Below are 56,546 nucleotides of genomic sequence, written 5' to 3'. Positions count from 1 at the left end.
CAGGTGTCCACTGCGACAGTTCTGTAGAAAAGGTGGCTTTCAGGAAGCCCCGAATGTCATCCTGAACAGGACTGACGTCGCGTGGAATGCTGAAGCAATTCCTCCCAATTTGACCGGATGTGAAGCCCAGATGGTCAAACGTCGTCCAGCCTCCGGCCTTTTGGAGAAGAGTGTCTCCCTTAAACGCTGGCGAAAGGACGGCGGTTTCAATCTTCCTCAACCTGGCGGGATCCTCGTTGCAAAACCAGTTTGGATTGTCTTCCAGCCAACTCTCCACCGTACAATTGGCCCCGGCGTATACGCTCGCAATGGTATTGCCCGATGCGTCGGCCTCATTGACATCAATGATTTTGAGAAGATCCGGCCAAGTGGCCTCCAAGCCCGTATCGAAAACTCGAACCATCTTGAGCGTTCCGTTGCGAAACTCTCCCTTCAGGTCAATTCCATCGGCAGCCAACTCGTCAACGATGGATAGAAAATCTGGGCGTGGAAGCCCGTTGACTAAAAGGAGGCTTACGTTCTCTTTCACCCCGCGGATATGTTCGAACTTTTTACTCCTGAGCGCCCGTATGATCCGAAGCGTAGAATCTGCACCGCGTCTTTTGACGCCTCCGACGGCGACAGCATAGGCACCCGAGGAACGACCGGCGAAATAGTCCCATCCCTCTTGGTTCGCGCCATTCTCCATCAGCAGGTCAATCAAACGATCATCAGCCTGCGTCAGCAAAGCTTCCTTCAAAAAGCTCCGCTTGAACCGCCCGTCAGCATATCCATTTCCGTCAACATTCCCGCGACGTAAGATCGTGCGAGCGACAAGATAATCGTTCTTCCCGATTGCCGCCATCAAAGCTCGACCATCGTCAGTAACAGGATCTGCGACTGCAAGCTTTGGCAATCCGCAATCAAGAAAGAAGGACAAAGCGATTGCGATGACATGCCTCCATCGTTGCGTGATATGTCGACGAGCGACAATCATGTCCCACCTTGAACTAGCCTCTCTCCCCGCTGTCGCCTGCTCGGCTGTAGATTGCCGCTATGGAAACTGCCGCGGGATTGATCGGGATACTGGATTGTGCGGACAAATCTACATCAAGGCTACGCCCTAGGAAATGCTACAAAACTTCGTGTTCGTCGGCCTGGGTGTTGCCGAGAGCCTCGCAACCAGTTTCATCCGGGCACCGAGCACTGCGTTCGGCGGCGTACTTTTCATTTGTTGAAATTCACACGGATGCTCAGCGCGCGGCCTCGCAGCTTCAGAGTGGCCGCCTATTTTCGCACGAATTGAACGAAGCTATCGATTTCTTGTTCCGTTGCGTGGCATCTTTGAAAGGATTCCGGCACAACAGGTCGCGGGGATAGAACTCGCGGAGTTCGAGGCATCACTGGACGACGCGAAAGACGCTGCGGCCTTGAAATTCATGGTGGATGCCGTTTTGCCATTGCTGACTGCCTCCGGCATCCGCGCTCCGTAAAGCTCGGCTAACCCGCGCCGTCAATTGCCACCGGCTGCGACCAGAACCGGATCGCGCCGGAAGTCCTCAGGAAATATCCGCTTGAGGTTCTCGATCTTTGGAAGATCGTTGATCACGATATACGGGTAGGTCGGATTGTTCGTCAGAAAATTCTGATGATAGGCCTCTGCCGGATAGAAGCTCTTGCCTGGCTCGATCTTGGTGACGATCGCAGCATCATAGACGCGGGCATGGTTCAACTGGTCGATGTAGGCTTTGGCGACCTTGGTCTGCGCGTCGGTCTGCGGGAAGATCGCCGAGCGATACTGGGTGCCCGTATCCGGCCCCTGGCGATTGAGTTGCGTTGGGTCGTGCGCTACCGAAAAGTAGATCTGTAGCAGATGGCCGTAGCTGACCTTACCTGGATCAAAGACGACCTCCACGGATTCAGCATGCCCCGTCGAGCCCGTGCTGACCGTCTCGTACTGTGCCGAGGACTGCGGGCCACCGGCGTAGCCCGAGGTCGCGCTCACGACCCCTTTCACATGCTGGAAAACGCCCTGGACGCCCCAGAAGCAGCCTGCGGCGAGAACGGCGGTTTCGGACGCGGCGCTGACCGGCTCGTCCTCGACCGGCGCCGGGATCACCGTTGCCTCCTCCGTGGCCGACGCCGGCAGTACCAAACAGGCGCCGACACTCGAAAACACCGCCGCGCCGAGAATAATGAGACGCAGAGAACTTCCTGCTTTCTTGTCAGAAATGTGCATCGTAGCGATCTCCTCTAGCCAAATGTAAACGCATAAGCTTGGACACCTGGATCCAAGAACCGAATTTTAAACGTGTGGTCCGCGACCGATCCGGCTTCGCGCACGGGTCGATAGAGCCGCTGACCTGTCACCGTACCGTTTCCTTCCGAGTCGATATCGACACCATGGCTGTCACCCGGACGCTTGCTCTCGATCATCACCTGGAACCGAACCGGTTTTCCGTCCGCTCCCGGCCCGAGCACCAGATGCAGGTCTCGGGCGTGGAAGCGGTAATAGATGCTGCCGTTCATATCGTTCAGCCCAGTCTTCTGCACCGACGGTCCAATTTCCAGTCCGGCCCCATTCATTCAGCCGCGGTAGTAAGGCGGCCGTACTCATTGGCCCGCACCGCCCAACCGCCACCAACCGCAGCAAGTGTTGCCACGGCCGCCAAGGTCGCTGCCATGCCAACGAGCATTGGATGTGCTGCGAAGGAAGGGCTGGCCTACGCGCGCGAAAACGAAAGGCAATACCGGCAATATACAGGGACTGACAATCGTCAGCGCACCGCCGAGATAGGCAAGGATGAAAGGGAGCATAAGTCTATCTCGCAAGCATCAGGCCGGGTGAAAAGTCATGGCAACGCCGTTCATGCAGTATCGCAGCCCGGTCGGCTTTGGACCGTCGTCGAAAACGTGGCCGAGATGGCCGCCACAACGGCTGCAGTGAACCTCGGTACGCACAATGCCCCCTGAACTGTCCTGGCTAGTCGATACCGCCCCCTTGATCGGTGCCCAGAAGCTTGGCCAGCCGGTGCCGCTTTCGAACTTCGTGGTCGAGGAGAAGGCGTTCTGATCGCAGCCCGCACAGGCGAAATTGCCCTTGCGGTGTTCGTTCAACAGTGGGCTGGTGAAGGGATACTCGGTCCCCTCCTGCCTCACCGAGTACTGGTCGGCAGTGAGAATCTTTCTCCACTCTGCATCGGAATGTGAGACAGGGAAGAATTGCGCTGCGACTGCCTCTCCCTCATCCCAGCCAAAGCGCGATGCCACGACAGAGAGCCCCGCACTAAGAAACAACAGACGTCTGGTAAACATATTCGCTTCTCCTCACCTGACGTGACACACTAGGTCCGCTTGCTTGGAGCAATATATTCCACTGAATATACTACTTACCGGAACTACGTGAGAAAGCCCGACCTTGTTACACACATGATGGTGAAAACACCGAAACGTGAAGGCCCACCTAGTCCTCGGCTGCGGATTAGGCAATCGCCGCCAGGAAGCTCGCGAGTGGCGGCGGCGTCATATGTCGTAATGAGTGTCGTCATATCCGTAAGGCGCTGGCTCTGTCGACGCTTCTCCGGCGCCACTTGTCGAAGGCCCGCAGTGGAATCTTGACCTTACGGCAGCCTATGGCAACGCCCGACAAGAAACGGTTCAAATAGCTGATGCGCTTGGCCATTAGAAGCTTCGCTCCACTAACGGCAAAAACATGCTCGGAGCGGTCTGACGCATGGCCGCCTGTCAGGGCAGTTGGTCTCCGCAGACTTTTTCTGTAAGTATGGCCGCCCTCGAAATGTTTCCCAGGATATAGAATGCTTCGCCTCTCCGAGCTAGCCAAAGGTGATTTCCTAGCTTTGGATATCGAAGGCGACGGTAACAAAAACCAGCGGCCCGTAGAGATTTCCGTTTGCGAGTTTAGTCACGGTGCGTTCGTGCGAGAGCACCATTGGCTGATCAATCCCGAGCGCCCGATTAGCTATTTCGCGAGAGTGAAGCACGGGATAGGAGACCGAAAGGTGCGATCTGCCCCGAAATTCACGGAAGTCAAAGAGGAGATTGCGAACTTGCTGGCCGGAAGGGTCGTTGTCGCCCACGATATGACTGGCGACTTGCTTATGCTCGGCGAAGGTGACCCATCGATTATCGAATATCCAGGACGGATAGTTTGCACCTACCGTATGGCAAAGCGCGTCCTTCCCGCGCGCCAGCCCGTGACGCCCGGCGTCACAAGTCTGAGTGCATGGCTAGGCATCGACCGAGAAATGCCAGACGGCCTAAGGCGGAAAACAGTCCATTCGAGCTCGCTCGACGCGTGGAGGACGGGAAAGATATTTGTTGCGCTGGCAGGCAAGTTGCCCCCTGACGACAGGACACAGGAGATGCTCTGCCGGCAATTTTCGCTCAGCGTCAAATCACTTGAGGCAATCCGGTCGAAGTTGGCAAAGCGCGCGATGTCGGCTTCGAGTGCCCAAATTACCTAGTGGATGGCCAGCGAGGTTGGAGCGTTAACTCTCGTCGAATACAGTCCGACGTAGGTGCCGATCAGCATCGCTGCGATGTCCTCAGCATTACGATAGCCGTCGTTGTAAAATTCTATCGCCGCGCTGGATAGCACGTTCGACGCCCTCTCATCAGGGCTCTCCTCGTAGTAAAGAAACCACGCCCGAACGGCTTTGGACATCGTTCTGAAATCGAGCTCGCCGCTTCGCTGCATTGCACCCTCCTTGATTGGCCAAAGGCTTTCTTCGCAGTGCACTTTCTATGGCGTCAGGAGAGCAGAAGCCATTGACGACGAGATCGCGCGCAGTGCGGTCAAACTCCCTCGGCCGCACCTTCCCTCCAGTCTCATCTTTGAGCACGTCCATAATAAGGCGGCCACTGATACCGCAATTAACCTTCAAGTCCTAACAGACCAATCGGACTTGCCCGCGACAGCTCAGAGCTGCAAGAACACAGTCGTCGAAGTCGCGGAAGGTGCCTTACCGCCCTGCCCTTGCCAGCGACCGTGCGATGTCGACGATATCATCAGGGCCAGCGGTAGATGCGGACATGGGGATACTTGCGGGCGATCTTGGCAAGGAAGGTCGGCGGCATACCCATGGTGGCCGGATAGATGCTGCCGATCCTGATCTGGCCGATGCGGCCGCCGCCGGCTGCCCGGGTCAGTTCCGTGGTCAGATCGATGTCGCTCAGGATCCGCACACAGCGATAGTAAAAGGTTTCCCCTGCCCTGGTCAGTTCCACCCGTCTCGTCGAGCGGATGAACAGCGGACAGCCAAGCTCCCTTTCCAGCGACATCACATGATTGCTGAGTGCCGCTGAGCAATGCGCATCCTGGCTGCCGCCCGCCCGAAGTGCAGTTCCTCGGCCACCACTTTGAAATAGGAGAGTTGGCGTAAAGGTTTCACAGCCTCGCACAGGAAGCTGGCAGTTCAGGCGGTAGTCATTCAACCCACTTAGATGGGTTGAATAATTTCTAAAAATGCATTATTTGAACCATTAAAAGGGTCAATTAATGCGCCTAACGCTCCAAAACCATTTTGATGACGAGTGGCATCACGCCGCGACCCTAGAATTCAAGGACGACGCGGCCGGCTTCCAGGGCGCGTCGATCGTCGATTACGATCTCGATTATTTCGTCACGATGGCGTCGGCGGAATTCGCGACCGGCAAAGCGGTCCGCGACCATCGTGCCTTTTCAGTCCGTTATCCCGTTGACCTCGAAAATCGATACAGCCGCAGCTGGCCACCCTTCCTCTTGGATCTTATACCCCAGGGGCACGCAAGGCGAAAGCTGGCCGATCACCTCAGCCTTGCTGAGGGTTTGGGCGCTTCCGATCTGCCGCTGCAGCTGTCTAGCGATGGCGGACAGCGGTCTGGCGGCGGGTCAATGATGGCGAAGGACCGCTAAATGGCTCGATGGAAGAAGCCGACGAAAGAGGAGATTCTTGAAAGCCGGAGAACACTTGCGGAGCGTGCTCGAACTGGGGACCTGAGGCTGCCCGGTGCTGTGGCGGAGATCCGCAAAGGGTTCGGCATGACGCAGGAGGAATTTGCCAAGATGCTGACGCTTACCAGGCGACAAGTTGCGGAGATCGAAGCCGGCGCCGCGAACCCCACGCTCGAAACGTTGGAAAAGATTGGCCGCGTGTTCGGATTTGGCGTTGGGTTTGTTCCAAAGCAACCGGGGCCAACTTGATAATCACGCAGCGCGCTCAAGTGATATTGGTTCAATTGACGGCTTACGGCACGCGCGGCGGCGGCAGGAGCCTGAATACCTACGATGCGGCCAGTAACGGCAACTTCGATGACGACCAGCCGCTGATCGACACCTCCGATCACTTTCCGATTTTCACCGCTTGGACCACCGGCCCCTGATCGTCTGCCACCCTTGGGGATTTATGAATCGTGCAACGCTGCGCTCGAGCGGCAACGACAATAAGGGGATGTCGACTCCACCGAAATCACGGCGAAACATGGAACCGAAACCGCCCCCTGCCGTTTCGTTATCTTCCCGAATTGGAGGCGTCGAAATGGAAACTGCCCAACTTCATCGTGGCCGACTAATCGATCACATCCAATTGGTCGTCGCCGATCTTTCGGCAAGCCGCGCCTTTTACCTCCCACTGTTAGACGTGCTCGAAATTCCAATTGGTGGTGAGGCCGATGACTATTTCTGGGCTGACGAACTCTTCATTTCATCCCGAGACAGCGACGCTGCCCTCGGGGAGCTAACTGGGCGGCATCATTTGGCCTTTCAGGCAAAGGATCGTGCGACTGTCGACGCATTCCACCGCGCGGGCATCGCCAACGGCGGTACCGACAACGGTAAACCGGGCGAACGATCATATCACCCGGGATACTACGCCGCCTTCCTGCTTGACCCAGACGGGAACAACATAGAGGCGGTGTATCACGGACCGGCCAACCGCAGCGCTCGGTCAGTCGTAGTTGACTTCTGACGACCGTGGTTGGCGGCGAGGACGAAGACGACAGGCAATGCAAAGCAACGCTGCGGTAACTGGTGTTGCCCGACTCGGATTCCGTCGATAGATGGACGACTCAAGCAAGCGGCCTGCCACGCAGTTGGTTTTTGTCGCTAGCAAACATACGGGCGCTCCCCAATCGGGTTGAGCGCCCGTAATGTTTTGTCCATGTTCCCTCGTCTTCGGATATTTCCGTTGGGCCAACTCCCCCAAACTAAACCGTGCATCTTGCCAAACGGGCCTTCGTGACTATTTTGCCAATCGCAAATCAACCGAGGACTTACATTGGCTACTGGTACAGTGAAATGGTTCAACTCTGAAAAGGGCTATGGTTTCATCGCCCCCGATAATGGCTCTCCCGATGTGTTCGTGCACATCTCGGCGGTAGAGCGTTCCGGGCTTTCAGGCCTCAAGGATGGTCAGAAAGTCAGTTACGAACCGAAGCAGGATCGGCGTTCTGGTAAAACAGCGGCTGAAGATCTCCGCGCACTTTAATATTGAAGGCTGCCGCGCGAGACGCGGCAGCCGAAACAACAACAGTAAAGTCTGTCCGCGAGCAACGACTTTCAACCACACGTTTGTCAAGGCGGCGTTCAATAATGAGGCAGCTGAGGCAACCAGGGGCGGACAAATATGTTCACCGCTTCGCGCTCCGTCGCGACTTCACCCCGGTTTGCCATGTGCTGAACTGCCAAACGCGTGGCCAAGGCTTTACCCGCAAAGCCAATGTGGGTTGGCCATAATCTTCACCAAAAAGCGCTTGTCTTTCGTATTTCTGCATTCTTACGTTTCAAACGGCTAGCACGCGGTCGAGTGAGGCAGTCTAACCCGGCTCAGTTTGGTGGACGGCAAGTGAAGCGGTCACCATAACCCTTGCGTATGACTGACCAAAGTAGCTTTCTCAGGTATGTTACCTGAGGTCCAACGATAGGATAGGATTTCAAATGACGCGTTGCAGCCATCAGAACTCCGTTCGATCCGTCAAGCCCCAGACCATGGGGTGTGAAGAATGCCTGGCAATCGGACAAGCTTGGGTCCACTTGCGACTATGCCGTGAATGCGGACACGTTGGATGCTGCGATCAATCAATCGGAAAGCATGCGACGGCGCATTTTCGGAGCACGGGCCATCCCATCATCGAAGGCTACGATCCGCCGGAAGGCTGGGGTTGGTGCTACGTGGATGAGACAATGATTGACCTTCCTGATCAGACCCCTCAGGTCGGACCGATTCCGCAGTTTTATTAGACAGGAGGTCGAGTGCATGGACGTCCACTCTCGCCAAGCCCAGCTGTTTCCCGTCCTGACCCCGTTGCAGATAGAAGTAGCCAAAAGATTCGCCAGCGGAGAGCCAAAGACGTTTGGCCCTGGCGAACAGGTCTCATCGATTGGTGACCGGCAAGTCCCGGCTTGGCTGGTTCTTTCTGGGCGGCTTGATGTCTTCGGGAAAATTGGCTCCCACTCGGAGACCGCAATCGTGTCGCATGGGGTGGGCCACTTCTCAGGCGAACTCAATCAATTGTCGGGACGGCCTGCTATGGCGGCTTCACGGGCTGGCCACCATGGTTGCGTCGCCATTCCCTTTGACGCCACGCACGTCAAGGCGCTCATCATCGGCTCGGCCGAGGTCGGCGAAATCATCATGCGGGCCTACATTCTTCGACGCGTCGCGCTCATCGACACCGGGAATTCCGGCACCGTGCTGATTGGACACGATGGAAACTCGGATTTGCGTGCCCTTCAAATCTTCCTCTCCCGGAGCGGATACCCCTACGTTGTGGTCGATGCCTCCAGCGAGGGCGAGGGTCGCGATCTGGTGGAGCGCCTGGGTATCCAGAACAGCGATCTACCGGTCATGGTCTGCCCAAACGGGACTGTCCTGAAAAAGCCCACCGACGCGGAGGTAGCATGCTGTCTGGGGATTACACCGGAGCTGGACCCGGAGATGGTGTACGACACCGCGATCGTCGGGGCGGGTCCCTCAGGACTGGCTGCGGCGGTCTATGCCGCCTCTGAAGGCCTGAGCGTTATCGTCCTGGACGAACGTTCTGCAGGAGGACAAGCAGGTAGTTCTTCCCGCATCGAAAACTACCTGGGCTTTCCGACCGGCATCTCGGGCCAAGCCCTGGCCGGTCGAGCACTCAATCAGGCCCTGAAGTTCGGCGCCGAAGTTGCCCTGCCCTTGAGAATTTCTGAGATGTCACCGCCCGTTCCCGGCAGTCGGCGCGATGGTCTAATCAATCTTCGCACGACCGACCGGCGAGCAATCATGGCGAGAACGGTCGTGGTTGCATCTGGAGCACGATATCGCAGACCGAGTATCTCGAATGTCTCGGACTTCGAGGGTGCCGGCGTGTCGTACTGGGCAACGCCCATCGAAGCAAAGTGGTGTGAGAACCGGGATATTGTCGTCGTCGGTGGGGGCAACTCTGCTGGTCAGGCAATCGCCTACTTGGCCCCCAAGGTCAGCCGTCTCCACCTGGTGATCCGAAGGGACCTCGCGGATACGATGTCGACCTACCTGATTGAGCGGATTGCCGCCCTCCCGAATGTCGTGATGCACGTCGGATGCGAGGTAGCCTCCTTATCGGGGGATGCGTCGCTTCTGGCAGTGAAGATCAGAAACTTGAAGTCCGCAAGAGAGACGGAATTCGAAGTTCGCCAGCTCTTCATGTTCATTGGTGCTGATCCTAACACCAGCTGGCTATGCCCGCACATTACTACGGACCGCGCCGGATTCATCGTAACGGGAGCTGCTTTCGATCCCTTCGTCGAACAAGAGGTGGGCCGCGCAGCTCTGGCCCTCGAAACCAGCATACCGAACATTTTTGCCATTGGAGATGTAAGAGCGGGCTCCACCAAGCGGGTGGCAGCAGCTGTGGGCGAAGGCGCGGCGGTAGTCAGCCAGATTCACACAGCTTTGGGAATTCGAGATGGCGACCGCAATCCACCTGCGTTCCTTGAGCCTTCACCTCCGCCGAACTGAACCTGAGCCTCGGAAAATTCCAGCTCCCGCTGGAATAGGCAGTGTGTGAACCGCCGAGCTTCCTGCACGTTGTGAGGAAGGAGGAAACGGCGATGAATGTCCAGAATGAAGGCTCCAGCAGGAATGTTCGCGACGTGGCGCCGATCGGAGCGGCCCTAACCCCCGGGCTGGTATCGTTTTGGTCACCAAAACGGAAAAGCCTTTCCGCCGCTTCCAGGTCGCCCTTGAAGTCGAACCCATCGGCATCGTCTCCACCCAAAGCTTGACAGGCTGCGCAGGGTGAAAAGAAGCTCCGTTCGCGCTCCCCTCTCCCACTATTGCCCTCGGTCGGCCATGGCCCGCCAGAAAGTCAATCCAGCAGCTTGCGGATCGCCATGATCCCCTTCGCCGTATCCGACCAAGATTGACGCCAAATCAGCAGGCCGACGCCGAGTACCGTCGCCACGACAAACGGGAGCGGACCCAGGAACCAGAAGGCCGCCGCTACAGTGAAGTAGTACGACCTCACGCCGACGCTAAATGATCGGAGCGCCGGGTTCAGGACCAGCGTGAGCGCCTCGGTCCAGGCCGCGATGTCGCGCTCTTCTTGTCGCGACGGGCTGGCGCCGATTGCGGCCAAACAGTAGTTCAGCTGCCTCACCGCCCAGATGAAATCCGATAGCCCTCTGAGGAGTGTGGCGATGATCAGCAATACCTTGGTTTGGAAGAGCCACGCGGGGTCCTTGGCCGCGAACATAGCGATCAGGCCATCACCGTTTCCGTAGTTGGGCTCCATGAACAAAGCGCCGCTGAGGCCGACGATCACGATCAGATTTGCTGAGCCGAAGAAGGACGCGGAATTGATCGTGTGGCCCAGGATCGCGGCGTCGCCGATGAAATTGTTGTCGCGGGTCAGCGTCTCGCGCATCCACGCGGCTCGGACCCGCACCATATCTACGGACAAGCTATCGTTGGGCCGTGGCCACCCGAGAGCCAATAGCGGCTCAATCGCAATCCACACCACGATGAAGAATACAAGCGACGCGATGTTGAGCGTGTCCATTCGGCCCCCAGCCAGACTTTTTCGCACACTATCGCGGGCGTTGACGTCCTCCAAGAGGGGCCGACGTTTGAACCGCTGTCCGCTAGGGCTGCTGGCGCATCCCCGGCGTAGCCTCCCGCTGATCGGCATCAATCATGTCGGTGGCAACAAGGAACGCGTCCGTGTGCTCGCGAGCTGCCTCTCTGAGCATGGCCAGCTTCGGGACGTCGTCACCCTTTTCACCTTGACAATGCCCTCGCGCGACGCTGCTCTGCAGCTACGCTTGGTTTTAGGAGGTTTCACCGCAAGCCGGCCGCACGCGCTTCGACCGGGGTCACAACTCAATATTTGGGTTATGTCTGCGGAGATGGTTGGCGCTGTTGAGTTAGATGCTCAGGGCCACGAGTTTGGCACGGTCTGCGATCGAATCGGCTACGTGATCTAACGTCACAGCATTTGTGGCAAGTGGAGACATCTTTTCTGACAATCGGGGAATCGCGTCCCCTGTGGCATCTGATAGTTCTTTCACCCGACGGCGTACTAAGAGTAAGCCGACACCTGTCTCCTTCGAGAAAGCCTGCCAACCAGCGGCGTCCATTTCCGAAAGCGTTGCGCGTTTGCCGATTCGCATAGCCATCTTCGGAGAAAGGTCTGGATAGGCCACCGTGGATAGCAGATCGTACAGCGGAGCCATTCGCGGTCCACGATCATCATAAAGGATCGAGAAATTCTTGCCGTGGGCATCCGCATTTCCGACAATGAGATTGAAAATCGCAGCATCCAAAAGCTTTGCGATGTCCGGACCCGGCCGCTCAGATACCCGCCGCAATAACTCAAAACAATCCCTAAAGGTCGGCCCGCCCTCGCTTGCATACTTAGTTTCAGGTGGCACACCGAGTGCTTGGCAAAAGTCTTCCTGATGGATGCGGCGAACCACACCGTCGGCATCGCAGTAGCGATCGTATCGCTCGACCAAAAGGAAAGGGCGACCATTCGCGGACCTCGGTTCGACGGGAGCAACGTCGAGCCCGATTGCGGCAGCAAGCCTCATCACGAAGGCTTCATTCTCGCTGGTCCCCGGAAAGCGCGCAATTGGTGGTTTCAAGATGTGCGTAGTCGCCTGGCCTGGAAGCGGTAGAGCGACTTGGCCATCGACTAGAACAACTGGAACTTTTGATTGGGCGCCCGCAAGCGATAGCCTCAAGCCTTCCTGGCCGGCCAATAGCGGCCGTGTCGGAAGTGCGTCCAATATCCGAACGATTCCTGCCTCATCCAGAGGTGCCGTTTGCTGATCCGCAATCGGTTCTGCCCCGATGGGTTCCTGATCTTCGGGCAAAAGCTGAAGCGCGCCGGCGACGTCGCCGCCCAAGCGATCAAGAAGCGCGAAGTCGTTGGCAGGTGAAACACCCAACGCCTGCGCCGCAACAAGACGCTGGCTTTCTTCTGGCAGCAGGCCGCCGAAAAATGGCCGGCATTCACGGCGAGAAAAAGGTTGTGGACGCTTCGGAAGTGAGGCCGACAGTGGAGGCGTCTTTTCGTCATCAAGCCAAGCTTCAGCGTATGCGAAGCCGATATCGCCATGCTTATCTTGGGTGAATTGCCCGACAATGCGACCACCCCACCAGACATTGAGAACCCTAACCGTCATTTTCTACGTTCACCGGGGGCTAGAATATCAATCGAACAACCCAGCGTTTGCAGAACCTGCAAAACCTTTCCTATCTGAGCTGTCGGCTTGCCGGCTTCGAGGTCCACAATGAACCTTAGGCCAACTCCAGAGACCCCGGCAAGCTCGTCCTGTCGCAAGTTTTGCTCCTTGCGTGCGCTGCGTACTAGGGCGCCGATATCGGCTGGACTTCTGACTTGTTTTGCCATCTTTATTTCCCGATCGGGAAAATAACAGCACATCAGCCGCCCTGTCGAGTAAAATTTTCCCGATCGGGAAAATCACGAGCGCCTGATGATCTGTGTTTGGAAAATTTTCCCGATCGGGAAATTCAGATGGAGCCGATGCGGTGCCGGGAAACCTCGGCCGATTGGGAGTTATGGCCCCGCTGATTGGGAATGGCAGCGGTTCCTATCCTACTGAAAGTCTTGCAGACTAAATCACAACATCGGATTCCGATCCAGCTTCGATGGCGAAAACGTCCTATCGCACGTCGGGCGCCCTCCGCTAGGCGTGACAACAGTTTGTCGCCAAATCGACCTGCTGAGTCCTCCGGTCGATGCACGACAACAGTCGCACCAAAGGATCCGAGGACATGTCCTTCAAAAGGCCGACATGAACTGGTGATCGCAAACATCTACGCTCTCGGAATCGAGAAATGGTGCGGCTCGTTCCCGGTGACCTCCGGCCTGCTGCGTGTCGGGCTATCGCCCCGCGCCCCAGTCGGCCACGCGGCTCGCGACCGCCTCGAGATCCCCGCTACCGTCCCGACGCGCATGGCCAGCAGGCCACTCCGCGACTCGCTCCATTCCTGACGCCACGGCACCGACGAGATCCGCATGGGACCCATCGTTTCAGCCGCCAGCTGGCCCCTCCGCGCGGCCACTTCCTCCACTGCTTTTTCGGAGAGAAACCGGCCGAATCCAGCATAGCGAAGCGTTGTCTCAATGCTGGTTTCGAGAACGGCGAGACCAAACGGCATCTGCCCTACGTAGGCCACTGTCGGCCGCCGGCGCGCGGAATCCATGCGTGGGTGTGACCCGCCGAAGATCACTGCGCCACGGTCGATAGGATTGAGTGCGAATGGCTCGAAGGTGCCCGCTATGATCACCCGGTGGCCGCGATCCTCGAGCGTTCTGTAGAGCCTGTCGGCCAGGTCCAAACTGGCGGGAAGCGTCGACGCCGACGTGGTCACGTCGATGACCTGTTGTCGCTTTGGGAGTTCCAAGTATGCCGCGGCGACAGCCGCGGCATCTTTCGCGTCTTCGGGATCCATAGCAGAGGCGCCGAGATCCGCCTCTGTGGGGTGCGCGTGAACATTCGCCTCGTCCGCATCGTCCGGCCCTTTGGCTCGCCCGGATTTGGCTGCCGCGGCTTCGAAGAGCGGGCGCGCCGACGTTACCAGCGGATGCTCCGCGACTTCGCCGTCACGTCGCGGGCGGCGAACTGCGTGTTGAATGGGCTGAGCTGTATGAAGTCGGACCTGTCGCGCGACAGCGATCTGAGCTAATGCGCTTCAGCCGTCAGAAATCCCACCGCGCCGGAACTCAGCGAAATAGATCGCCAGCCGCCACCCGGCCGAGAGACGGGAATGGCAAATGCGTGAGACAAGCCGTGAGCCGTTCGCCGCAAGTTCCCGCATCAGACGAACCCGCACGCGGGTCGCCTCCTCGGGATCGTGTTCAAAACCGTTGCGCTACTCCGGATGATCGAACGAAACCGGAAATATCGCGTCGCCCGCGAACATCAGTCGTCCGCCACCCCGTGAGCCACTGGAAACGTTTTCTATCCAGCAAAATTGGAAATGGGGGAAATTATTTCCCTTTAGCAAAGATCATCCGACACAACTTATCTCGATAATATCTATTGTATTTGTAGTCTTCTCCATAATGCGAGGGACCATGAGCAAAAACGAAATGCAAATCGAGGCGGACGTGCTTGTCGTTGGCGGGGGCCCGGCAGGCTGCTGGGCCGCCTGGAATGCCGCCTCAAATGGCGCAAGCGTGATCCTGATCGAGAAAGGTTACGTCGGCACAAGCGGCGCGACGGCAGCGGGCAACACAACCACAATCTACACGCGTCGTGGCAGCACGGAACGAGCGGCGACGGTCTATCAGAGACTTCGGCTTGGCCATGGCTTCGCCGAGGCCGAACGCATTGAACGCGTGCTTGATCGCACTCTGCAGAACCTCGACCTCCTGGCGGATTGGGGTTACGACTTCCCGAGTTACGAGGATGGCCGTCCTTACCGCGGAATGCTTCGCGGTCCCGACTACCTTCGGTTCATGCGTCAGAAGCTCATCAAGGCCCGCGTCAAGGTCATCGATCATTGTCCCGTGGAGGAGCTCCTGGTTTCAGACGGAGCGGTCTCGGGGGCGGTCGCCCGCTTTCGCCGCACCGGTGAGGCGCTGGAAATACGATCGGGCGCGGTCGTCATCGCTACCGGCGGGTGCGCATTCCTAAGCGGCGCAATTGGCACCAATAATCTGACGGGCGACGGCTACTTCATGGCGGCCGAAGCGGGCGCGGTGCTTTCGGGAATGGAGTTCTCGGCACAGTATGGCATCTCGCCGGCCTATTCGAGCGTAACAAAGGGCGTGGTCTACTTCTGGGGCACCTTCAGCGATGAAGCCGGAAACGTCCTCACTGCACCCGGAGACCGACAGGCCGTCGTGGCAAGTGAACTGACAAAAGGCCCCGTCTACGCCATTCTCGACAAAGCTGACGCTCGCCTCCAGGAAGGTTTCCGCAAGGGCCAACCGAACATCTTCGTTCCGTTCGACCGGATGGGCATCGACCCCTTTACTCAGCGCTTCCCGATTACGCTGCGGCACGAAGGTACCGTCCGTGGAACCGGTGGTCTGAAGATCGATGACCGCTCGACGACCACTGTACCCGGCCTCTTTGCCGCTGGCGACGCGGCCACGCGACAAGGTATGTCCGGCGCGTCGACGGGCGGCGGTGGACCAAATTCGAGCTGGGCGATTGCGACCGGCTCGTGGGCGGGAGAGGATGCGGCCAAATTCGTGCGCTCTCTCGGCCCGACCTGGAAGTCGAGACACGTCCGCCCTGCCAGCGAGCGAGCGGAAGTTAGTGCCACCGCGGTCCATGGAGATTTGGACGCCGTCATTGAACTAGCCAAGAAGCAGATACTACCCCTGGACGGAGGTTATTTCAGGAGCCACGATAGCCTTTCGCGCGCGGCTGAGACGCTCTCCGACCTATGGCACGACGCAGGATGGCGGTCCGGTCCGGCGGCGAAGGTCCGTGAGGCGGAAGCCTTGATCGCAACGGCACGCTGGGCGACCGAAAGCGCTCTGCTCCGGAAGGAGAGCCGAGGCCTTCAGCGCCGGACCGACTTCCCGGAAACGAACCCTCTCCTGGCTCGCTCGATCGACTCCGGCGGTATCGGCGAAGTCTGGGCGTCTCTCCAATCTCAGCAGCAATTGAGTGCAGCATCATGATTGAAATCGTCAGCGAGGATCGCTGCATCAAGTGCGACCTTTGTGTCGAAGCATGTCCCGACAACGTCTTCGATGCCATACCCAGCGGCATCCCTGTCATCGCGCGTCAATCCGACTGTCAGACGTGCTTTCTGTGCGAGCTCTTCTGCCCGACTGATGCCCTCTACGTCTCGCCGCTATCGGAGGCGATCGAGGGCTCGATTGAGAGCGAGCTCGTGGCCCGAGGCGTCATGGGCAGCTTCCGTCGCGAGATGGGCTGGAAAAACGCAAAGCCGCGCGGCACTGCGGGCGACATGAGCTACCGGATTTTCGAGACCGGAACTATTACCCCCTAACTGGAGAGACAAATGAGACGGCTTCTTTCAACCTTCCTGCTGGCGGCGACCGTCATGTTTGGCGCGGCAACCGCGCACGCGGAGGAAGCGCCAGCTACAATCCGCTTCGGCGACGTGGGTTTCGGCTTCGGCACCCCGTTCGGGGTCGGACTGCAGGCCATCGCCGACGCAAAAGGCTTCATTGCAGATGAGTTCAAGGGAACGCCCACAAAGGTCGAGTTCACCTATTTCACCGGAACCGGTCCGGCAATCAACGAGGCCCTCTCGAACGGACAGCTCGATTTCGCATCCTACGGCGCAGTACCGAACATCATCGGCAAGGCGAACGGCCTCGATACGGTGATCCTGGCTTCCTACGGCGGAACAACCATCTTCGGTGCCGCCCGGCCCGATCTCGAGATCAAGTCTATCGCTGACTTGAAGGGTAAGAAGGTCGCGATCCAGAAGGCGACGATTATTCACTGGGGCCTCATCACGGCGCTGAAGAACGCTGGCTTGTCAGAGAAGGACATCACGATCGTCGACCTGAAGAACGCCGACCAGCTCGCCGCTATTGCAGCGAAGAGCGTGGATGCTGTCTTCGGCGCGGATTTCCTCCTGCCGCTGGAAGACAAGGGCGTCGCGAAAATCTTCTACAAGTCGTCGGAAGCCGGCGCATCGGGCGACGGTTTCGGCGCTTTTCTGGTCACCGACAAATTCCGCAAGGCCTATCCAGAAGCCACCCAGAAAGTAGTGACGGGTTTCGTCAAGGCGGCGCAGTGGCTTGCCGACGACAAGAACCGTGAGGAGGCCTTCAAGATATGGTCGCGGGCCGGATCGCCCGTCGAGATCATCAGCAAGTCGAATGCCGGTAGTCAGCTCGGTCAGAAGTACAATCCGCGTCTCGACGACTTCTTCGTAGCCCGCTACCGCAGCGCAATTGACTTTAACCGCGAGCAGAAGCTGATCCGCCGCGACGTCGATCTCGACGCCTGGGTCGACCCCACCTACGTCGACAACGCGGTCAAGACATTGAACCTCCAGGCGCTCTGGCCAGATCGCTCGGCAACCGGCGTCCTTCAGAACTGATCGGATATTAAATGGCTACGTTCGGAGCTGAAGACGAGTTTTCTGTCCCGCGGGCGGCTCCGAACGTGCGGTTTGCGAAGGTGAAGTCCCTTGCCGGGACCGGTCTTCTGATCCTGGCCCTGCCTGCCGCGCTGCTCGCGCTCTGGTGGACGGCATCAATCAACGGCTGGGTTTCGCCCCAGGTTCTGCCCCAGCCAGACTGGGTTGTTCAGACGTTTCTGGACCTCCTGGCAAGCGGCGATATTCTTGCTGCTGCTGCCGTGAGCTTCCGGCGCATCGCAGAAGGTTTTCTAATCGGAGCCACGCTCGGGTTTTTCTTTGGCCTTCTCATCGGCAAATTCAAGACCGCCGACGCCTACCTCGGACCAACCTTCCGGGCTCTGGCCGCCGTTCCCTCGCTCGGATGGCTCCCGATCCTAATCTTGCTTCTCGGGATCGAAGAGAGCCTCAAGATCGTAATACTCGCCAAGGCTTGCTTCGTGCCTATGGCCATCAGCACTGCCGAGGGGGCAAGAAACATCCCAGCCGGATTGACGGAGGTCGCACAGGTTCTGGGCCTTCGTAAACGAACCCGGTTCCTCAAGCTGACTGTCCCGGCGATGGCTCCGTTCATCGCCAGCGGTGTCCGGCTTTCGCTCAGCCAGGCGTTCGTATCCCTTATCGTCGTCGAGATGCTCGCGGGCACCGACGGCCTCGGCTATATGATGGTCTGGGGGCGCACCCTTTTCCAGCTCGATATTGTCATTGTCGGCATGATCGTGGTCGGTGTCGTCGGCTTCGTGTTGGACATCCTCCTAAAGCGGGCCGAGTCTCTCATTATCAAGGGGAGCGGCGCAAATGGCTGAGCGACTCCTTCGAACATCGTTTCCCCGTGGTACGGTCGTGCCGATGACCGCGGCGGCGATATGGTGGCTTGCCTCTTCCACGGGCCTCCTCTCCGGGCCCATGGCAGTGAGCCCACTGCAGGTTATCCAGACGCCTTTCCTCGACGCTTCGGGGCGCGAACTGTGGGCGGCGCTCTTGGCGAGCATGCTGCGGGTTTTCGCGGGCGGCTTCCTCGGAGGCTTGGCTGGCCTTATTCTTGGCTACGTCGCCGGCATGTACCGGGGCGCCGGTCTTGGGCTTTCTCCGACAATTCACACGGTTCGTCAGGTCGCATTGTTCGCCTGGATACCGCTGCTCACCGCGTGGTTCGGCAACGGAGAAGGCACGAAGCTCGTTTTCACGGCCCTATCGACATTCTTCCCACTCTTCCTGGCGACCGAGCAAGGTATCCGACAGGTTCCCAGGCCGTTGGTCGAAGTTGCTCAGACGCTGGCTCTTCGCCCGACGACCCGCATCCTCCGCCTCTATCTTCCCGCCGCCCTACCGAACATCTACGTAGGCCTGCAGATAGCCGCGCTGTCCGCCTGGATCGGCACCATCGGAGCGGAGTATGCGATCGGAAATGGTCGAGGCCTTGGAAGCTATATCGCAAGCGCTCGCGATCAATTCCGCATGGACATCGTCATCGTCGGGGTCTTCGCCCTGGCCGTAGGCGGGGTGCTTCTCGCCGCTGCCATCCGCCTCGCCACTTCGAAACTATCACCTTGGAACCGAGAAATATGATGGACGCCCTTTCCATAGAGCATGTAAGCAAGTCCTACCTCCTCGAGGGTGTTTCGCGTCCGGTGCTGAAGGACGTCAACTTCCAGGTTCGCCGCAACGAAATCGTCGCCATCGTCGGCGCTTCCGGCTGTGGAAAATCCACGCTGCTCAGACTGATTGTCGGTCTCGATGACGCTTACCGCGGCTCCATCACACGCGGCGGTCCGGACGGCTCTGCTTCCGCAAAGGTGGGTATGGTGTTCCAGGATCACCGCCTATATCCGTGGCTGACGATCGAGGGCAACATCGACCTTGCCTTTGACAACACCGACCTTTCCGCGTCGGCCAGACGCGGGCGGGTTCGGCACTACCTCGAGCTCGTCGGGCTCGGCGATTACGCCAGAGCGTATCCAAGACAGCTCTCGGGCGGCATGGCCCAACGCGCCGCGATCGCCAGGGCCCTTGCGCAAGAACCTGACATCCTCCTGATGGACGAGCCGTTCGGCGCTCTGGACTCGATTCTGAGGATGCGCCTCCAGGACGAACTGCTATCGATCTGGGAGAGAAACCGCGTCTCGATCGTCATCGTGACCCACGACGTCGAGGAGGCTCTTTACCTCGCGGACCGGGTTTTGGTCATGGAGCCCAATCCCGGAAGAATCCGAGACGTTTTCGAAGTCGGCTTGCCCAGGCCGCGCGACCGAGGCGGATTCGGGCTTTCGGACTTGAAGAAGCGCTGCCTGTCCACACTGGTCTGAAGCAAGAAGCAAATCTCGCCGCTGATAGCCGCTTTCAGACCGCCGCGACCCGCCCGACGGAATGCGCTGGTCGATTACTAGCTATCATCCTGCGTTCGAAGCCTGCAGCGTTGACGTGCCTGAGCGCGCCATAGCTTGCGCCGGGCATCTGGCGGTTCTAAGTGCCTATACTTGCCGCCGGAAATTTGGGCCAGTCCAGAGCTAGGCCACTGCGAACCAGCTCGGCACCCAAATCGCGGCCATCGGGCAGGAAACATTCTGCCACCATGCGGTCGTGTGACAGTTCGGGCTTGATCCGAGCCGTCACTGTCCGGCCCTTGCACAATTGAATCAAGGCCCATTTCGACCGCTGGCCCCAAGGATGATCCAGTTCGGGTGCATCTATGCCGGCAAGCCGCATGCGAATGTTGTTAATCACGATGGTGTCCCCATCGATGACCCAGTACCGACCCCGCAGGATGGTTTCCATTTGGAGCAGCTGGGCCGGGTTGATTCCGATGGCCCGCGACGCCACCTGCTCCCGAAGGATTAGTGGTGGAAACGGTTCCGTCGTCTCACGGGGCAACTGGGGGCGGCCTCTTCCGGCAAACAGCCGCACCAGCATCCGAAGCAGTCCCATTCCCAAATGTCCCCTCGATTCGTAATGGCCTTGAAGACCTAGGGACTGTCGCGACGGCAGTGTTGCTTTTCGCTGCCAATCTTTTGTCGGTGAGAGCCATTCACGGTTTTCCTTTCGGAATAACCGCAACGAATGTTGTGTGAGATTTCTACCAGTTTTACAGATCGGCCGGGATTTCGCTTTCATCCATTCTTCGGGCAATTCGTCGCGCCAGCACTCCCCGATGTAATTGGCGCGTAAACCTTGTCGGGCGTAATGGCACACACCACTAGGTGTGATGTGTGCCCTTTGGTCAGCGGTTGTGACCGCCGTTTTCGCCAGCGGCGCTCTGCGCGTTATGCACTTCGTCGGCGCGGCTGCCCGGAGAAGTGGTCTGGTCGCCAGAGAAGAAACCAGAACCCGTACCGTTACCGGATACGACGTCACCGTTACCCTTGGCAGCAGAGGACTGTTGACCGATGATCGAGCCCTGAGACTTTGAGTTGGTGTTGTAAGAGATAGTGGCGCCTGCAAAGGCGTGAGTGGATGCGAGTAGCGAAATAGCCCCAGCAACTGCGAGAATGCACTTCAAGATTTGTGTACCCCTGTTTACCCAAGTTTGCGCTGACATTCGCGCGACACCAACGTTACAAGGGATACAAATAACGAGTCCAGAGGTGTTACTTGCGGAAGGCAGATAATAAGTTGTGCCATCATGCCAAAGCTGTGGAGAAGTCCGGCTATCCTTGATAAGTGCTATGCATGGCGCGCATGTTGCTGTAGAGATATCGAATATTGCTTCGGGGATTTTCCGCCACAACTGAGAGAATGCCGCGCAGTCATGGGAATGACCATGCGTAACTTACTCCGTGCGGAGACAAATTTCAGTCCAGTATAGCTATCAGCACCGTTAAGACCACGGCGGTCAAGGCGGCAAATGCGATTGCAAATGTGAGATTGCGTCCAAGAGACCTGACAATCGAGTGAAGGGCGTTTGGAGTGTCCGCCCCCTTCGCTGAGGAAGCAGAGATGCCAGACACGGTGTGCATTCCGACCAAAGGATCACCACTTTTTTGGTCGGGCATTTTGGCCATGCTTGGTCTCCACCGGGTGAAGGTCTCTTTGGCAATACTAGCAACCACCGCGCTAAAACCCAACAGGTTCCGGCTTCGCTATCGCCCCGGTGCCGTTCACGATCACCCGAGGCGATGGAAGGCCTGTTCGAGAAGCAAGCGGAGACAGCGCTGCGCTGGATGCCCTGATTGCCGATCTGACGGCGCGGCGCTCCCAACTTTAGGAACCGAGATGAGCAATCTTTTTGCTGTCTCAGCCATCGCTCTGGCCTTCTCCCGCTCCGCCGGGGTGCGCGGGATCAGAAAGGCATCGCCGTGGGTCTCAGTGCCTTGGTCAATGATGACTAGGCAGAAGCTTGCACCTGCTCAGGCGTTCTGCGCCCTCCTCCCAATGTTCACCAGCAGGGCGATGATGACGGTGCCTGCGATGAAGACGAATGCTGCGGCAGCGATGGCCGGACTGATATTCTCCCTGATTGTAGAGAACATCTGACGGGCAAGGGTGCGTTGGTTAGGTCCGGCCACGAACAATGTCAGGACGACCTCGTCCAATGACGTTGCAAAGGCAAAAACGGCACCGGAAATGATCCCCGGCATTGCCAGGGGAAGAGTCACGGTTCGCAATACCACGTGGGGCGCTGCTCCCATGCTCGCCGCAGCGTGCTCCAAGCGATGATCGATCCCCTGCAAAGATGCCGTCACGTTGACCACGACAAACGGTATAGCGAGAACCGAATGAGCAATGATGACGCCGAGATACGTATTGGCGAGACCGTACTGGGCGAACATAAGCTGCATCCCTACCCCCAGCACAACCGCTGGGACGACCATGGGCAGCAAGAAGACAGTACGGATGAACCCAAATAGTAACGAAATCTTCTTTCCGCGAAGGCCCAGGGAGCCAATTGTCCCGAGAATAGTAGCAAGGACCGTCGTTCCAGCACCAATCACCAGGCTATTGAAGATCGAGCGGCGCCAGGCGTCCGCCGTGAGAAGTTCGTGAAACCACCGGAGAGAGAAACTTGGAATCGGGTAGTTGAGGAACACGCTGTTGGTAAATGCCAACGGTAAGATTGCGATCAAGGGAGCCATCAGAAAGAAAACGACGGCTGCTCCGAAGACTAGCTTTGCGATGGTCAACGGCTTCATGTCCGAGCCTCCTCAGAAGAAAGCCGCAGATAGACGATATAGAGCAGGATCGTCGCTATCAGGAGTACTAGGCCGAGTGCGCCGGCCATGCCCCAGTTCGCAGCACCGGTCGCATAGTAGGCAATAACCGAACTGATCATTTGATCTTTGGCACCGCCGATAAGCGCGGGCGTGATGTAGTAACCAAGTGCACTCATGAAGACGAGCAGCGATCCAGAGACAACGCCGCGAAGCGAGAGGGGAAGAAGCACAAGGTAGAAGGAGCGGACCGGATTTGCCCCGAGCGATGCGGCCGCAGGCATCAGATTCTTGGGAATACTGATCAGCACACTGAAGATCGGCAGCACCATGAACGGCAATAGCACGTGGGTCATGGCGATCACGACCCCAACCCTGTTGAAGATCAAAGGGATAGGCCCGCTGGTCAAACCAACTGCTTGAAGTGTGGAGTTGATTAGTCCGTTGTCCTGAAGCAGGATGAACCAAGCCGCTGTTCGAACGAGAAGCGATGTCCATAGTGGCAACAGGACTGCGCCCAGCAACAACTGCCTGGTCCAGCCTGTGACTGAGGATGCGACCATTGCAAACGGCATGCCCAGCAGAATGCAGCAAATCGTCACAGTAGCGGCGGTAGTGAGCGTCCGGATCAAGGTATCCCGATTGGCGGACGTTCCTGCTGGAGCACTCGTGATCGATCCATTTACGTCCCGGGTCAAATCCACGGCGGCAAGCAGGTTGCGGTCCGTTATTGGAGAACTTGCTGCGTCTTGGATAGCAATCCAGAATGCAGGATCACTCCAGCGATTGTCGATCGTCGTAAGGTCGCTAATGTTGGGGTCGGATGAAACGGCGGATTTTGTCTTACTCATCAGGGTGCGGAAGCCTGATTTGGCGCTGTTCAATCGCCGAACGAGATCCCCAAAAAGCTCGTCGTCCTGGATGCCCCGGATGTCGGCTGCAAAAGCCTTTTGAGCGTCAGCTGGGGGAGCGCTCGCCCTGTCCCACTCCTTCAATTCAGAGGCGACCGTTGGCAGAGCACGAGATGCGACGGGGTCGGATACTGCCGACTTCATCATGGTCGCGAGCGGGGCGACGAAGAAGAAGACGAGAAAGAGTGCCAGCGGCGCTACCAACAATAACGATGCGGCTTGTTTCCAGAGCCAAGTGTCCTTCATGCCACGATCCAGCATTGTTCTGGAGAGAAGGAAACGACAACCTCATCGCCAACGCTCAGTGGCGAGGATTTACGGTTCGCCTTGACGATCAAGTCTTTCCCTTGGTTGCGAATGCGAACCTGCAGATGGTCGCCATGATAGACAATATCGGCGACCGTGGCGCTCATGCGATTGCTGGCTGGCGCATCGGAATTGATCTCGACACGCTCGGGTCGAACCGAAACCTTGACCGGTTTGCCCACGTCGGCGATCGTCGAGGTTCGGACCTCGATATTTGCGCCGCTTTCGAGATGGACGCCCAAGACACCATTTCCGGCACTCTTGACCTTGCCCGTTAAAAGGTTCGTTTCCCCGATGAATTCAGCAACGAACTGCGTCTGTGGGTTATCGTAAATTTGTGCGGGCGTTCCGATCTGTTCGATTTTCCCGTGATTGAAGATCGCAATCCGGTCGGACATGGTCAGCGCCTCCGTCTGATCGTGAGTGACAAAGACGATCGTCAAACCGAGCCTTCGGTGGATGTCACGGATGTCGAGCTGCATTTGCTCGCGAAGCTTTTTGTCAAGAGCACCGAGGGGCTCGTCCATCAAGACGACTTCAGGTTCGAATACCAACGAACGCGCCAGGGCCACACGCTGTTGCTGTCCCCCAGACAGCTGGATCGGTTTCCGATCCTGAAACGCGCCCAACTGCACCATATCGAGCGCCTTCCCGACCCTCTCCACGATCTCAGATCTGGAGACACCCCTCATTTTCAGGGGAAACGAGACATTTTCTGCAACGGTCATGTGGGGGAACAGAGCGTAGTTTTGAAAAACAACGCCCATATTGCGCTTGTAAGGTGGCAGGCCGTCGACACGCTTCCCGCCAACAGATATCGCGCCGCTGGTCGGCTTCTCGAAGCCCGCAAGCATCATGAGCAAAGTCGTTTTGCCCGAGCCAGACGGGCCCAGCATGCTGACAAACTCGCCCTTTGCAATCGCGAGGTCGAGATTGTCGACGACAGTCATGATCCCGAACGATTTGCTGACTTTTTCGAATTGAATAAAGGCGTTTGTCATGTAAGCCGACTCTTCTCTAACGCGAACTGCTGAAACAGCCGTTCGACAAGGGGCCTCCGAGGAGGCCCCGCACCAATAGTTACTGACCGAGCCAAGCGTTGAATCGCTGGGTCAGTTCCTCAGAGTTATCCGTCCAGAAGTCGACATCCAAGGGAATTGCGCCCTTAAGATTTTCTTCCGAGGTCGGGGATTCTTTCTGGTATTTCTCTGGCACGAGCTTGGAGGCGCCAAGATTTGGCAGGCCGTAAGCAATGTATTCGGGCAACTTGGCCTGGTTTTCGGCTTTGCTTGCGTAGGCAATGAAGTCCATGCCCGCGTCCTTGTTGGGAGCATCCTTCAGAATGACCCAGCTATCGATAGCGTAAACGCTGCCTGGGAACACGAAGCCGAAATGCTTGCCTTCGGAGCGGTTGATGCCGGTGATACGACCATTGTAGGCTGCTGTCATAACGACTTGGCCGGAAGACAGGAGCTGGAGGGGTTGCGCACCTGCATCCCACCAGACGATGTCTTTCTTTAGCTCGTCGAGCTTCTTGAACGCACGGTCGACTCCGCCTTCGGCGCTGAGGACCTTATAGACCTCATTAGCCGGAACGCCGTCCGCCATCAGTGCGAATTCGAGCGCATATTTCGGCCCCTTGCGAAAACCACGCTTGCCTGGGAATTTTTTGGTATCCCAGAAGTCCGCCCACGTCTGGGGTGCTTCCTTAAGCTTGTCGGCGTCGTAAGAAAGACCAGTTGACCAAACAATGTTACCAACACCGCAATCACTGACGGCTGCTGGCAGGAAGGTCTCCTTACCTCCAAGCTTCTGCCAGTCGATCTTTTCGTAGATGCCGTCCGCGCAACCAAGAGCCAATTCCTCGGACTCTACTTCGACAACGTCCCAGTTCGGCGTTCCAGCCTTAACCTTGGCCTGGAGAACACCGTACCCGCCATCCCAGCTCTCATCGAGAACCGGTTTGCCGGACTCCTTTGCATATGGTTCGAAGAAAATTTTGCGCTGTGCGTCTTGGAAATTTCCACCCCAGGACACAACTGTGAGATCACGAGCTTGGGCGGCGAGGACGCCAGTCACCAATACTGTTGACGCAATGAGCGAGACTTTCAGGAGTTTCATCGGCGTTCCCTTTTGTTGGTTTGAACCTCGAACAGGAAACCACGTTTTGCCACTTTTGGAAGTGAGCCTTGGGGGCTTGGTGACTATTCTCACCGCTGGTGAGCGCTGCTAAGAGGGTTAATACGTGGGCGGGGTGATGGCGCTCAGAATTTCACTCTCCCCATCGTGGACATTCCTGAATCGATGTGGAAGACGGCTGTCAAAATAGTAACCATCGCCCGGGCGCAAAATTTTCTGCTGTCCGCCCACGGTAACCTCAACTGCTCCCGACAGGAGCATGCCTGCTTCCTGGGCCGCATGGGTGAACGCTTCGCCAGAATCTGCCCCGACCGCGTAACGCTCGTGGAGCATTAGAAGCTGCCTATTGGGATGATCGAGGCCAATCACTCGATATGAGATCGTATCGACCTTGCCAATTTCTACGAGATCTTGGGACGTGTAGAATGGGGTATACGGTAGGCTAGACTGCAAATCTGAGAAGAAACCCGGCAGCGTGGTACCCAGCGCGTCCAAGACGGCACTCAGCGTGTCGATCGAGGGGCTCATCCGATCCCGCTCAATGAGGGATATCGTCGAGTGTGAGATTCCCGACCGTGCTGCAAGTTCTCTAACACCCAAATCGCGACGACGACGTAGCTCTCTGAGCTTCACCCCAATTTTTGGCATGCGATTTCCCTTTAGAATATGCGCCTTCGCTAGCATGGCATTGGTCTGCACGCGCGCCTATCCACAATGCGCGAAGTCCCTGAGCCGTGGTGAAAATACTGAACACCTGTCTAGTGGGCAATTGTCTGAGCGGCTTCAGTACGGGATGCTTCGTTCCAGCACGCACATAGGAGAACCTCATGACATCGCGGCTCGACGCCCTGAAAGGCAAATTTACACGGATCAAGGAACCGAAGCGCGACGCAGTTTCCGACACTGCTTCGATTGAAAAGACCGTTAAGGAGATCATCGCTAGCGTACGTGAGCGGGGCGACGCCGCAGTGCGTGAATACTCGGTGGCGTTCGATAAGGCCGACGTCGCGAACTTCGAGGTTACCGAGGAAGAGAAGCTGAAGGCTATTGCCGATCTCGACCCGCAAACCCGCGAAGACACTGAGTTCGCCATTGCAAACGTCCGTCGGTTCGCGGAAGCTCAACTCGGAACCATCCTGCCACTCGAAATCGAAAGCCTGCCGGGCCTACACCTTGGCCACCGCGTCATTCCTATCGAGATCGTGGGCTGCTATGTTCCGGGGGGGCGTTACCCCCTCCTCTCGGCACCGGTCATGACCATTGTCCCGGCCAAGGTCGCTGGTTGTGACCAGGTGATCGCATGCCTTCCGCCGAATGCTCATCCCGCGATGATCGCAGGCTGCCATCTCGCTGGCGCAGACCGCATCTTCCGCGTCGGTGGAGCCCAAGCGATTGCGGCTATGGCATACGGTACGGAAACGATCCCCGCAGTCGACAAGATCGTTGGCCCGGGCAACGCCTTCGTCAATGAGGCGAAGCGCCAAGTATTCGGTCAGGTCGGCATCGATCAGCTCGCTGGCCCGAGCGAAATCTTTGTCGTTGCCGATGAGACGGCCAATCCTGCAACCCTCGCAACTGACATGCTGGCCCAGGCAGAGCACGACGTACGCACCCGCGTCGGCCTTGTTACAACCGACCGCAAGCTTGCAGAAGAGACAATCAAGGAAGTAGAGAAGCAGCTTGAAACTCTCTCGACAGCTCCTGTCGCCAGCGTTGCCTGGAAGGATTATGGTGAGGTCACCGTTGTCGACGATGAAGAAACCATGATCGCCTACTCGGATTACATCGCGACGGAGCACCTTCAGGTCCATACCCGTGATCCACAAGCGACCGCTAAGAAGCTGCGCAACTACGGCTCCCTCTTCATTGGCGAACTGGCCAGCGTCGTCTACTCCGACAAGTGCTGCGGCACAAACCACACGTTGCCTACGATGGCTGCCGGCCGTTACACCGGTGGCCTCTGGGTTGGCTCCTATGTAAAGATCGCCACGCACCAGTGGCTAGATGAGCGCGGTGTTGCAGCAGTCGCCCCCGCGGCAGTTCGGCAGAGTGCCACAGAAAAGCTTGAGGGCCACCGCCGCGCAGCAGCGCTTCGCCTAAGTCCCCAGCAGCTTGCCGCAGCAACCAGGTGAGCTGATTAGGGCTAATCGCGATAATCAAATTTTGCGGCAGTGGGAGGCCGCCCGGCAAACGAAACCGGGCGACCTTTTCTTCTGAGCGAGCGCCTCATTGAATTCGGTAGTAATCGACCGCCGTCTTCGATGACATGCGATACCGTGGCATACAGCAAGAAGCACTTAACCGAGAGAAATGTCGTAGGCAGCCGCATTGTCTTGCACGTCCCGAAGCCCTTTATAGGAAGCGTGACGAAGCTTCCCGTCACGCGTCGAGGCTCGGTATTCGATCTCTGCGATAAGTGTCGGTTGGACCCAGACCAGATTTTACGGGTTCCGCTGTAAGCGACCGGCAATCTTTCCGTGACTATGCCTCCAGCAAGTCGGGTCGAGGCACTTGCCACCAGTGTGTCCACGCGAACTGACCGAACCGTGCAATCACGTAGACGACAACTGCGGTCGCAATCAGCAATTCGAAGACCGCCAGCCCGTGGGTTTGGTCGATTAGTTTCTGTCGGATTTGCCAGACCTCTAGCTGATCGGCCGTTTTGAAAAGCGCCGTCGCCCCGATGACCAAGGGGAAAGTGTAAGCCGAAAACCCGGGCGAGAACGGAAGCGCAAGCAATCGTACGAACGCGACATACACAATGGCAGTCATCAGCACCGAGATTCCCATCAGCAGAATAACTGGCAATGGTTGTGGGTCGTCGACCAACGACAAATATCCTGTCAGCGACAGGCTGGCCGGGGCCGCGAGGACCGCCAGCGTCGGCATTGCTGTAACCGCAACGTTCTCCGCAAAGATGAACCGGTAAAACATTACCGGCAGCATCAGCGCGTAGATAACCATCCCGAAATACAACGCAGTAACCGCCAACAAGAACAAAGGTCCTTCGTGGGGACCTCGATAGGACACGGCGGCAACAATGACGCCGACCGGGGGAATAAACCAGCTGGGCACCATATGCGGCAGTTCGAACCGAACCGCCATTCTGTTTCTGGCAAACAATGCCAAGAAGACAACATGCATGCACAGCCCGAACAACCATAGCAACGCCCCGGCCAGATGGCTGGACTGCCAGAGACTTATCGAGACAAGCATCCAAGCCATTGCATACGTAGCAACCACACCGCCCACCACGGGATTGGCGAGGTCGCGGGAAAGCGTTTTCGGGTGAAGGACGAACCGCACGCTCAGCAGGATGAGCAGAAACGCAGCAATCATGGCACCGGTTTCGGCAAGCCCAACGCCAGGAAGCAGATTTTCCCACGACAAGCCAAGGCTCGCGATGCCAAGCGCCAGTCCTGCTACCGGCGTTGGAAAGCTTCTTATTCGTTCTGACAGGTTTTTGAATCCATTTGCGGGCATTGTTTTGCCGCCACGCTTGGTTGGCTTAGCCTGAGCGCACCAATCGTAACGGTCGAGCCTATACTCTGCAATGGCGATGACGTCCGCTATGCGGCCAAGAGCGTACATTGCAACTGAAATGACGTTAGCGGAAATAGCCAACCGTCATGTCACGATTTTGCTATGGCTGATCACCTCTTCGCCAAAGTCGAACGGTGTCTTGCAGTCGCAGGTCACGAGCGTCCCCCTGCCCTTGCCAGCGACCGCGCGATGTCGACGATATCGTCGCGGCCAGCGGTTGGATCCTCTTCACATGAGGAGTGTGGCGTCAACGGCTATCAAGGCGGCATCTTGATCTCCTCGTCTCGAATCCAAGTCTGAGCCCGATACTTTACCGGCCCGGCCTGCGAGCCTGTACAACCTCACATACGGTCGCCGCTCTGGGCGGCTGCACCACGATCCCGCTTGCGGCGGGCAAGGGCTCAGGAGAACGGGACCAACCTTGTTCCCGGCTGTTGAAGCCATGAGGACCCACGGTCCGTTCGCCTGGATCCGTCAGGGCTGATCGGGCCCTGGGGATTGAAAGAGCTTTGCAGTTGAGCTGTCGGCGGTCAGGCGGATTTCAGGCCCCCCCTCGATAACGATGCCGGCGTTCACATATTTCCATAAGGCGACCAACAGCTTGCGGGCGAGCGCCACGATCATCGTCTTTTTTGAAGCGTCCGCCATTGCGAGCGACGCGCTCCTTAAACCAGCAGGACAGCCTGGAGCTCGGCTGGTAGCGCAGCCACAGCCACGCAAGCTCGACCATCGTCGTTCGTAGCCGTGGATTGCCCGCTTTGGAGACGCCCTGCTCGCGATTGATCGAGCCGCTCTGCCATGGCGACGGCGCTAACCCGGCGTAGGCGGCAACTTGACGGCGGTTGTCGAAGTGCCGGAACAGGCCTTCAGTGTGAAGGACTGCCGCAAACTCCGAACCAATTCGAGGGGCGCGTTCTTGACGACGATGCAATTCCGGCTGCGGCGATCACCGAAACCAAGGCGGCGCCCCGCGCCCCGGCCCGCAACAACCAGCAGCCGGAAACCAAACCGGCCGAAACCAAACCGGCGGAAACCGGCCCGATCATTGATGGCGAGGTTTTGCCGCCCGACGACGGCGACGATTTCCCCGGCGACCGTCCTGATTTTCTGACGCGCCTGGAAACGGCTCTGAACGCCTGCTCGAACTTGGAAGCCTTGGCCGAGGTGTGGGAACGCTTCGATGCCATGGCCGTCCTCGATGGCGACGACGCCTCCCAAAAGCGCGCCCTTGAAATCAGCCGCCGCGCCCATGCGCGCTTCAAGAGCGAGGGCAAGTGATGCGGTGGGCTCAAGAATTCCGGATGAACTGGATTCGGGAACGGGTGGCGGCTCTCGGGACGATCAACCGCCTCGATATCATGGCGCAATTCCGCGTTAGCTCACCGACCGCCAGCGCCGATCTGCAGAACGTGCAAAAGCGTTGGCCCGACCTCCTCGAATACGACAAGACCGGCAAGCGCTACGTTGCGAAGGACAGAAGCGGCGAGGTCAGCCATGACCAAAACTGATTACCCGCCACTTCACATGGTCCTCGATCACGGCCGGCTGGTGTCCTCCTCCGCTTACGAACAAGAGCGGCTCGATAGCTATCCGAACGGAACGCCCTTTACCGTCAAGATTACGAGCGAGCGCGGCGGCCGAACCATGCGCCGCTGGTGGCTGGTGCTTGGGTTGGCGGTTCGGCAATGCCAGACGCCATGGAAGACGGCCGAGCAGGCAAGCCAAGCAATCAAGCTGGCGACAGGCTACGTCAAAGTTAAGAAGAGCCCGACCGGGGAAATGGTCGAATACCCGAAATCGCTGTCCGAACTCGACGAACCCGAATTGGAACGGGCGTTTGAAGCCATGGTGTCGGTCCTCTCCCGCATAACAGGAGTCGACGTCCTCACTCTCACCAAGGAGGCGTCGGCCGATGAAGCGAAAGGACCATGACGAGCATCTCACCAAGCTGGCGCGGTTGCTTCTCGATGAGGTTGGCGAACAAGGCTTTGCCCTCTTCCTCTTCGACCGTTCCAGGTTCACCGCCGCCCCGGTTGAACACCTGAGCAACGTCAGGCGGCGGTCGCTGATCGCCGCATTGAAGGAATTCATCGCGCGGGAGGAAGCCAACTACCACCAAGCGCCGCACCGCAAGCAGTAGGAGACCGGCCATGGAACATAACGGCCAGACTTATATCCCGAAACGCCAAGTCGCCCGCCGCTACGGGGTGCATCCGTTCACCATCGATCGGTGGACGAAAAGCGAAGTCGGATTTCCGAAACCCTACCGCTTCGGCGGCGGCGTTCGGCCGAAGCCGCTATGGCGGGTTGCCGATCTCGATTTGTGGGATGCCAAGGCAAAGCCGCCAGACGGCAAGCCTGATTAAAGCCGGCCGGGTCTGAATGAGGGTTAGTCCAGGACCCAGCCAGCCGCCAGATGGGAAGGGAATCCCATAGCCGCCGGCAATGGCACTCGGGCGCGACCCCGAACCGGCAACCGGCTATGCTTATATCATTCAACCCAAACCGTGGGAAAGGCTTCGCCATGAGCGACGAACTGGTAGCAATCGATCTAAGCCACCACAACACCGTTTCCGATTTCCAGGCAGTTGTGGATTCGGGGATTGTCGGGGTTTTTCACAAGGCCACCGAAGGGACAGGCTTTGTTGACGACATGTACGCCAGCCGCCAAGCCAAGGCGCTCGCGGTCGGCCTCAAATGGGGCGCCTACCATTTCTTGAAGCATGGCAGTGCCGGCGAGCAAATGGCGTTCTTCGTCGCTAACGCCAGCTTGGCGTGGGGCTCGCGGGTCGCCATCGACTACGAGGACCCCGACTGCACTTTGGTGGATTTGCACGACGCCCTCGAATGGCTAGACACCAACGCGCCCGATCTTCAGGTGGCGATTTACGGCGGCTCGCTTCTGAAGGAGCAAATCAACGGGGACTATTACGGGGACTTGGCGCAATCGGCGCTGTGGCTGGCCCACTATACCGAAGGGACTCCGTCATGGCCGAAGAACACATGGCCGCAATGGACGCTTTGGCAATATACCGACAGCGAAACCGTTCCCGGCATAGATGGGCCGGTCGACGGAAACCGGTTCAACGGTTCCCGCGAAAACTGCGCCCTATGGTTCGGCCCGGTAGAGCGGGCGCCGGCGGCGCCGGTCGTCGCCTCGGCCACCGTTAAGATAGAGATTACCGCCCCTGAAGGCGTAGAACTGGAAATCGTCGTCAACGGCACCGCGCGATGATCCAGGCCAACCTTGCTTGGCCCCACGCGGCGCCACAGTTGGCCGCTGGCGCGTTATGGCGGATTTGCTTGTCTACGCGCCCTTGCGCGGACGTGGTCTTTGGCTGATCGCGGGCCTTCATGTCGTCCCAATGCGGGTAGTGTTCATGGCAGCCTTGGCGCCTACGTTCTGAAAACTACGACCGCCATCGTCCTCGCCTGACAGGTAGCCCAAGCGTCGAAGGGCTTCCTTGGCGGTGATTAGGGTCATCAGCGCGAGGTAAATCTAATGCGGGTCATGTCCGCAAGGGCGTCAATATGATCCCTCAGCTTAGCCATTGCACACGCTGGGCGACCTTACTCATCGTCTAGCAAGGCTCGAACTTCGGCCAAGGCATCGTTGTATACTTTAAAGCGTTCGTCCATCCATGCTTTCTTGCGCCCCATTTCTGCCCGGAACGGATCAACCGAGGGGGCTTTGATGGCCTTCTCGAGGAAGTCAATCCACTCGTCCTCCGCCAAGGAGAGAGCAGTTCCAGCTTTCATGTGAGCGGCGACCTTCTTTGCGAGATCGGGGTCCGAGGTGCCTATTTGCTCAATATCGGCGATCATTTACGCCGAACGGCGTCCACTTACCCCGAGTGATCTCTCGTCATCCACCGACGTCATTCTTCGTCGTCAACGGTCGGAATGTCCACGACGCGCCCGATCTCGTGCAGATAGCCCACTATATCCGACAGAATGTTATCTCGATTGGGAAAGCCTGAGGCAAACCAACTCGATCCGTCGGTACGTGGCCTCATCCTCCAAGTCGACCGGGTCCGCAATGACATAAGAATGGCGTCCGATTGCTGCGATATCGCTCCCGGCCTCAATCATAGCATTCACAAAGACTTGCGCTTCCATCCAGCTCATACCAACAGGTTGCCACGAGGAACGATTGGGAACTACTCTCAATATTGCTGGGTTCCGTTATGCCCGCCACGGGATTCCGCCCTGCAGATCGGGAAGCAAAGTTGAGCTCGGCCGTACGTCATCTCGAACCGGTAGCTCACGAACCTACCTAAGGGCATACCGGGCTCGCAAAGAAGGCATTTTCCCATGGCTCTACGTCTCCGCCCAGACCTCCCACCATTCCTCCAGGACGAGAACGGCCATATTCCCATGGCGGACGACACCGCGAATTGGCTGGTAATTGTGACGAAAGAGGCAATGGAGGGGGTGGCATCACCACCGGATGCCTCGCACCAGCGGCTTCTGGAACACATAGGGACGTTCGGCGAGGTTGCCACCTATAAGCTGGAGCATGGTCGCGCTGGGGATGAAGACACAATCTGGGTTCAACAGGAGGATGTCGCCGAATGGCGAAGCACTCGGGCCAACCGATTGTAGGGCTTCGAGCCTCCGGTTCCGTCGCGTAACCTCCCCTGCCGCTTCGAACATGCCCCAGCACCAACCAGCATCGTAGGTCTGCGGAACTTTGACGGCACCGTCTGAAGGGCGGATCTCTGCCGTTGTCAACGGCCGGGGTGAGGTCGAGCTTCGTTCGGCAGGAGGTTGACCTTCAGCGAAGACCGGACAAACGAAAGGCTCCAGAGGGATTTCACTCTCGGAGCCTTACGTTGGATCGCCTGCGGTTCCGGCTTTTTGCCTTGGTCTCGCTTTCACTGACTTTGGCTTGAGCTGAACGCTTCAAGGGACCTTCGAAGACATTGCTCCCAAAGCATGCGCTAATCAAGCCAGCAACGTTGACCTATCGACGTTTTCCTATCTATACCCGCCGCCCTCCGCCTGTCGGGCGCTATTCTCCTCGATTGGCCTCTCATCACAAACAGTTGGCACATAAGCGCAAGCGCCGCCGATTGAGCGATCCCATCTAGCAGACGTTTGAGGTGCGAAACCTAAAGGAACGATAACATGAGGAAGGCTCTAATCATCGGAGCCGCCCTTTTGGGCGGCACCACCCTCGCGCATGCCGACCCAAATCCCACAAGGACAGCGTATTCTGACCTTCTGTCAGCACAACATTGAAAGATGTCACCACACGGCGACGTATTCTCGACACTCAGTCGATGGCATACTCAGTCTGCCGTATTTCTAGCTTTGTGCCGCTCTCGGAAACAATTCTTAGTGTCCTGATCAAATCAGTCGCATGAAGGAGCGCGGATGTACGTTGCTTCTCTCCCAGATTCCCGATTTCGTTTGCCAGATCATACAACTCGACGACAGCATCGCGCGACGTTCCACTTCCGGGAATGCCAACGCTTTCCCGAAGCTCCCGGATCTTCACAATCGACCGAAAAAGGAGCAATTGAACCTGACTGTCCGTGAGCTTCTGGATTTCGTTAGCTGCCCGCAGCAGTTCTGCGATTAGCTCAGACACGTTACTCATCGAATTATCTTGCGTTTTCAGTACCGCCACGCTCCAGTTTGGCGACCCAGCCGCGAGTAAGACCCTTGCTAATGCAACGATTGGAGATCGCGACCTGTTCCCGCAGGAACCTGCAGTCCTCCAGTAGGGTCAAAATCGTAGCTCTCACGTCTCCGTCATGCCAAGCGAGGGCAAGGTCAACGGGATCAATTGGTTCAATGGAATTCCGTTCGGCAAGCATGTTCGCTCCGACATCTGTTCGGTAGGACACCGCGTTTTTTGAGGTCAGGCTCATTTACCCGGACGCTGCCGTCGCCATGCGCCCGCTCGGGCTACCCCCTTGCACTCGGCAACGATAGCCACGCGGGCGAGTCGCGACAATGCACTTTTGTGGAAGAGAGTCTGCGCGATGAGCTGCAAAAAAAAATGACTGAATCCGAGTGTTTTTGCGGTCACCACGAGGACATCGCGAGCCTCTCCGCTTGGGGCCTTGGCAGCTTGTCACAAACAATTGGCTAGATAGCGCAAGCGACGCAGCGAAACATCGCTTATCTGCCAACACGAAAAAGCGTGAACGCCGAAACCGGGTTGCCGGTCATACGCATTGAGCATTGCGTGTCTTGATGATGGCTGCTCGTATGGAACACCACGGATGATAAGGCTGTCATTCGCGGTTGCTGCCGCTCTTTTATCCGCGTCCACCTGCTTTGCCGGTGTCCGTTCATATCAGAACGGCAACACTCTCTTGGCAGACTGCACCGCAAAGGCGTCCACCCGGAAGGCCTTCTGCATCGGCTACATTGAGGGTGTCGTTGATGGCCTTGAAGTAGCCCGGGACATTACCGGTGCGGGTCAATGCCTGCGTTATGAAATCACCGGCGGCCAACTCATGGATGTGGTGGTGAAGTCGCTACGACTGAACAAGAGCCTCGGGATGTCACGTGAGCTTGCCGCGCGTTGGGTCGGGGTGAGCACGAACAAACAAGTTTGATGAAATGGCCGCGGATGGGCGCATGCCAAGGCCGAAGCAAATTGACGCGCGATTGGTTTGGGAGTGCTAGCAGCGCGTGGCGGCCCGCGTCAAACTGGCCAAAGCCTACCCAAATCCGGCCGCCAAAGATGGTTTGGTGGCCCTGACGCACAATCGGCGGCAGGTTTCCCTACCGCCGCTCTGCGCTACGTGTACGCCCGATATTTGGGGTGCTGGCCTTGGGGAACCAGTCCTGGGACTTGCTCTTGGACGCCAATACCTTGCATCCCGGAAAGCCAGCTGATTGATCCCGTATATGGAATGGGCGGAAACCCGGCATCCTTCGAGCAAGCGGCGGAAAGCAGCCACGATCGCGAAACCGCACAGGATCGTGGCAATGCACTGCTCCGTGGTTGCCGAACCGACATACAGGCAGAGAGTCTGGCCCCAACTATTGTCGGAGCCTCCTGTCATCAAGAGCGGCGCGGCGGTAGTCCCCTTGCCCTGATTCTGCCAGATCAGATGACCCATTCCTGGATCGACACGTGGTCGACGGCGAAGCCGGCGTAGCCGTGCCTAACTCCGTTCGCGTCCGTGCAATCCGTCATGCCGGTCGACTCGATCGTCAGGTGATCTGCGCCGTCCTGACCGGTGACATCAACCTTAAAATCGTGGAACTTGTTCCAATCGACCTGACCGCCCGCGTCCGTGAAGTCAGCCAAGCTGATATCTTTGACCACCTGGCCGTTGAACCTGAACAGGAGATGGTCATCTGCGTCGGGCTGGTACGTGTTGGTACCCACGCTGTTGGTGAAAACGATGTTCTCGGCGGCGACGGAGACAGTCAACTGTGCCCGCTGACCCGTTCCGAGGTCAAGGTCCTGACCGATCTTGATGTTACCCGGCGATGCCGACGTGTCGAGCCACTGGTGTTCGTCGGCGGCGAAGCCGGTGACAAAACCGAACTTCTCGTGCTGCACCTGCATTGGCTGCGAAGTTCCGGCTTCGTTGTTCCACCCTGCGATGGAGTTGAGATTGATAAAGCCGTGTTCGTTGTTGGCGTTATCCTGCTCGAAGTTCCAGTTCTTGACCAGTTCGTTTCCGCTCAGGTGTTCGCGGCAGTCAGAGACCCAGTCGTTCAGAACGACGTGATCAATGGCCAAGCCTTGGTAGGCAGCGTCTTGGCCGCTCGACTTGATGAACAACTGATCGGTGGCCAAGCTGTCATTGGCATGCACAGTGACGTCGAACTTGTAGAACTCATTGGAGGTGGCCAGGTCCGAGGCTTTAACCGTCTTCACGAGTTCGTAGTTCCACCAAAACTCCACCACCGCGTTCGGATCCGTGTGGCCATCGATGCCGAGATCTTGCTTGGCGATCGAGAACGACAACTGAGCGTCGTGCTCAATATTGGTGGTCCTGTTGGACTCGCTCAGCTGTATCCAGATGTTACCTGGCGATGCCGCAGTGTCGAGCCATTGATGCTCACCAGCACCAAATCCCGTCTGAGGACCGTTCGTGCCGTCCACAACTTCCATCGACTTCGCATAAGTGCCGAGGCCTTGGCTTTCAGCGTAATCGGCAACGTTGAACCAACCGGTCGGTGCAGACGTTTGCTGATAACCGCGCGGGTCGGTTACGACGGTGTCCTCGAAAGTCCACGAGGCGATCACGTTGCCGGCGTGTGGAGAGCAAACCGGCTTTTCGTCCGTGCCGGCGATGTCGATACTGACCGAAGTCTCGGTGCCGTCGACGCTGAACACTTTGAACGTGTCGGTGTAGTGCTGGTCCTTCACGAACTCGTTGTGGGCGCTGTCGGCGGTGTAAGTCCACTTACCGTCGGTACCAATCGAGAAGTGACCGTATTCACCGGCAAAGTTGGTCTGTGGCTTGAACGTATCCTGACCAGCGTCCGGGTCGGTGGCGGTCAACTGACCGTGAGCCGAGATGTCGGCTATCGTGTCACCCTCGGTCAGGTGCACCACGTCGGCCGATAATTTCGCGACGTCGTTGACACCAGTGATGTTTAACGTCAGCGTGGCCGTGCTGGTGCCGCCGTGCTGGTCGGTCACGGTGTAGTTGAACGTATCGGTAGCGGGCTCACCTTCCGCCAGCGCCGTCGCGTGATTGGCGACGTAACTGTAACTGCCGTCCGACTTGATCGTGAGATCACCGTAGACACCCTGGATAAGGGTGCCCGCGTCGGTGACATCGGCGGTCCCGACTTTCAGCACTTTCAACGTCTGGCCGACGTCCGAATCTGAATCGTTCGCCAACACACCGTTGATCGCCGACACGGTGATGGATGCGTCTTCGGCAACCGCCGCGCTCTCGCCCACCGCAACCGGTGCGTCGTTAATCACGACCGGGGCTGGCGGGGGCGGCGTACCAACAACATCCACGTGAGCCGAGGACCATGTACCCTTGTTACCGATTTGGACCATGTAGTCGAAGTCCTGACCGTGTTCACCGATGTCAAACGACATCCAATTGTGAGTGACCGGGTCGATCTTTACGGTGATCCCGTGATCGAGCAGGTAAGCCTTCTGCGCGTCGAGGGTCGGGATGCCGTTGACAACGGCACCATATTTGCCACCGGCGTAGTCGGTGATGTTGCCGAAGAAAAACTGCTTGGTGACGTCAACCTTGGCGGCCCCGCCGGGGTCGTTCTTGAGCAGATCGGCGATGGTGAAGTCATAGTCCCCGTTCAAGCCGACGACGTCGTCCTTGGCCGCGCCCGAATTCTGTGCGGAGTTTGATGTTGTAGAAGTACCCATTTTTTGCGTTTCCAGTTACTGGAGGCTATGTGTGTTCCGGGTCCCGTCCTCGCCCTGTTCACGACGGGTCGGTAGACGGACGGGACGTTTCCCTCCCGTCCGCTGTTATCAAGCGATGATGAAATCAGCGGCTGTTAGCGCCGTCCCGGCATGAAGCTGGGCGAACTGGACCGCGACACCGGCACCGTTGGCGTACGGTCGAAGAGCGGGCCGAAAGGCCCGCTCCCAATTCGCTCGCGAGAAGGATCGCACCTCAGAGGATGAAATCCGAAGCGGTCAAGCCCAGGCCGGTACCTGTCAGGGTGATCGTCATTTCGTCGTTGCCCGTATTGCCGTTGGTATCGAAGTGAACGGTCGTGTTCCCGCCACCTTCCGTGAACCAGACGCCGTGCGCGGTGGCCACGGTGCCACCGAATGTGAAGTCACCAGTACCTCCGCCACCCGAGTTGATCGAGTGCACGTCGATTTTATCGAACCCATGGTGGAAGTCGTGGATCGTGTCGGGAGCGTTGAACAAGCTATCGTCTGCAGTCGTAAACACGAACTTGTCGTTGCCGGAGCCGCCCCAGAGGTGATCCGCACCGTTACCGCCGGTGATGTTGTCGTCGCCTGATCCCCCATAGATCGTATCGTTTCCATTTTGACCCTGGAGATCGTCGTTGCCGCCACGGCCGTACAGGGTGTCGCCGCCATCTTTAGCGTTGACCTGATCGCCGTTTATGGGGTCGTTAGTGGCAACGATTGTATCGGCTTGTTGGCTTCCATTGAAGGTGTGACCATTGCCGGTGGCACCGCCCGACGTCACTTGTAGGTTGCCATTGACGTCGCGGACGTCATAGTCATTTGTGGTGTCGCTATCGGCTTCGACAACGTCGGTGATTGCGAGATGGAAGTTCTGCGAGGCGTCCGGATTGCCGCCGACGCTTGCGTCATTGACGTTCACCGTCACGTCGTAGCTTTTCTGCGTCTCGAAGTCCGCGCCGCCGATGAAGTGCAACTCGGTGCCGACGATCTTAAACGCCGCAGCGTCGGTGCCCGACAGTGACACTACGTTGGTCCCCAGCGCGTCGTCGGAGACAACGATGTCGGCAACCTTGATCTCGCCGCCGTTCTCCGCCGTCGACGCCAGCGTGTTCCCCAGCGCCACGCTCGGTGCCTCGTTCACGTCGGTGATGGCGAGATGGAAGTTCTGCGAGGCGTCCGGATTGCCGCCGACGCTTGCGTCATTGACGTTCACCATGACGTCGTAGCCCGCCTTGGTTTCGAAGTTCGCACCGCCGTTGAAGTGCAGCTCCTTGCCGCCACCCGCTCCGTCCACGATCGAGAACGAGGCCGCATCCACCCCCGACAGCGACAGCACATTGGTGCCAGAATCGACGTCCGTCACTGCAATATCGGCAACCTTGATCGAGCCCCCATTCTCGGAGGTCGATATCACCGTGTTCGACAGTACTACCGCGGTCGGCGCGTCGTTGACCGCCGCCAGCGATAACGTCTGGCTGGCCGTGACGTCGCCGCCGTTACCGTCGGTGACATGATAGCTGAGGTCGACCTGACCGTTGAAGTTGGCGGCCGGCTTGAAGGTCCAGCTGTCGTCGGCGTTTTTGGCCCAGGTGCCGTCATTCGAGGACAGCCCCGAGACCGAGAGCGCGTCGTTCTCCACATCGGTGTAGCCGGCCAGAAGATCGGCCTTGCTGATCGTGTAGCTCGTGTCCTCGGTGCCGGCCGCGAGCGTCGCCGGCGTACCGGTCAACACCGGCGCGTCGTTGACCGCCGCCAGCGATAACGTCTGGATGGCTGTGACGTCGCCGCCGTTCCCGTCGGTGACATGGTAGCTGAGGTTGACCTGACCGTTGAAGTTGGCGGCCGGCTTGAAGGTCCAGCTGTCGTCAGCGTTTTTGGCCCAGGTGCCGTCATTCGAGGACAGCCCCGAGACCGAGAGCGCGTCGTTCTCCACATCGGTGTAGCCGGCCAGAAGATCGGCCTTGCTGATCGTGTAGCTCGTGTCCTCGGTACCGGCCGTGAGCGTCGCCGGCGTACCGGTCAACACCGGCGCGTCGTTGACCGCCGCCAGCGATAACGTCTGGCTGGCCGTGACGTCGCCGCCGTTACCGTCGGTGACATGATAGCTGAGGTCGACCTGACCGTTGAAGTTGCCGGCCGGCTTGAAGGTCCAGCTGTCGTCGGCGTTTTTGGCCCAGGTGCCGTCATTCGAGGACAGCCCCGAGACCGAGAGCGCGTCGTTCTCCACATCGGTGTAGCCCGCCAGAAGATCGGCCTTGCTGATCGTGTAGCTCGTGTCCTCGGTGCCGGCCGCGAGCGTCGCCGGCGTACCGGTCAACACTGGCGCGTCGTTCGCCCCGTGGATGGTCACTGAGATAACCTGCGCGGTCCCGTCGGCGGTATTCACCGTGATGCTGTCGGTGTAGTCGGTGCCCTGCTTGAACTCGTTGTGGGCGTCGTTCATGGTGTAGTTCCATGAACCATCCGCCTCGATCGAGAACGAACCGTATTTGCCGGCCACGTCGGTCTGCTGCTGGAACGTCGCCTGATCGTGATCCGCGTCGGTGACCTCAAGTTTTCCGGTGTACACCTGTGCTTCGTTCGTCTCGTCGAAATCACCCCCGACTTCACCGCTGATCTTGGCAGCGTCGTTCATGCCGGTGACCGTGATGGTCAACGTCGAGGTAGCGGTACCACCGTGACCGTCGTTCACGACGTACTCGACTTGGATTGCCTTCTGCTCGCCGGCGGCCAGCTTCTGGAACTCAGCACCGGAAGCATCGAATGTGTAAGAACCGTCCGAGTTGAAGGTAAGGCCAGCCGGGGCCGTACCCTTGAGCGAGTAGGTCAGGCTGTCGCCGTCGATGTCCGCGCCCTTGACGTTACCGGAGATGCTCTTGTCCTCTTCCACGGTGTTCGTGAAAGCTTCGGCCGTCGGTGCGTGCCTCACGTCCACGTCGGCCTGTGACCACGTACCCTTGTTGCCCATCTGGACCATATACTGGATATCGGTAGCGTCGGTCTTGATGGTGAACTCGGTGAAAGCGGCGTTGCTCTCGATGTGGTGCGCCAGCAGATAAGCCCTCTGCGCGGCGACGGTCGGGATGCCGCAAACGATCTGGTTAGCGGCGTAGTCAGCAATGTTCCCGAAGAAAAACTGCTTGCTGACGTCGTTCTTCGCCGCACCGCCGGGGTCGTTAGCCAGCAGGTCCGCGATGGTGAAGGTGAGGTCGCCGTTCAGGCCGACGACGTCGTCCTTCGCGGCGTTGTTCGTCGTTGCCGACGGGGATGATGGCGATTGAGCCATTGTACTCTACTCTCTGTTTCCGGATAAGGCTGTTTGTGGACAAACCAATCCCGCCGCCGCCCCCTTCGCGACAGGGTTGGTGTCTGTGAATTTGTGAGAACCCCCTAAAGACCCTCGTTGGCGTTGTTCGGGGCACGGAATAACGTGTTCACATTGTTGGCGTTTTGTTGCCCCGTATCTTTGTTTATTTTTCCCGCAGGGACCGGCGGAAGTTCTGGGTGATCGGCTCCGAGAGGTATTCCAGCACGGTCCGGCTCCCCGTCCGGATCATCGCCTCGCTCGTCATACCCGGCAGCAACTTGCGCCCCTCCAGCTTGGTGAGTTCGCTCCTGTTGATCAGGATGGTTGCAGCGAAGTAGGGCGCGCCTGTCCGCTCTTCCACAAGTCTGTCGGCTGATAGGGTGTCCACGACACCGTCGAGCGGGGGTAGGTTGTAGCGGGCGAACGCCGGGAAGTTCACGTGTGCCGTCTGGCCTGGCGCGATCGTCTCGACGTCCTCGGGCTTCACCATGGCCTCGACCACCAATTGTTCGTCAAGAGGCACGACCGTCAACAACGTCTCACCGGGCTTCACGACGCCGCCAGTCGTGTGGACTTTCAGGTCCATGACGATACCGTCCACCGGTGCGGTGATGTTGGTGCGGGCAAGCACGTCCCTGGCAGCACGCTCCTGTTGACGGAGATCGGACAACTCCGCCTCGGTCTTGCTCAACTCATCGACGGCGTCGTTCAGCCGCTTGGTGTCGAGGTTCAAGATCTGCATTTGGATCTCGGCCATGGCGCTCTTGGCGCGGGCGACTGATGCTGCGTTCGTCGCCCGCTCACCCTCGTATTCGTGCTGCTGGCGTCTGAGCAACAAACCCCGCTCCCGGGTTGTCAGACCCTTCTGGAGCAAGACGTCGAGGTCGTTCGCCTCTTTGTCGATGTCTGCGATCTGCTTGTCCTCGGTCGCAATGAGGTTCTTCAGTCCGGCAATTTCGTCCTCGCTCTGCTGGCGGCGCTGGGTGAGAATTTCCCGCTCGTCCTTCAGGTTGTGGTGCTTCGCGTTGAACAAGTCCCGCTGCGTGATAATCGCCTCCTTGGCAGCTGCCGACGGGTTTTCCAGCAGTACCGGGCCGAACTCGACCTCGCTCTTGTCGTCCCGCTCGGCTCGCAGCCGTGCGGCCAGAGCCTCGCGGGTGACGATACGGCTCTGGATCAGGTCCAACTGTGATTTTGCCTGAGTGCTGTCCAATCTGACCAGGACGTCACCTGCCTTGACGATGAGGCCGTTGGTGGCGTCCAGTTCCTTGATGATGCCGCCCTCGAGATGCTGGACCTGTTTCCGGTCACCGGCGACCTTGATCACGCCCCCGGCGACGGCGGCACTGTCCAGTGGGGCCAACGCCGCCCAACCACCGGCCACGCCGAAGAACAGGGCCATTATCGCCACGCCGGCGTAGGTCACGCCCTTGATGCGCAGTGGTCGATGTTCCGGCGTGGGCATCTGGATACCGGGTAGAGGTATGATGTTCTGGCGGCTCATGCTTCTTTCACCTCTGTCATTTTTTCCTTGACCACCATCTGCGCTACCTTCGGCATCTGGGCCACTTTGCGATTGCGGCTCGCTATCTCGGCAAACACTGCGTCACGCGGGCCGAACAGGTCCTGTTGACCTCGGTTCAGCACCAGCACCTTGTCCACCTGCTCCATGATGCTCGGTCGGTGGGCGATCAGGATGACGCTCATACCGGCGTGCTTGGCTGCGCTGATGGCCTCCGCCAAAGCGTCCTCACCATCCTTGTCCAGATTGGAATTCGGTTCGTCCAGTATCAGCAGTGCGGGGTTGCCGAAGAATGCCCGTGCCAACCCGATTCGCTGGCGTTGCCCACCGGATAGTGACGCACCTGCCTCGCCGATCTCGGTGTCGTAACCCTTCGGCAATCCCTTGATCAGTTCGTGGACGCCCGCCGTTTGCGCGGCCTTGACGACCTTGTCAAAGACCGTGTGGTTCAGTTTGGTAAACCGGGCGATGTTCTCGGCCACCGTACCGGCGAACAACTCGATGTCCTGCGGCAGGTACCCGACGTGGAGACCCCGGTCCTCAGCTGCCCACTCGGCGACGTTCATGCCGTCAAGTAACGCCCGCCCGCCGGTCGGTCGCCAAGCACCAGCCAGTATTCTCGCCAGACTCGTTTTGCCAGATGCACTCGGGCCGATCATCGCCAGTACCTCACCGGGTCTGAGTTGGAAGCTGATGCCTCTCAGGATCGGCTCACCGTCCTTTCTGGCTAGCGTGATGTTCTCTGCAGTGAATCTGCCGGTCGGTCGCGGCATCGGGAAAACTGGGACGTCTTCCTGGCGGTCCCCAGCGATTGCCACGAGACGCTTGTAAGCAGCACGTGCCCCGATCGTCGCCTTCCACGTCCCGATCGCTTGTTCCACCGGGGCCAGCGCACGACCCATCAAGATTGAGGCCGAGATCATGATACCGGGCGAGGCCTCGTTCCGAAGCACGAGATAAGCACCGATACCGAGTACACCCATCTGGAGAGCCATCCTGTAGCATTTCGCGAGGGCTGAGATCGTGCTGCCCCTGTTGGCTGCTGTTGTCTGCTCGTTGCTCGCCTTGTCCTGTTGGGCCCGCCAGACTTCGAGCAATGGCTTCATCATGCCCATTGCCTGCACGACTTCGGCGTTCCGGATCGCGGCCTCGGCCTGTTGGTGTGCTCTGGCTTGTGCGTTACCGGCGTCTGTCAGGGGCTTGCGGGTTACCCACTCGTTCAGGAATGCCAGTGCGAACAGCCCGACACCGCCGGTCAGCGCCAACCAACCCAGCCATGGGTGCATCAGGAAGATCGCGGCGAAGAACAGTGGTGCCCACGGCGCGTCGAGGATCGGGTAGATACTCGGGCTGGTGAAGAAATTCTTGACTTGGTCGAGATCCCGCAGTGCGCGACCGTTCCCCTGACCGGGAGACACGGCGGACAGCTCAACTGATGCCGTCAGCAACACCGGTGCCAACCGCGCGTTCATCCACGCGCCGATCGTGGCCAGCATTCTGGATCGCACCACGTCCAGACCTGCCATCGTCACAAGCGCACAAGTGGCCATCAGCGACAGCATCAACAACGTTTCCACGCTGTGGCTTGATAGCACCCGGTGGTAGACTTGGAGCATGTAGATCGTCCCGGTCAACATCAGTATGTTGATCCCGGCGGTGAACACGATCAGCGGTCGCACGGCGCGTCTGGCTTCTTTCGTCACCACCTGCAAGGCAGGTGGGTGTTTGGCTGTTTTCATCTCTGCCCTCAAAAACCCCATAAGCTACGTCGGTTTATGCGTAGCCATTCGTACCTTGTTCACATTGTCGGTATGTAATCTCGTCGCTGAAATGCGGTTGAGGCGCACTGCCTACTTTTCGCAGACGGATATACAGAATTGGCGAGGTGCTCGGCTTGCCATGCGCGGACAAAGATTTGCGCTGAGCTGCCATACGTCGCATGCTGCGTGTGTCGCGGTGGCAGCGATGTCCAACCCGTTTGTCAGAGACCAGCAGTGGCGCAAGTTTGTCGACGAATTATTTTGCTCGACGACCAAGGGGGTTGGCTTCGTGCCGGGCACTCTCCCGGATCAGACAGAAAAACATCGATCCGCTGCCCCTGCTGAAACGATCCACCTGACCGAGGCTATGCTCGATGAGCGAAAACGCATCAGCATAGCGTCGCAGATTGAGTTCCTGAGCGAGGCATCACGGGCGCTCGACGACGAGCGGCTTGGCCTCACTCTGGCGAAACAGCTCGATCTGCGAGAGATCGGCATGATCTACTACTTGGCCGCCTCGTCGTATTCATTTGGCGACGCCCTTCGCCGTATTGTACGATATGCTCGTGTGGCCAGCGAAGCGTTGGAACTTCGGATCGACCGGCGGGGTACGAACATTAAATCTGGCCATATCCTATTCGGGATTTTCCAGACACGCCGACCGACATCAGGCAGCTGAAGGCTTGAGCTTTGGCGAAATCTTGGACCAACTACGGCGTGACTTGGCAATGCGCTACCACGAGGACGATCTTCCGGCATCGCAAATCGCGTGGTTGCATGGTTTTCATCAGCCCAGCTCTTTCAGTCACCCTTGCCGTTGTTGGACTGGCAAATGCCCATTGGAATATCGGCGCTCGCGTATCGAGCCATCCGGCGTCGTCCCAGGATAGTCTCAACAAGTTCCATTGGCGCCAGCCCGCCGAGATTGTGTGCGAACCGATCGAAAGCCAGTGGTACTCGAACGCCGTAGTACCGCATGGCTGTCGCTAGACGTTTCTGGCAGCTCGAAACAAACAATTGGCCGACGGCGACAAGCGAACGCGGCAACAGGTGCCTAATTGACTATTGGCGCAGGGGCAGGTTGTATTTTTTCATAAATTGCTACTATCTTAACGACGCCTGCAATTCCGTTGATGGAGGACATAGCCGTGTCTACGTTGATTGCAATTGTTTACCCCAGCGAAGCCAAAGCCGAGGAAGTGCGCCAGCGCTTGCTCGGACTGCAGAAGGAGTACTTGGTAAAGGTCGGAGACGCTGTCATCGCGACCAAGGCCGAAGACGGCAAGATCAAACTGAACCAGTTGGTCAACACCACGATTGCCGGTGCCGCGTCGGGCAGTTTCTGGGGCCTCCTTATCGGTGTTCTGTTTCTTAATCCGCTATTGGGCGTGGCAGTTGGTGCCGCTTCCGGTGCCATAGGCGGCGCTCTCACTGATGTCGGCATCAACGATGCTTTCATGAAGGATCTAGCTGCGAATCTCCAGCCGGGCAATGGGGCGTTGTTCGTGTTGATCCACGAGATGACGGCGGATAAGGTCCTTAAGGAGATCTCCGCCTTTGGTGGCGTCGTGCTCAAAACCTCTCTCGATGAAACGAAGGAACAGGTTTTGCGGGACGCCTTGGAGAAAGCGGCTGCGACCAGCTAGATCTATTGGCCACAGGCCGCATTTCCCTTCGGCCCGCGAATACTCTTTGACGCTTCAATCGTAACCTCCGCTACTTCAGCCCAAACTTTTAACGTCTTGCAAAATAAGGGCGAACACGCGGAGCGGACGGCAGCGGGTGGTTTTCTACCGCAGTCGGCCGATATCCGCCGGTATCATCGTTTAGAATAATGATCGTCAGGTGGCTTATATCCTACGTGACGTTTGGCCTTGACGACCCGAGTGAAACGCCCCGCGACGATCCAATAAATGGTCCCGCCCGCTGCACCGGTCACGGTCCAAACTAGCCACTTGAGATGCGAGAAAGCGTCATGATGTATGTCGGGAAACATTGGCGGGATGGCACTTAAGACAAGCCCTCCAGCTCCCCATGTAGCCGCGTAGTAAAAGACGTTCCGATATCCTTTTTCCCAGGCCACCAAAGCCGCGCACGCTGCAGGTATCGCAAAGAGCACAGCAAAACCAGCAGAGTATAATAAAAGTCCATAACAAAAGGTCTCGATATTCAGGCTTCCGGCGTGTCTCAAAGTTCCAACAAAGATTATGTACGTCGCAGCCGAAGCCAAAACTGCCGAGAAATATGCCAGCGCTATAACGAGTACCGGCGGGAAGAACTTTGCGATAAATCGTGAAAGCAATCTCACCATGGAACTAAACCCCAGTGGCTTGTCGTCGGTTGTTTGCCGCAGCCATGCGGCCGGATAATTCCAACCGGCAGTCCCGAGATCAATGATAGCAGTAATCTGCCGTAGGTCTCTGATGGTCGCTTCTGAAGACTCGCATTTCCGCCTCCGCCTTTTTAAGTGACGTGTTGCCTTAGTCGGCTTTCCAGAACATTGATTCGCATTTTATACGACAAGTTTGCAATGTATTGCAACTCACGCGATATATACTTGAATGCTTTCAGGGAGAGATGTCGCGTGAGAAAAGCATTCATTTGGGCCGCTGCGATGGCATCGATTGGGGGGATTGGGCTGGCACAGGAAACGCCTGAGTCCAAGCGTCCCCCCGACGTTCTCGTGCGATCTTCATTGATCGCCCACTATCGAGAAGCGTACATCTCGATGGTAATGTCTGTCCTAAGGCAGGGCGCTCAAGACCACCAGACGCTGACGAACATCGATATTGAACGTAAAAAGGCGATCGACAAGGCGGGCCGAACTTCTGCAGTAATGGCAGAGTTCTTCGGGCGAGATGTCAACGCCGACAGGGTGGTCGACGCCCAAGAGTTCAGCAATCTTCGAGAAGAGATTTGGTCCAGAGCAGGCTTACTTCGTGCCGACGCAAATGCAGATGGCAAGGTCTCGTTAGATGAGGCTTTCACTTACGCACAGAACCAGAGTGATGATCTCTCAGGCGACCGCTCGTCTGTTCAACTTGAGAAGTATCTGGAATTAGATCCCAATAAAGATGGGAAGTTAACAGCCGACGAGCTTCAGGAACTCGCAACAGCGGCTTTCGCCTATTTCGACAAAGACGGTGACGGTCTCCTATCCCCAACAGAAAAACGCGAACTTCAAGCGCGGAGCGAGATGATCACCCGTGCAGATAGGCTGGAGCGGCAGTGTCGGTTGCCGAAAGCTACAGCACGACAGAAAGTGTACCTGATCACTGCCTATGAAGGAGGCACTCTCTCGAACGTCTCCATTGTTGGCCAGGATGAAGTAACCGAGATCGCAACCATAGAGATAGCGGCTGGTTCTGAGCCGATCTATTTGGCAGTATCGTCCTTTACCCCAATGATCTGGCGTTTGACCGGGCACGTCGAGCGAGTAACAACCTTCTATGGTACAGGATGGACTGGGGTTGGCGTCACGGGCGTCTCCAAGGATGTCGTCACGCTCGTCTCGGATCGAGAATGCAGTCGTCGCTTTGAAGGCAAGAGCGGAAGCGCAACAACGCGCCAATTTCTACAGGCGCTAACGTCTTTGATCGGTCACGATATCGATGGCATGATTTCACGCTATACTTCGTTTAGTATGGCCCTTCCTTCTGATTTCCGCGCTGTCACCGATGAAGTCGAGGACGGTCGGTCTGCGAAAGAGCCTGACTTCAGCCTTGATGGGCTTCCGTCACAAGACGGCATCATGCAATTCAAGCAAACTCTTGCCAATCTTAGGAGTTTCAGCCCTGGTGGCGTCTTGAATATCGATGCCAAAGACGTTATCGCCACTCGCATCGCCGAGCCGTACCGGATCCTTCCGCAACAAGCGGGATTGCTGCAGCTCTTGCAGAACGGGTCTCTCGTTGAACGGGGCCGGGACACATATGTGGCGATGCGGGCTTTTGCACGCTATCCTGCTGGTCTTGCAGGTGCCCACTCGGTTACTTTCCAGTTTCCCGAAGGAATGAAACTGCCCGAGGGAAAGCCCGGTCATTCAAAGGTGTATGTCGGCAAATCGAAACAGCTGCCGATGGTCCTTCGACCATAGGCATTGCGTGGCCTAAATGATCGACTACGATCGGCCCCATCGCGCGCCGAAGGCACTCAGTCTGGATGAACGCGAGGAAATATCCCGTGGGCTGAGCAGCCAGCGTTCCCTACGATCGATTGCCTACACATTAGGCCGATCTCCATCTACGATCAGCCGTGAAGTTGGTCGCAATGGCGGAGCGGACCGGTATCGGGCCGCACGCTCAGATCAGGCCGCCTGGGATCGCTCCTTGCGTCCCAAGACATGCAAGCTGGCTTGCTATGCGTCCTTGGCCCGCACAGTGTCTGCCAAGCTATACCGGAAATGGTCGCCAGAGCAGATTGCGGGCTGGCTCAAACGTACATATCCAGGGGAGCCCCTCAAACAGGTGTCGCACGAAACGATCTGTCGCAGCCTGTATATCCAAGCCCGCGGGGTGCTGAAGAAGGAATTGCTTGAACACCTTAGGGCAAGCCGAACGATCCGTCGTTCGCGGCCACGCCAGCATGAAACGAAGTGGTTTAGGCCAGATCAAGGATGCGATTTCCATAAGCGAGAGGCCTGCGTCCGCTGACGACCGTGCAGTCCCCGGTCACTGGGAGGGCGATCTTATCGGTGGGTCGAAGAACAGTTACATCGCGACGCTGGTCGAGCGTCACTCGCGCTACGTCATGCTGATCAAGGTCGCCAATAAGGATACCGAAAGCGTAGTTTCTGCGCTGATAAAGCAGTCACAGAAACTGCCGGGCGAACTCTACAAATCATTGACGTGGGATCGGGGCAAGGAGTTGGCTGACCATCAACGACTGGCAATAGCCGCTGACGTTGAGATTTACTTCTGCGATCCCAGATCACCCTGGCAGCGCGGTTCAAATGAGAACACCAATCGATTGCTGCGCCAATACCTACCGCGCGCCACTGACCTGTCCGTACATAGCCAAGCCCAGCTCAATGCTATCGTCAGGCAGCTCAACGAACGTCCAAGAAAGACCTTGCTTTATCAGACGCCCGCGGAAAAATTTGCAGAACGTGTTGCGGCGATCAATTGAACTGCCGAAAGTGGCCGTCGGACGCCAACCGCAATGAAGACCGGCTCACAGTGTTCACCGCACCGACACGGTAAAAGGCGTTCTGTTAGTTTAAATTATTTTTTATCAATCAAACGTAGATTGCATTCGCTGAAAACAGCTCTGCGTTTAGAAGTCTCTGATCGTGTCATTGGGGTGACGCTAAAATTGACGAATGCTTTTTACGATAGCCAACCCTCAGGTAGAAGCTGCAAGATACTTCCAGATGTTTTGAATGACGCGGCTATCGAGGCTTTGGACCGGGCTTCGTGCGTTCCCAACATTAACAGCGACCTGCTCCAATCGACACCTGCTCTCGATATCCGGTCCGGGTCTGAAAGAATTGTGGCTCTACTGCAGACAATCGATGTGAAGAAATTTTTCAAGAAGCAAACGATTCTCAGCCGCTTTACTGGCGCGGACGTGGAAGCACGGCTGCAGTTCGAACTTGCAAGCTATCGGGTCATGACCGCCTTCCGAGAAGTGCGGCAGGCAGCGGATAATGGACGCAGGATCAGGGCACTTCTGGCGAAGGCCAAGTTGGACTTGGGTGAGCAGCAGTCGAAATTCGCCGGTGTCATCGAGGAGGCCAAGGCGCTGCTGGTGAAATACCGAGCTTCGGCAGACAGCTTCGTTGTAGATCGGTTCGAACGCCGGCTTGCCAATCTTATAACGATGGAAACGTCGAACACGCTAACGCTCCAGCAGATGAGCTTGTCGGAAAGCACGCTTTCGATGTTGCTCGACAGGTTCGTTGACATCGAAACAATGTTGCTGCCGCTCTGGCAGAGGAACGCTCTGGCTATTGCACAAGGCGAGGTTACCAGTGTCCGAAGCCAGCCAGCGGTTGAGTTCCTTCAATCTCACAACACTCTCATCGACCATTTACAGAAGGTTGGAAGCAGATGACAACCGGACTAAGTATAAACAATACCGGTTCTGAGGCCGCAGCTCCGGCGACTATCGATGCGGATGTCGAGCGCCTGGCGTCAAGTATCGATCTTCAATCCGCCCTATCCATCCAACAGTTCGGTCAGGAAATTGCCGAACGTTCGGCGAAGTACACCGATGACATCTTGCGTTCGGCACGCGCGACCGATCTCGATCAAACGGGTACCAAACTCAACGAGATTGTTCTTGCAGCCCAGCAGTTCAACCTCGATGCTATCGGCAGCACACAAAATCGCATCCCTGTGATCGGCGGGCTGCTGAAGCGGCTGGCTCGTTCGAGGGAAAAGGCAATTGCGCGTTTCGATACGGTCAAGGGTCAAGTCGACAAGTTGGTGGCTCAGATCGAAACCACGGCTGAAACGCTGAACCGCCGGAACCGTGACTATCAAACAATGTACGAAGGCGTCAGGAGCGAGTTCGCCGTTCTTGGCAAGCACGTCCAAGCTGTTGAAATACGACTTGCCGACATGGACGCTGAGATCAGTGGCCTTGACTTGTCTGAACGCAGCATGGAGGCGAGCGAAAAAGCTGCTGTCCTTGAAGCCAACCGGCAATTGTTGTCCAAGCGTGTTGACGACCTGAAGGTACTGCAACACAGCGCGATGCAGACCTTGCCGATGGTTCGGATCATACAATCCAACAATCTTGCGCTGGTCGACAAATTTCAGACAATCCGTCAGCTCACCTTACCAGCGTGGAAACGGTCGTTCATGCTGGCAATCACGCTGGACGAACAGAAGAGCGCTGTCGAATTGGCGAATACAATTGATGACGCAACGAATGCCTTGATGCGTCGCAACGCTGATCTGCTGCACCAAAATTCGGTAGCGACTGCGAAGGCCAACCAGAGGCTCGTTGTCGATGTTGAGACCCTGCAGCACGTTCACGACAAGATTCTGGCCACGCTCACGGATGTGCGCGAGGCTCACCAGCAAGGAGCGAACCAACGCAAGCAGGCTATCGGTGAGCTGGAACGGCTGCGCAACGAGCTACGCGAAAATGTTAAGGCAACAGGGCTGGTGAATGGCTAGCCAATCCGCCTTTGGAAGGCGGCATTCGGGCGTCGCGAAGAACGCGCAGATAGACATCGACGCCGCTGACAAGGCCCGCGTGGAAACGGTACATAATTCCGCTATTGCCGCCCTCAATATGCGTTCGGTCAAGATTTCAGCACTGGGCCAAATCGGTGCATTCGTTGGCTTTCTGTGCCTGTTTTTCTCAGCAATGCTACATTCCACCGTTCAAACGGACCTCAGTGGTCTGCACGGCTGGATTTATTTGCCGGATGCCTTTGCTGCCAATGTGACGTTTTCCGATCCAAAGCTCTACCCGGATACGGTGACGACCAATCTGAGGCCTATTGGCTCGCGGGAAACTATCGTTGTATGGCTTCTTGGAGCAGTAGGTCTAGTCGCTATCGTCCGGCGGCACTGGGTGTTCGCTGGTTTGGCGACAGCGTTCCTGCTCGCGACTTTTGCTATTTCCAGCCAGTTTCTGCAGACCGTGCCGTTCATACTGTTCCTTTACGCGCTTGCCACCGTTTTGATGTATGCGGAGCTGTCGCGACGGACAATCATCGGCATTGTCGTTGCCATGGTGTTGTTAAGTCCGTTGGTATTCTCTGCGGTTAGCGATCTATCGCGGAGTTTTGGCCCATCGCCCGCCTACGCCAAATATCGCATGGTCTTGTTTACGTCCCTGGTTGCCAATGCGGGGCAAGAAGGCGTCGGAAAGGATGAAAGAGGGCATCCCCTTATTCGCGGCTCGACGTTCGCCTCTGTCAGCGTCGACAACAAGGACGTTGCGGCCTACGTCCTAGCGCAGGAATACGCTCTAAGAGGAGATGTGCAGAAGGCGGCCACCGCAGTTACACGGCTTGATGAAGGCCCTCTGTTTAAAAGCAACTTTGATCAGAACAGATTAGGCTTAATCCGGAACTTCGTGACCCTGGAGGGCGGGTTTGGCGAGCAGGCTCAGAGAGAGTTGCAGGCGGCCAATAGCGGACGAACGAGGATTTCGCTTGGCGTTGCGCTATTGGGCATTTTGCTTTGCCTCATCTCGCCGCTGTCTGATCGCCTGAGCGCCAGGATTGCCACCCGTGGCAATCGACTTGCGGCCACCAAGGCGGACATCGACCGCTTACGTGGACAACTAAAAGAAACCGAGCCAAATGCGCAACGCCTCCACTTCGGGACAGGCGGTATCCGTCGGCTTGTGCAGTCCAAAACTATCTCAGACAGTGAAGCGGTCGTCGATGCGATCGAGGCGCGGCTGCGGTTTTACCTTTTCGCCGGGTTGACGCTTTTGGCGACCAGTGTGCTAACCGCTATCACTGCTTACCTTCTGTGGCTCCCAGCCGCTGAAAGCAACACGGCGTTCCTGCAGGTGTCGCTGGCAGGTGATGCCCTCACGCTTGTTCAGCGATCAGGTGCATCCGTCACCTCAAGGGTCCCTTCGTATTCCTTCATGCTCTGGTTGATGAAGTGGGTTTCGCTAGCGTTATGCGTGGCAGGCGTGGTCGTGTTGATGCGCCGATCCAGGCCGATGGGCGTGGCCGCCATGATCGCCGCTCTCGGCATCTATGTGGTTTCCATGCTCATCCCGATCTTGCACTCCTGGTACGAGGTCTCTCCAAACCTCTTGTCCACCACGGTGCGCAGGCAGTTGATTGAGGCGACAAAGAGCCGGGTAGCTCCCTCGATCCTTGCCGATACGCCACTTCGGTCGTCAGCGGGGCAAGAAGCCTTCCACCAGCAGACAGCAAATGGCGGCATCGTCTTGAAGTCGCCGCAGGAGATGGTGCCGGTCTCGGTAGACGGGGCCGTTGCCGCCTATACCTTGGCACAGATTGCCTATATCGAAGGCGACGCGGCCGAGGCATCCGAGAGGCTTTCAGAGGTCCAATCCTCACGCGACCTTGTCCCTGCCGCACATCAGCAGCGACTGGCCTTGATTTATGATTGGGTTGCCAGCCATCAACTTGATGTCTCTAAATCTGATTGGCTTTCTGGAGCGGTTGCCTGCACGCATTTTGTCCGAACAGCGAGCAGGGGATTGTTACTTACCTCGATCATGGGAATTCTTATGGCTGGGGTTGCCGCTGCTCTTTTCGGGATCGCTTCTCGCCGCAAGACCAGGATTGAAGCTTTGGCACGCGAGCGGAAGTTCGCAGTTTTAACGGCAGCCGTTGAGTGAATTGGCTAATAGCTGCTTTGCGCGAACGGCGGCCATTGGAGTTAAGCCATTGCACCACAGTTCAACCGCGTCCGATCCTCTAAAAGATTGTAGCAGTCCTGTCTGGCGTAAAGAGCAATTCGTCAATAATCCAATGATACGCGATCACCTCTGAATTTCTGGCTCCCACGCTTTTTCGAGTGCGGTCTACGTCGAGGGGGTGAAGTGACGTTTGCTGGCGCTGCAGCTCGCATAGTTGTTCAATGGCTGTTGATGGCGGAGTATGATTGCAGCGATGGTCGAACTCTCGCCGGACTGCCCGCAGCGGGGGATCCGAGGGGTCAATCTTCCAAAGCTCTGGACTCACCCCTCACGGCTGTCATACGCCATCCGGGCTTTCTCGATCGCCGGTCGGCTTTCTGTTGCCCAGTTGCTGAGCAACCGTAGAGGCACCGCTCATGCCCATTGCTTTAACCAGGTCGTCGACCGAGCGGGTCGAGATGCCCTGGATGTAGGCCTCCTGAATGACGGCTGTCAGCGCCTTCTCAGCCATGCGCCGTGGCTCCAGGAACGAAAGGTAATAGGTGCCCCTCCTGAGTTTGGGAATGCGCAGTTCGACGGTCCCGGCCCGCGTCTCCCAGTCCCGGTCGCGGTACCCGTTGCGGTGGGCCATGCGCAACGGGTTCTTCTCGCCATAAGCGGCACCGGTGGAGGCCCCCACCTCCATCTCCATTAATCGCTCGGCGGCGAAGCCGATCATCTCCCGCAAAATATCGGCGTCGGGGGTCTTCTCTACGAGCGTGCGCAGGTTCATCATGACATCGGTCATCGGTGGTTCCTTCCAATCAGGTTGGTGTCAGCAACCCGACTTTACCGGAGAACTTCGATGACCGCCGCTCGCTCGCTTGTATGGGGCATTGTCAAGCCTGCTCCTATTTCATTTTCTCATCATCTCCTTGTTCGGCCGATTGGCGACCATCTCCTCGTCCCGACCTATTTTCGCGATCGCCGCGGCGCGCAGTGACAGTCAAGGGTGGAGGGCCGCCAGGCACTCCATCGCGCAGCGACTTGCGACTTGTCCTTGACGGTCACGAGCACGGCGGCAGGCCGTTTGGGTCGGGCGAGACCTGAGCAAGCAAGGCAATTCCGAGGGGAGCTCGCCATCAGGCGCGGTAAATGCGCCACAAGCTTGTATGCGGTTGATCCTCGCGGATCGCAAACCATGATGCAGGCATACGCATCATTGGGCGAAGCTCTGGGGCGGCGGGCCCATTCTACAGCGCGGCTTGAGAAGCCATGTGAGTGATCGGGTTCACCACCACCTCGGATTCTTGTCAGCAGACCTTTTCCGGCCCGCCGGATCGGCTGTCTCCCTCCTCTGGCGTCAGGCAGCGCGCAAAACGAAGCCGCTCGGAATCTCACCAGTCGTGACCAATCTCCACAGGGCTATCAACAGTTTGCGCGCCAGCGCCACGATCATTGTCTTGCGCGTGCCGCCGCGACCATCGGCGGTGCGGGCCGTAAACCACTCGGCAAGGGCGCTGTCCTTCTGGAATTGCAGAAAGCGCCACGCCAGCAGGATCATGCCGTAGCGAACGCGCGCATTGCCGGCCCGGGCCAATCCCTTCTCGCGCCGGCGCTTGCCGCTCTCGTCCGGCGCCCCGGTGAGACCCGCGTACCGGGCGACGGCCCTTCGATCGCGTAAGCCGCGCGACAAAATCTCATGGACCAGCATGTCTGCCG

The 56,546-nt window shown here is 57.8% G+C and carries 54 protein-coding genes and 7 pseudogenes (1 of these 61 running past the window's edge); 32 read left to right on the top strand and 29 right to left on the bottom strand.

Going from position 1 to position 56,546, the window contains the following annotated elements; all coding sequences use genetic code 11:
• From IB248_RS17495 to msrB, 4 genes and pseudogenes are all read right to left on the bottom strand, one after another.
• A protein-coding gene (locus IB248_RS17495; protein ID WP_192241380.1) for a hypothetical protein crosses the window boundary here: on the bottom strand, positions 1-976 show its 5' portion. Its footprint begins 62 nt before the window's first position; only the first 976 of its 1,038 coding nucleotides appear in the window; it begins with the start codon at positions 974-976; its stop codon lies beyond the left edge, outside the window.
• Positions 977-1,492: 516 nt separating this feature from the next.
• Positions 1,493-2,218 carry a peptide-methionine (S)-S-oxide reductase MsrA gene (msrA, locus tag IB248_RS17490; protein WP_192241379.1) on the bottom strand — a complete coding sequence of 242 codons (726 nt, stop codon included), beginning with the start codon at positions 2,216-2,218 and terminating at the stop codon, positions 1,493-1,495.
• Positions 2,219-2,232: 14 nt separating this feature from the next.
• Positions 2,233-2,575, bottom strand: a pseudogene (locus tag IB248_RS17485) (cytochrome c biogenesis protein DipZ); the annotation flags it as partial.
• A 239-nt stretch (positions 2,576-2,814) separates the two neighbouring features.
• On the bottom strand, positions 2,815-3,294 hold the full coding sequence (msrB, locus tag IB248_RS17480; protein ID WP_192241378.1) for a peptide-methionine (R)-S-oxide reductase MsrB: 480 nt from the start codon (positions 3,292-3,294) through the stop codon (positions 2,815-2,817).
• A 500-nt stretch (positions 3,295-3,794) separates the two neighbouring features.
• Between msrB and IB248_RS17475 the strand changes: the two genes are divergently transcribed.
• Positions 3,795-4,463 carry an exonuclease domain-containing protein gene (locus tag IB248_RS17475; RefSeq protein ID WP_192241377.1) on the top strand — a complete coding sequence of 223 codons (669 nt, stop codon included), beginning with the start codon at positions 3,795-3,797 and terminating at the stop codon, positions 4,461-4,463.
• Here IB248_RS17475 and IB248_RS17470 read toward each other — a convergent pair.
• A complete protein-coding gene (locus tag IB248_RS17470; RefSeq protein WP_025659606.1) occupies positions 4,460-4,696 on the bottom strand; it encodes a hypothetical protein in 237 nt (78 codons plus the stop codon). The genes IB248_RS17475 and IB248_RS17470 overlap by 4 nt on opposite strands.
• A gap of 326 nt (positions 4,697-5,022) precedes the next feature.
• Positions 5,023-5,390, bottom strand: a pseudogene (locus tag IB248_RS17465) (LysR family transcriptional regulator); the annotation flags it as partial.
• Between the two features lie 107 nt (positions 5,391-5,497).
• Here IB248_RS17465 and IB248_RS17460 point away from each other — a divergent pair.
• From IB248_RS17460 to IB248_RS17430, 7 genes are all read left to right on the top strand, one after another.
• Positions 5,498-5,893: a hypothetical protein gene (locus IB248_RS17460; protein ID WP_246779265.1), complete on the top strand. Its 396-nt coding sequence runs from the start codon at positions 5,498-5,500 to the stop codon at positions 5,891-5,893.
• Entirely contained in the window at positions 5,894-6,181 is a 288-nt protein-coding gene (locus IB248_RS17455) for a helix-turn-helix transcriptional regulator (protein ID WP_192241376.1), read from the top strand.
• A complete protein-coding gene (locus tag IB248_RS17450; protein WP_192241454.1) occupies positions 6,178-6,360 on the top strand; it encodes a hypothetical protein in 183 nt (60 codons plus the stop codon). Before IB248_RS17455 ends, IB248_RS17450 begins: the two co-directional genes overlap by 4 nt.
• Before the next feature lie 155 nt (positions 6,361-6,515).
• Positions 6,516-6,944, top strand: a complete 429-nt coding sequence (locus tag IB248_RS17445) for a VOC family protein (RefSeq protein WP_192241375.1) — start codon at positions 6,516-6,518, stop codon at positions 6,942-6,944.
• A 309-nt stretch (positions 6,945-7,253) separates the two neighbouring features.
• Entirely contained in the window at positions 7,254-7,463 is a 210-nt protein-coding gene (locus tag IB248_RS17440; RefSeq protein ID WP_062368753.1) for a cold-shock protein, read from the top strand.
• A 449-nt stretch (positions 7,464-7,912) separates the two neighbouring features.
• On the top strand, positions 7,913-8,215 hold the full coding sequence (locus tag IB248_RS17435; protein WP_192241374.1) for a UBP-type zinc finger domain-containing protein: 303 nt from the start codon (positions 7,913-7,915) through the stop codon (positions 8,213-8,215).
• A 16-nt stretch (positions 8,216-8,231) separates the two neighbouring features.
• Positions 8,232-9,953 carry an NAD(P)/FAD-dependent oxidoreductase gene (locus tag IB248_RS17430; protein ID WP_192241373.1) on the top strand — a complete coding sequence of 574 codons (1,722 nt, stop codon included), beginning with the start codon at positions 8,232-8,234 and terminating at the stop codon, positions 9,951-9,953.
• Positions 9,954-10,302: 349 nt separating this feature from the next.
• Here the strand turns inward: IB248_RS17430 and IB248_RS17425 are convergent, their stop codons facing one another.
• The 4 genes from IB248_RS17425 to IB248_RS17410 all read right to left on the bottom strand — a co-directional run bounded on the left by IB248_RS17425 (position 10,303) and on the right by IB248_RS17410 (position 13,916).
• Positions 10,303-10,995 carry a DUF599 family protein gene (locus tag IB248_RS17425; RefSeq protein ID WP_192241372.1) on the bottom strand — a complete coding sequence of 231 codons (693 nt, stop codon included), beginning with the start codon at positions 10,993-10,995 and terminating at the stop codon, positions 10,303-10,305.
• A 364-nt stretch (positions 10,996-11,359) separates the two neighbouring features.
• Entirely contained in the window at positions 11,360-12,622 is a 1,263-nt protein-coding gene (locus tag IB248_RS17420; RefSeq protein ID WP_192241371.1) for a type II toxin-antitoxin system HipA family toxin, read from the bottom strand.
• Complete coding sequence (locus tag IB248_RS17415; RefSeq protein ID WP_018859659.1) at positions 12,619-12,849, bottom strand: helix-turn-helix transcriptional regulator; 231 nt, start codon at positions 12,847-12,849, stop codon at positions 12,619-12,621. Before IB248_RS17415 ends, IB248_RS17420 begins: the two co-directional genes overlap by 4 nt.
• Before the next feature lie 428 nt (positions 12,850-13,277).
• Positions 13,278-13,916, bottom strand: coding sequence for a hypothetical protein (locus IB248_RS17410; RefSeq protein WP_192241370.1), 639 nt, complete (start codon positions 13,914-13,916; stop codon positions 13,278-13,280).
• Between the two features lie 36 nt (positions 13,917-13,952).
• On the opposite strand from IB248_RS17410, the gene IB248_RS17405 reads away from it, so the two are divergent.
• Positions 13,953-14,150: a hypothetical protein gene (locus IB248_RS17405; protein ID WP_192241369.1), complete on the top strand. Its 198-nt coding sequence runs from the start codon at positions 13,953-13,955 to the stop codon at positions 14,148-14,150.
• Between the two features lie 37 nt (positions 14,151-14,187).
• On the opposite strand, the pseudogene IB248_RS31365 reads toward IB248_RS17405, so the two are convergent.
• Positions 14,188-14,408 (bottom strand): annotated as a pseudogene (locus tag IB248_RS31365) (MBL fold metallo-hydrolase); the annotation flags it as partial.
• Positions 14,409-14,541: 133 nt separating this feature from the next.
• On the opposite strand from IB248_RS31365, the gene IB248_RS17400 reads away from it, so the two are divergent.
• The 6 genes from IB248_RS17400 to IB248_RS17375 are packed head-to-tail and all read left to right on the top strand — an operon-like array spanning position 14,542 to position 19,852.
• On the top strand, positions 14,542-16,104 hold the full coding sequence (locus IB248_RS17400; RefSeq protein WP_192241368.1) for an FAD-binding protein: 1,563 nt from the start codon (positions 14,542-14,544) through the stop codon (positions 16,102-16,104).
• Positions 16,101-16,439: a ferredoxin family protein gene (locus IB248_RS17395; protein WP_192241367.1), complete on the top strand. Its 339-nt coding sequence runs from the start codon at positions 16,101-16,103 to the stop codon at positions 16,437-16,439. Before IB248_RS17400 ends, IB248_RS17395 begins: the two co-directional genes overlap by 4 nt.
• A gap of 12 nt (positions 16,440-16,451) precedes the next feature.
• A complete protein-coding gene (locus tag IB248_RS17390; protein WP_192241366.1) occupies positions 16,452-17,507 on the top strand; it encodes an ABC transporter substrate-binding protein in 1,056 nt (351 codons plus the stop codon).
• An 11-nt stretch (positions 17,508-17,518) separates the two neighbouring features.
• Entirely contained in the window at positions 17,519-18,352 is an 834-nt protein-coding gene (locus tag IB248_RS17385) for an ABC transporter permease (protein ID WP_192241365.1), read from the top strand.
• The gene (locus tag IB248_RS17380) at positions 18,345-19,115 is read left to right on the top strand and encodes an ABC transporter permease (RefSeq protein WP_192241364.1); all 771 of its coding nucleotides are present in this window, start codon (positions 18,345-18,347) and stop codon (positions 19,113-19,115) included. The genes IB248_RS17385 and IB248_RS17380 overlap by 8 nt, the downstream gene beginning before the upstream one ends.
• Positions 19,112-19,852 (top strand): ABC transporter ATP-binding protein, encoded by a 741-nt coding sequence (locus IB248_RS17375; RefSeq protein ID WP_192241363.1) that lies wholly within the window; start codon positions 19,112-19,114, stop codon positions 19,850-19,852. Before IB248_RS17380 ends, IB248_RS17375 begins: the two co-directional genes overlap by 4 nt.
• 157 nt (positions 19,853-20,009) lie before the next feature.
• On the opposite strand, the gene IB248_RS31360 is transcribed toward IB248_RS17375, so the two are convergent.
• The 7 genes from IB248_RS31360 to IB248_RS17340 form a co-directional block, all read right to left on the bottom strand.
• On the bottom strand, positions 20,010-20,471 hold the full coding sequence (locus IB248_RS31360; protein ID WP_210333028.1) for a thermonuclease family protein: 462 nt from the start codon (positions 20,469-20,471) through the stop codon (positions 20,010-20,012).
• Positions 20,472-20,763: 292 nt separating this feature from the next.
• A complete protein-coding gene (locus tag IB248_RS17365; RefSeq protein WP_192241362.1) occupies positions 20,764-21,042 on the bottom strand; it encodes a hypothetical protein in 279 nt (92 codons plus the stop codon).
• Between the two features lie 847 nt (positions 21,043-21,889).
• Complete coding sequence (locus IB248_RS17360) at positions 21,890-22,672, bottom strand: ABC transporter permease (protein WP_192241361.1); 783 nt, start codon at positions 22,670-22,672, stop codon at positions 21,890-21,892.
• On the bottom strand, positions 22,669-23,847 hold the full coding sequence (locus tag IB248_RS17355; RefSeq protein WP_192241360.1) for an ABC transporter permease: 1,179 nt from the start codon (positions 23,845-23,847) through the stop codon (positions 22,669-22,671). Before IB248_RS17355 ends, IB248_RS17360 begins: the two co-directional genes overlap by 4 nt.
• On the bottom strand, positions 23,844-24,908 hold the full coding sequence (locus IB248_RS17350) for an ABC transporter ATP-binding protein (protein WP_192241359.1): 1,065 nt from the start codon (positions 24,906-24,908) through the stop codon (positions 23,844-23,846). The genes IB248_RS17355 and IB248_RS17350 overlap by 4 nt, the downstream gene beginning before the upstream one ends.
• Positions 24,909-24,987: 79 nt before the next feature.
• Complete coding sequence (locus tag IB248_RS17345) at positions 24,988-26,028, bottom strand: ABC transporter substrate-binding protein (RefSeq protein WP_018859640.1); 1,041 nt, start codon at positions 26,026-26,028, stop codon at positions 24,988-24,990.
• Between the two features lie 117 nt (positions 26,029-26,145).
• On the bottom strand, positions 26,146-26,694 hold the full coding sequence (locus IB248_RS17340) for a cupin domain-containing protein (RefSeq protein WP_018859639.1): 549 nt from the start codon (positions 26,692-26,694) through the stop codon (positions 26,146-26,148).
• A gap of 179 nt (positions 26,695-26,873) precedes the next feature.
• Here IB248_RS17340 and hisD point away from each other — a divergent pair, with 179 nt between their 5' ends.
• Positions 26,874-28,178, top strand: a complete 1,305-nt coding sequence (hisD, locus tag IB248_RS17335) for a histidinol dehydrogenase (RefSeq protein ID WP_192241358.1) — start codon at positions 26,874-26,876, stop codon at positions 28,176-28,178.
• Between the two features lie 165 nt (positions 28,179-28,343).
• On the opposite strand, the pseudogene IB248_RS31805 reads toward hisD, so the two are convergent.
• The 3 genes and pseudogenes from IB248_RS31805 to IB248_RS17320 form a co-directional block, all read right to left on the bottom strand.
• Positions 28,344-28,487: pseudogene (locus tag IB248_RS31805) on the bottom strand (ATP-dependent DNA ligase); the annotation flags it as partial.
• 40 nt (positions 28,488-28,527) lie between these two features.
• Positions 28,528-29,670, bottom strand: coding sequence for a TDT family transporter (locus IB248_RS17325; RefSeq protein WP_246779264.1), 1,143 nt, complete (start codon positions 29,668-29,670; stop codon positions 28,528-28,530).
• A gap of 393 nt (positions 29,671-30,063) precedes the next feature.
• Positions 30,064-30,490 (bottom strand): annotated as a pseudogene (locus IB248_RS17320) (transposase); the annotation flags it as partial.
• On the opposite strand from IB248_RS17320, the gene IB248_RS17315 reads away from it, so the two are divergent.
• The 6 genes from IB248_RS17315 (at position 30,388) to IB248_RS17290 (ending at position 32,824) form a co-directional block, all read left to right on the top strand.
• Entirely contained in the window at positions 30,388-30,867 is a 480-nt protein-coding gene (locus IB248_RS17315) for a hypothetical protein (protein WP_192241453.1), read from the top strand. The pseudogene IB248_RS17320 and the gene IB248_RS17315 sit on opposite strands and share 103 nt — an antisense overlap.
• Before the next feature lie 23 nt (positions 30,868-30,890).
• Positions 30,891-31,097, top strand: coding sequence for a hypothetical protein (locus tag IB248_RS17310; protein ID WP_192241357.1), 207 nt, complete (start codon positions 30,891-30,893; stop codon positions 31,095-31,097).
• On the top strand, positions 31,084-31,521 hold the full coding sequence (locus IB248_RS17305) for a hypothetical protein (RefSeq protein WP_192241356.1): 438 nt from the start codon (positions 31,084-31,086) through the stop codon (positions 31,519-31,521). Before IB248_RS17310 ends, IB248_RS17305 begins: the two co-directional genes overlap by 14 nt.
• Positions 31,502-31,729, top strand: a complete 228-nt coding sequence (locus IB248_RS17300; protein WP_192241355.1) for a hypothetical protein — start codon at positions 31,502-31,504, stop codon at positions 31,727-31,729. Before IB248_RS17305 ends, IB248_RS17300 begins: the two co-directional genes overlap by 20 nt.
• A gap of 10 nt (positions 31,730-31,739) precedes the next feature.
• A complete protein-coding gene (locus tag IB248_RS17295; protein WP_192241354.1) occupies positions 31,740-31,955 on the top strand; it encodes an AlpA family transcriptional regulator in 216 nt (71 codons plus the stop codon).
• Positions 31,956-32,113: 158 nt separating this feature from the next.
• On the top strand, positions 32,114-32,824 hold the full coding sequence (locus IB248_RS17290) for a glycoside hydrolase family 25 protein (RefSeq protein WP_192241353.1): 711 nt from the start codon (positions 32,114-32,116) through the stop codon (positions 32,822-32,824).
• A 335-nt stretch (positions 32,825-33,159) separates the two neighbouring features.
• On the opposite strand, the gene IB248_RS17285 is transcribed toward IB248_RS17290, so the two are convergent.
• On the bottom strand, positions 33,160-33,414 hold the full coding sequence (locus IB248_RS17285; protein ID WP_192241352.1) for a hypothetical protein: 255 nt from the start codon (positions 33,412-33,414) through the stop codon (positions 33,160-33,162).
• Positions 33,415-33,903: 489 nt separating this feature from the next.
• Between IB248_RS17285 and IB248_RS17280 the strand changes: the two genes are divergently transcribed.
• Positions 33,904-34,194 carry a hypothetical protein gene (locus tag IB248_RS17280; RefSeq protein ID WP_192241351.1) on the top strand — a complete coding sequence of 97 codons (291 nt, stop codon included), beginning with the start codon at positions 33,904-33,906 and terminating at the stop codon, positions 34,192-34,194.
• A gap of 673 nt (positions 34,195-34,867) precedes the next feature.
• On the opposite strand, the gene IB248_RS17275 is transcribed toward IB248_RS17280, so the two are convergent.
• Positions 34,868-35,194, bottom strand: a complete 327-nt coding sequence (locus IB248_RS17275) for a hypothetical protein (RefSeq protein WP_192241350.1) — start codon at positions 35,192-35,194, stop codon at positions 34,868-34,870.
• 631 nt (positions 35,195-35,825) lie between these two features.
• Between IB248_RS17275 and IB248_RS17270 the strand changes: the two genes are divergently transcribed.
• Entirely contained in the window at positions 35,826-36,164 is a 339-nt protein-coding gene (locus IB248_RS17270; protein ID WP_192241349.1) for a Rap1a/Tai family immunity protein, read from the top strand.
• 497 nt (positions 36,165-36,661) lie between these two features.
• On the opposite strand, the gene IB248_RS17265 is transcribed toward IB248_RS17270, so the two are convergent.
• The 4 genes from IB248_RS17265 to IB248_RS17250 all read right to left on the bottom strand — a co-directional run bounded on the left by IB248_RS17265 (position 36,662) and on the right by IB248_RS17250 (position 45,512).
• Positions 36,662-38,920, bottom strand: a complete 2,259-nt coding sequence (locus IB248_RS17265; RefSeq protein WP_192241348.1) for a VCBS domain-containing protein — start codon at positions 38,918-38,920, stop codon at positions 36,662-36,664.
• Positions 38,921-39,173: 253 nt separating this feature from the next.
• A complete protein-coding gene (locus tag IB248_RS17260; RefSeq protein WP_192241347.1) occupies positions 39,174-42,230 on the bottom strand; it encodes a cadherin-like domain-containing protein in 3,057 nt (1,018 codons plus the stop codon).
• Positions 42,231-42,414: 184 nt separating this feature from the next.
• Positions 42,415-43,755 carry an HlyD family type I secretion periplasmic adaptor subunit gene (locus IB248_RS17255; protein ID WP_192241346.1) on the bottom strand — a complete coding sequence of 447 codons (1,341 nt, stop codon included), beginning with the start codon at positions 43,753-43,755 and terminating at the stop codon, positions 42,415-42,417.
• Positions 43,752-45,512 carry a type I secretion system permease/ATPase gene (locus tag IB248_RS17250; protein WP_192241345.1) on the bottom strand — a complete coding sequence of 587 codons (1,761 nt, stop codon included), beginning with the start codon at positions 45,510-45,512 and terminating at the stop codon, positions 43,752-43,754. Before IB248_RS17250 ends, IB248_RS17255 begins: the two co-directional genes overlap by 4 nt.
• 226 nt (positions 45,513-45,738) lie before the next feature.
• On the opposite strand from IB248_RS17250, the gene IB248_RS17245 reads away from it, so the two are divergent.
• From IB248_RS17245 to IB248_RS17205, 8 genes and pseudogenes are all read left to right on the top strand, one after another.
• Positions 45,739-46,212, top strand: coding sequence for an AraC family transcriptional regulator ligand-binding domain-containing protein (locus IB248_RS17245; protein ID WP_192241344.1), 474 nt, complete (start codon positions 45,739-45,741; stop codon positions 46,210-46,212).
• A complete protein-coding gene (locus IB248_RS31800) occupies positions 46,094-46,423 on the top strand; it encodes a helix-turn-helix domain-containing protein (protein WP_246779263.1) in 330 nt (109 codons plus the stop codon). The genes IB248_RS17245 and IB248_RS31800 overlap by 119 nt, the downstream gene beginning before the upstream one ends.
• Before the next feature lie 258 nt (positions 46,424-46,681).
• Positions 46,682-47,179 (top strand): DUF1269 domain-containing protein, encoded by a 498-nt coding sequence (locus tag IB248_RS17235; RefSeq protein ID WP_169684116.1) that lies wholly within the window; start codon positions 46,682-46,684, stop codon positions 47,177-47,179.
• A gap of 938 nt (positions 47,180-48,117) precedes the next feature.
• Positions 48,118-49,629, top strand: a complete 1,512-nt coding sequence (locus tag IB248_RS17225) for a hypothetical protein (RefSeq protein ID WP_192241341.1) — start codon at positions 48,118-48,120, stop codon at positions 49,627-49,629.
• Positions 49,630-49,669: 40 nt separating this feature from the next.
• A pseudogene (locus IB248_RS31795) lies at positions 49,670-50,660 on the top strand (IS30 family transposase); the annotation flags it as partial.
• Positions 50,661-50,693: 33 nt separating this feature from the next.
• The gene (locus tag IB248_RS17215) at positions 50,694-51,587 is read left to right on the top strand and encodes a hypothetical protein (protein WP_169684119.1); all 894 of its coding nucleotides are present in this window, start codon (positions 50,694-50,696) and stop codon (positions 51,585-51,587) included.
• Complete coding sequence (locus IB248_RS17210; RefSeq protein WP_192241340.1) at positions 51,584-52,660, top strand: toxic anion resistance protein; 1,077 nt, start codon at positions 51,584-51,586, stop codon at positions 52,658-52,660. The genes IB248_RS17215 and IB248_RS17210 overlap by 4 nt, the downstream gene beginning before the upstream one ends.
• A complete protein-coding gene (locus IB248_RS17205; protein ID WP_192241339.1) occupies positions 52,653-54,824 on the top strand; it encodes a hypothetical protein in 2,172 nt (723 codons plus the stop codon). Before IB248_RS17210 ends, IB248_RS17205 begins: the two co-directional genes overlap by 8 nt.
• 430 nt (positions 54,825-55,254) lie before the next feature.
• Here the strand turns inward: IB248_RS17205 and IB248_RS17200 are convergent.
• Positions 55,255-55,632 (bottom strand): annotated as a pseudogene (locus IB248_RS17200) (transposase); the annotation flags it as partial.
• A gap of 555 nt (positions 55,633-56,187) precedes the next feature.
• A partial coding sequence (locus IB248_RS17195; protein WP_192241338.1) for a transposase occupies positions 56,188-56,546 on the bottom strand: 359 nt, incomplete at its 5' end.

Source organism: Rhizobium sp. RHZ01 (genome assembly GCF_014851595.1).
GTDB classification, from domain to species: Bacteria; Pseudomonadota; Alphaproteobacteria; order Rhizobiales; family Rhizobiaceae; genus Rhizobium; species Rhizobium altiplani.
The sequence above is the reverse complement of the archived record's forward strand: the minus strand, read 5'-3'. Positions and strand labels throughout refer to the sequence as shown.

Excerpts from the sequence above, each read along its gene's own strand:
- msrA (WP_192241379.1), bottom strand. The coding sequence starts at position 2,218 with ATGCACATTTCTGACAAGAAAGCAGGAAGTTCTCTGCGTCTCATTATT.
- msrB (WP_192241378.1), bottom strand. The coding sequence starts at position 3,294 with ATGTTTACCAGACGTCTGTTGTTTCTTAGTGCGGGGCTCTCTGTCGTG.
- IB248_RS17475 (WP_192241377.1), top strand. The coding sequence starts at position 3,795 with ATGCTTCGCCTCTCCGAGCTAGCCAAAGGTGATTTCCTAGCTTTGGAT.
- IB248_RS17470 (WP_025659606.1), bottom strand. The coding sequence starts at position 4,696 with ATGCAGCGAAGCGGCGAGCTCGATTTCAGAACGATGTCCAAAGCCGTT.
- IB248_RS17460 (WP_246779265.1), top strand. The coding sequence starts at position 5,498 with ATGCGCCTAACGCTCCAAAACCATTTTGATGACGAGTGGCATCACGCC.
- IB248_RS17455 (WP_192241376.1), top strand. The coding sequence starts at position 5,894 with ATGGCTCGATGGAAGAAGCCGACGAAAGAGGAGATTCTTGAAAGCCGG.
- IB248_RS17445 (WP_192241375.1), top strand. The coding sequence starts at position 6,516 with ATGGAAACTGCCCAACTTCATCGTGGCCGACTAATCGATCACATCCAA.
- IB248_RS17435 (WP_192241374.1), top strand. The coding sequence starts at position 7,913 with ATGACGCGTTGCAGCCATCAGAACTCCGTTCGATCCGTCAAGCCCCAG.
- IB248_RS17430 (WP_192241373.1), top strand. The coding sequence starts at position 8,232 with ATGGACGTCCACTCTCGCCAAGCCCAGCTGTTTCCCGTCCTGACCCCG.
- IB248_RS17425 (WP_192241372.1), bottom strand. The coding sequence starts at position 10,995 with ATGGACACGCTCAACATCGCGTCGCTTGTATTCTTCATCGTGGTGTGG.
- IB248_RS17420 (WP_192241371.1), bottom strand. The coding sequence starts at position 12,622 with ATGACGGTTAGGGTTCTCAATGTCTGGTGGGGTGGTCGCATTGTCGGG.
- IB248_RS17415 (WP_018859659.1), bottom strand. The coding sequence starts at position 12,849 with ATGGCAAAACAAGTCAGAAGTCCAGCCGATATCGGCGCCCTAGTACGC.
- IB248_RS17410 (WP_192241370.1), bottom strand. The coding sequence starts at position 13,916 with ATGGATCCCGAAGACGCGAAAGATGCCGCGGCTGTCGCCGCGGCATAC.
- IB248_RS17400 (WP_192241368.1), top strand. The coding sequence starts at position 14,542 with ATGAGCAAAAACGAAATGCAAATCGAGGCGGACGTGCTTGTCGTTGGC.
- IB248_RS17395 (WP_192241367.1), top strand. The coding sequence starts at position 16,101 with ATGATTGAAATCGTCAGCGAGGATCGCTGCATCAAGTGCGACCTTTGT.
- IB248_RS17390 (WP_192241366.1), top strand. The coding sequence starts at position 16,452 with ATGAGACGGCTTCTTTCAACCTTCCTGCTGGCGGCGACCGTCATGTTT.
- IB248_RS17385 (WP_192241365.1), top strand. The coding sequence starts at position 17,519 with ATGGCTACGTTCGGAGCTGAAGACGAGTTTTCTGTCCCGCGGGCGGCT.
- IB248_RS17380 (WP_192241364.1), top strand. The coding sequence starts at position 18,345 with ATGGCTGAGCGACTCCTTCGAACATCGTTTCCCCGTGGTACGGTCGTG.
- IB248_RS17375 (WP_192241363.1), top strand. The coding sequence starts at position 19,112 with ATGATGGACGCCCTTTCCATAGAGCATGTAAGCAAGTCCTACCTCCTC.
- IB248_RS31360 (WP_210333028.1), bottom strand. The coding sequence starts at position 20,471 with ATGGGACTGCTTCGGATGCTGGTGCGGCTGTTTGCCGGAAGAGGCCGC.
- IB248_RS17360 (WP_192241361.1), bottom strand. The coding sequence starts at position 22,672 with ATGAAGCCGTTGACCATCGCAAAGCTAGTCTTCGGAGCAGCCGTCGTT.
- IB248_RS17355 (WP_192241360.1), bottom strand. The coding sequence starts at position 23,847 with ATGAAGGACACTTGGCTCTGGAAACAAGCCGCATCGTTATTGTTGGTA.
- IB248_RS17350 (WP_192241359.1), bottom strand. The coding sequence starts at position 24,908 with ATGACAAACGCCTTTATTCAATTCGAAAAAGTCAGCAAATCGTTCGGG.
- IB248_RS17345 (WP_018859640.1), bottom strand. The coding sequence starts at position 26,028 with ATGAAACTCCTGAAAGTCTCGCTCATTGCGTCAACAGTATTGGTGACT.
- IB248_RS17340 (WP_018859639.1), bottom strand. The coding sequence starts at position 26,694 with ATGCCAAAAATTGGGGTGAAGCTCAGAGAGCTACGTCGTCGTCGCGAT.
- hisD (WP_192241358.1), top strand. The coding sequence starts at position 26,874 with ATGACATCGCGGCTCGACGCCCTGAAAGGCAAATTTACACGGATCAAG.
- IB248_RS17315 (WP_192241453.1), top strand. The coding sequence starts at position 30,388 with ATGGCGACGGCGCTAACCCGGCGTAGGCGGCAACTTGACGGCGGTTGT.
- IB248_RS17310 (WP_192241357.1), top strand. The coding sequence starts at position 30,891 with ATGAACTGGATTCGGGAACGGGTGGCGGCTCTCGGGACGATCAACCGC.
- IB248_RS17305 (WP_192241356.1), top strand. The coding sequence starts at position 31,084 with ATGACCAAAACTGATTACCCGCCACTTCACATGGTCCTCGATCACGGC.
- IB248_RS17300 (WP_192241355.1), top strand. The coding sequence starts at position 31,502 with ATGAAGCGAAAGGACCATGACGAGCATCTCACCAAGCTGGCGCGGTTG.
- IB248_RS17295 (WP_192241354.1), top strand. The coding sequence starts at position 31,740 with ATGGAACATAACGGCCAGACTTATATCCCGAAACGCCAAGTCGCCCGC.
- IB248_RS17290 (WP_192241353.1), top strand. The coding sequence starts at position 32,114 with ATGAGCGACGAACTGGTAGCAATCGATCTAAGCCACCACAACACCGTT.
- IB248_RS17285 (WP_192241352.1), bottom strand. The coding sequence starts at position 33,414 with ATGATCGCCGATATTGAGCAAATAGGCACCTCGGACCCCGATCTCGCA.
- IB248_RS17280 (WP_192241351.1), top strand. The coding sequence starts at position 33,904 with ATGGCTCTACGTCTCCGCCCAGACCTCCCACCATTCCTCCAGGACGAG.
- IB248_RS17275 (WP_192241350.1), bottom strand. The coding sequence starts at position 35,194 with ATGAGTAACGTGTCTGAGCTAATCGCAGAACTGCTGCGGGCAGCTAAC.
- IB248_RS17270 (WP_192241349.1), top strand. The coding sequence starts at position 35,826 with ATGATAAGGCTGTCATTCGCGGTTGCTGCCGCTCTTTTATCCGCGTCC.
- IB248_RS17265 (WP_192241348.1), bottom strand. The coding sequence starts at position 38,920 with ATGGGTACTTCTACAACATCAAACTCCGCACAGAATTCGGGCGCGGCC.
- IB248_RS17260 (WP_192241347.1), bottom strand. The coding sequence starts at position 42,230 with ATGGCTCAATCGCCATCATCCCCGTCGGCAACGACGAACAACGCCGCG.
- IB248_RS17255 (WP_192241346.1), bottom strand. The coding sequence starts at position 43,755 with ATGAGCCGCCAGAACATCATACCTCTACCCGGTATCCAGATGCCCACG.
- IB248_RS17250 (WP_192241345.1), bottom strand. The coding sequence starts at position 45,512 with ATGAAAACAGCCAAACACCCACCTGCCTTGCAGGTGGTGACGAAAGAA.
- IB248_RS17245 (WP_192241344.1), top strand. The coding sequence starts at position 45,739 with ATGTCCAACCCGTTTGTCAGAGACCAGCAGTGGCGCAAGTTTGTCGAC.
- IB248_RS31800 (WP_246779263.1), top strand. The coding sequence starts at position 46,094 with ATGCTCGTGTGGCCAGCGAAGCGTTGGAACTTCGGATCGACCGGCGGG.
- IB248_RS17215 (WP_169684119.1), top strand. The coding sequence starts at position 50,694 with ATGAAGACCGGCTCACAGTGTTCACCGCACCGACACGGTAAAAGGCGT.
- IB248_RS17210 (WP_192241340.1), top strand. The coding sequence starts at position 51,584 with ATGACAACCGGACTAAGTATAAACAATACCGGTTCTGAGGCCGCAGCT.
- IB248_RS17205 (WP_192241339.1), top strand. The coding sequence starts at position 52,653 with ATGGCTAGCCAATCCGCCTTTGGAAGGCGGCATTCGGGCGTCGCGAAG.